Here is a 53,451-nt window from a genome sequence, read left to right as displayed (position 1 = left end):
GTGATGAACAGTTCTCTTGCGCTCAAAACGATCGAAGTGCTGAAGGACGTCATTCCGGTATCTGCGGATGCAGTAAAGAAGGGACTTCTTGAAACACGCTGGCAGGGAAGAATGGAAACTGTACTGCCGGGCGTGATCGTAGACGGTGCGCATAATGAGGATGGAGTTGCCAAGTTCGTGGAAACAGCGGCACATTTTCAGAAGGAGTATCCGCTTACACTGCTGTTTTCGGCAGTTGATGACAAGGATTATACAGATATGATCCGTACGATCCTGGACAAGATCCAGTTCAAACATGTGGTAGTTACCCAGGTGGGCGGTTACCGTAAAGTACCTGCAGAACATCTGGCAGAGATCTTCCGTGAGAATGGCTGTCCTTCCGCTGAAGTCTGTGATGACGCGGAGGAGGCATTTAAGAAAGCACTTGCGGTCAAGGGCGAAGATGGACTGCTGTTTTGCGTAGGTTCCCTGTATCTGGTAGGCGAGATCAAGACCGCTATCCTTAAGGGAATCGGAAAATAAGGAGAATTTATTATGATCGATTATGAAGAGGAACTGAAGAAATTTGAACCCTGTCTGGATGTCACAGACGCAGAGGGTGCGATCTATGACAGAGAGCTGACTGATATTCTGGATGTCCTTCAGGAAGTCTTAAGAGAGGCAAAAAGCAATCGACGCACAAGATAAGAAGCATACGAAGTACACAAAGGGAGAAATAGTGAATGAATTGTGTGAACTGTGGGGCATTTCTTACAGACATGGATCTGGACTACTGTCCGAACTGCGGATATAATGTACTGATCCAGAAAAAAGTAGATTATCTGTCCAAGAGTTTTTACAATCAGGGTCTGGAGAAGGCAAGCATCCGTGATCTTTCCGGAGCGATCGCCTGTCTGAAACAGAGTCTGATCTATGATAAGAGAAATATCAAGGCGAGGAATCTTCTTGGGCTTGTTTATTTTGAGACAGGAGAAGTGGTTTCTGCACTCAGCGAATGGGTGATTAGTAAGAGTCTTCAGCCAACGAGAAACCTTGCAACAGAATACATCAATAAACTTCAGGCGAACAGAAACCGTCTGAATGCGATCAATGAGACAATCAAGAAATATAATCACGCATTGCTTCTGTGCCGTGAAGGACATGAAGATATGGCAGCAATTCAGCTGCGCAAGATTCTTTCACAGAATCCGAAGCTTATCAAGGGATATCATCTTCTTGCATTGATCCAGATGAAAAATCATGAATGGAACAAAGCGAGAAGAACTCTTCGGAAGGCAGCGCGTATTGATAAGACGAATACGACAACGCTTCGCTTTCTGAGGGAAGTGGATGAACAGACAGGAGTTACGACCAAGCTTGAAAAGAAGGGAAAAAAGGGATTTTTCCATTCGGGCAGTTCAAAGCAGCAGGAGATGGATGTGCTGGCTCCGGATCAGGTTGTGCAGCAGCCTGTTTACAGAGAACGCTCCAGAATTTCTCTGTTTTTTGTTCTGATGACGGGAATCGTGGCTGGAGTTGGTGCTTTCTGGATGCTGGCAGTTCCGGCAATCCGTCAGGGAATTTACAAGGAAGCGAACCAGCAGATCGTCCAGTACAGTGAATCGCTTGCAAGTCAGGCGGCAGAACTTACCAAGGCGCAGAATGATGCGAAGGAAGCCACGAATTCGGCAGATGAAGTTACACAGCAGCTGACTTCTGAACAGACAAAGAGTACGAGTTATCAGGCACTTCTGCAGGCATACGCAGATTATCAGCAGAAGAATCTGGACGATGCTGCACTGGAACTGCAGAATGTACAGGCAGATGTTCTTTCAGATGCACAGAAAACAATCTATAATACGATCAGTCAGGCTGTAAGTTCCGGAAATGCCGGATCAGATGATACTTCTGGTGATGGAAGCGATGACAGCGGTGATTACGATGAATCAGATTATTATGAATAATATTATAGTGAACAGTTAGTGATAGCTGCAGGCAATGCAGGGACAAAACGCTATAAGAGGAACCTCGGAGAAGGGGATGTGTATGATGCACATCTCCTTTTTTGTATTTGTATATTGAGGATGCCTGAACGGAACAGTAAAAAAATTGCAGGGGGAATGAAAATGAATGAGCTGTTTGAATTCAAAGACGCAATCCTGACGGTACATCTTCCGCAGGATCTTGACCATCCGCAGTCGGACTGGATCCGAAAGGAGACGGACAGGATCATGAGCAGAACCTATGTCAAAAGGATTGTTTTTGATTTTGAGAATACGGAGTTTATGGACAGTTCTGGTATCGGACTGATCATGGGGCGATACCGGGCGCTGGGGATGGGGCAGAAGTGTATCATGGCAGTCAATACAGGCAGTCATATTGACAAACTGCTCCATTTATCAGGAGTCCACAGATATATGGAGATTCAGAGGGCAGAGGAAGAAGGAGAAGATTATGGAAAAAGCAAATGAAGTAACACTTGTATTTGACAGCAGGCCGGTAAATGAAGCCCTGGCAAGGATTACGGCGGCATCATTCTGTACACAGCTCAATCCGACGCTGGAGGAAGTGGCAGATCTCAAGACCGCAGTTTCTGAGGCAGTCACCAACAGCATTATCCATGCTTATGAGGGAGAAATACATAAGATAGAGATGAAACTCTGTATTACCGGTCAGGAAATCTATGTGGAGATCACAGATCATGGGAAGGGAATCCCGGACATTCAGAAGGCAATGGAACCGATGTACACCACAAAGGCAGACACAGACCGGTCCGGTATGGGATTTACCTTTATGGAGGCATTTATGGATGACCTGAAAGTAGAATCACAGGTTGGTGCAGGAACCCGGGTGCGGATGAAAAAACTCATCGGCCGGTAAAGGATAGCTTATGGAACATACTCTTGCCCTGATCGGGCGTGCACACCAGGGGGATAAAGAGGCAAGAGATACGTTATTTGAAGAGAATACAGGACTTATTTACAGCGTGGCACGGCGTTTCCTTGGGCGAGGCGTGGAGATGGAAGATCTTTTTCAGATAGGGAGCATCGGGCTTCTCAAGGCGGTGGATAAATTTGACCCGGCATTTGAGGTGAAATTTTCCACATATGCCATCCCGATGATCTTAGGAGAACTGAAACGCTTTTTCAGGGATGATGGAATGATCAAGGTGAGCCGGTCCATCAAAGAAAACCAGCACAGAGTCTATCTGGCGAGAGAAAAGATAGAGAAAGAACTGGGCAGGGAACCGAGCCTCAAAGAAATCGCAGAAATGCTCGAAATGCCGCCCGAAGAAGTCGCGATGACGATGGACTCAGCGGCAGAAGTAGAATCCCTGTACAGAACCGTCTATCAGAGCGAGGGAACAGATATCTCCCTCATAGACAAGATCCCGGAAAAAGAAAACGCCGAAGAGCATCTCCTGAACCGGATCTTCCTCGAGGAAATCCTCGGAAAACTGGAATCCTCCGACCGCAAACTTCTCTACATGCGTTACTTCCAGGACCAGACCCAGACCCAGATCGCAGAACAGCTAGGCGTTTCCCAGGTGCAGGTGTCGCGGATGGAGAAGAGGATATTGAAGAAGCTGAGGAGTTTGTATCGAGATGGATGATTACTTTATTTCTCGATGCCCGATATGCTGATTACATTAAGTCGCCAGCATCGATTTATATGTAAAAACAGAATATTATATTCTCTTTGCGCTTGGTTTCTTTGTTTCTGAGTTTATTATAAAGATTTTCAGAAGGAAAGTTAATGAGAGGAAAGACGGAATAAGTCTTATATAAAAAACGGCTGCCAGGAAATCGCCCGGCAGCCGCTTTGACTTTTATTTAGAATAACTTGCTTTCCCAAAAACAGAACCTTTCACCTTGGAAAGTGCGGTGAGGACGATCATTCCGAAGATTCCGCAGGAGATGACTTCGCCGGCACCGACGGTCAACATCATAAGCGGGATTGGAAGGTTCACACCGTATCCGTAGTAAAGAACGAAAGGTACGATAACCGTATTAGCTACGATCGGCGGCAATGGAGCAAGCCATTTGCTGGAACCGCGCAGTTTGTAAGTAAAGACTGCACCGATCAGTGTTGCGATACTTCCGAAGATGATATCTACAGGGATTGCACCGCCAAGCAGGTTGGAGAGGATACATCCTACAAATAATCCCGGAATTGCAGCAGGTGTGAAGTATGGAAGGATCGTCAGTGCCTCAGAGAAGCGAACCTGTACTTCGCCGTAGCTTAATGGGGCAAACAGCAGAGTCAGAACTACGTAGATAGCACCGATAGTGGCTGCCTGCACAAGGAACATTGTGTTTTTGCTTTTCATTATTCAGTTCTCCTTTAGTTTTGTTTTACATGTGGAAGGTCACGAACACATGATTCATTTTACGCCGGGAATCGGCGGGAAGCCCTGTAAGACCTTGGTGTATTGCATATCGGGGAAACGCCAGCGGCGCATCCGCTGATTTTGCGGGCTTCATAGCGGTAATGAGTATAGCATAACAACACAGGAAATGCAAGAAAAAAAGAATACCGCATCCCTGAAATACAATCAGAGAAGCGATATTCTTTAGAAATATCAGATACATAAAAATATCAGTTTTAAAATCAGAATTTAATTTCTTTTCCTTCCCGACGCCACTGTCTGAACTCAGCAGAAGCAGAGAGCAGAAGGTCGGAAGAAGAGTTCAGGGCTGTCTCTACGGAGTCCTGGATAACACCGATGATGAAACCAACTGCAACAACCTGCATGGAGATATCATCAGAGATACCAAACAGAGAGCATGCCATCGGGATCAGAAGAAGAGATCCACCGGCAACACCGGAAGCACCGCAGGCTGAAAGTGCAGCCAGGAGACTCAGGATGATCGCAGTCGGGATATCTACATGGATACCAAGTGTAAAGGCAGTGGCCATTGTCATAACCGTGATCGTGATCGCTGCACCATCCATATTGATCGTTGCACCGAGCGGGATAGTTACAGAGTAAGTATCTCTGTCAAGTCCCATTTCCTCGCAGACTTTCATGTTTACAGGAATGTTGGCGGCAGAACTTCTGGTGAAAAATGCAGTCAGCGCGCTTCTCTTCAGGCACTGGAAGATCAGCGGATAAGGATTCTTGCGGATGCACCAGTAAACGAGCATCGGGTTGGTAACAAAATAGATAAACAGCATACAGCCAACCAGCAGAAGAAGCAGTTTACCGTAAGTAGTAAAGATATCCAGTCCGTTTGTAGATACTGTGTTGAACACGAGACCGAAGATACCAAATGGTGCCATGTTGATGATCCAGGTAACAACTGTGGAAAGTCCGTTTGCAACATCAGCAAGAACGTTCTTGGTCATGTTGTTGGCAGCACGTAAAGCAAGTCCAATCAGGACAGCCCACATCAGGATTCCAACATAGTTTGCATTTACGAGAGAAGAAACAGGGTTTGCAACGACGTTCAGCAGAAGGTTGTTGAGGACTTCTGCGATACCCTGTGGTGCAGCAGTATCAGTAGCAGCAGTTGTCAGTGTCAGTTCAACCGGGAAGATCATGCTTGCAAATACTGCGATCACAGCGGCAAGAACGGTACTGAACATGTAAAGTATGATTACGGTTTTGATAACACCGCCGTGAGATTTTCCGGCATTGCACAGAGAACTGATAACCAGGAAAAATACAAGAAGCGGTGCGATCGCTTTGAGGGCTCCGACGAATACGTCACCCAGAATAGAGACTGCAGAAGCTCCCGGTACAGCGATTCCCAGGATGGCTCCCAGGATCAGTCCTACGAGGATTCGCTTGACCAGTGCGATCTCAGTCCATTTGGTCCAAAGTTTTTTCATTTGTTTACTCCCTTTCCTTTTACCTCTTTAATATGGTAAAACACTAATAAAGCATATTATAAACGAAAAATGCTTATAGTGCAACAAAATCATAAATTTTCGTAGACATATTTTGGAAGTTGCGGTAAGATGATACAAGGTTGCTGTGAACAGTAACGATACAGGCTGATGTCAATATCAGTAATTACAGAAAGGCAGATTTACAGATATGGAAGAGAAGATTCTTGATTTCATCATGGAGTACGCACAGGAGAACGAAAACGTTCCGTTTCAGGTTATTGAGGAAACGTTTAATATTCAGATGGATGAGAGCTTACGATCTATCATCAGTGATGCAATCTGGGACAGAGACAATGTTTCAGATGTAGTCATCGAAAATGAAGGCTATGTGATCAGTTGCTTCGAGGACTGATCGTTAAGTCAGGGAAAGTAAAGTGTTTGGCAAATACAGGGCAGAGACGGCATGGCGTTCTCTGCCCTGTGTTTTTTGCCATAAACAGTTATTTTTCGCGGTTAAGATCTTCCAGGATCGTGGTGTTGACATCATCTTCGTATTTACGCATCTGCACCTGCATAGGTGTGGGGTCAGCAGAAAACTTCAGATGACTGAAATGATTAAAGAAGAACAGGACTCCGATGGCGAGCCCAATGGAATAAGAAATCTCCAGTATGGTAAAACCGCTGGAGATTTTTCCTGTTACCTGAAAATAGATCTTTTGGAAAAGTGTGCCGACATCCACATCCGTATTAAAGGTCATGATGGAAAATGCTGCGCCAAAAAACGTGGCAAGGCAGACAAGGATCACTTTGAGCCAGCGGAAAAGCGTGCCGGGAGTGGATTCTTTTTTATAGGTAAGAATGAAGTCAGGTTCGCCGACAGGTGTGATCGTAAGTTCCGGTTCTTTTTTCTGGATCATGTCGACAAGATCCATGACAGACATGACATACCTTCCCGGCTTTTCTGAATCCAGGTTCGCAACAGGCAGGACACGGAGCCTGTTCAAAATTTTGGGATTGGTACAGGAAAGCCGTGCGATATCCTGGAGATACACATGGGGATGCTGTACCTGTATGTTCATGTCAAGCTGTAAATATAAAGTATCACTCATAAAAATCTCCTTCTGAAAGACCGCAGGTCAGTCTTTCATTTTGGGTTTGAAGATCAGGCTGGCGAGATAGGAAAAAATCAGCGCAGCAGAAACTCCAGTCGCACAGGCTGTGAATCCCCCGGTAAAAAGTCCGAGGAAACCGTCCTGGTCGATGGCTTTTTTCATACCTTTCCAGAGAACCTGCCCGAAGCCGAGAAGCGGAACAGAAGCGCCGGCACCTGCATAGTCGGCAAATGGCTGATAGATTCCGATCGCGCTCAAAAGAGCACCCGAGCAGACCAGAATGACCATGACCCGCCCGGGCATCAGCTTGGTCTTATCAAGAAGGATCTGGACCAGGGCACAGATCACACCGCCGACCCAGAATGCATTAAAATAATCCATAAAAAACTCCTTTCAGGATAATTGAATGTGTTCAAGAACGATTCCGTGGGCGATTCCCGGAACGGATTCTCCTTCATTAAAGCTTACTTTGGAGAGCATTGCCCCGGTAGGCACGAACAGGACACGTTTCCACTGGCCGGTAACGATGCGCGGCAGGATAAACGCAGCCAGCACGGAGGCGGCGCAGCCGCAGCCGCTTCCGCCGGAATGCGTATCCTGTGATTTGTTATCAAAGATCAGAAGTCCGCAGTCATGATGGATGGAACTGATGGAAAGACCCTTTTCCCGGAGCAGATCAAATAAGATCCTCTGTCCGACCACGCCGAGATCTCCGGTGATAATGGCATCGTAATCGGAAGGCTTCCGGTCAAAATCGGTCAGATGGCGGCAGATCGTATCGCAGGCAGCAGGAGCCATGCAGCCGCCCATATTCATGGAATCACGAAAACCAAAATCGACAACCGTTCCGGTAGTAAGCGCAGTGACTGCCACACAGCCGTTTTCGTGCCGGAGGGGAGAGGCATTTTCTGTGTTTTCCGGAACTGGCGGATTGTTTCCAAGGACACAGGCTCCGCTTCCCGTCACTGTCCAGGTTGCAGAGAGCGGGCGCTGGCTTCCATAGCCGAGCGGAAAACGAAATTCCTTTTCGGCAGTAGCAAAATGACTGGATGTGGCGCAGAGGATATGTGCACCGTAACCGGCTGCGACGGACATGGCTCCGAGAGAAAGGGACTCACCGATCGTGGAGCAGGCACCATACAGCCCATAAAACGGAATCCCCATATCAGCAATGCCAAAAGAAGATGCGATCGTCTGTGCAAGAAGATCCCCGGCAAATGCCATTCGGATATCAGAAGGCTTAAGACCGGCTTTTCCGATCGCAAGTACAGCAGTTTCTTTCTGGAGAGTGCTTTCTGCGTTTTCCCAGGTATCTGTCCCGAAGCGTGGATCTTCGCTCACCATATCAAAACAGTCTCTGAGCGGTCCTTCGCCTTCTTTTTTGCCGACGATCGAAGCTGCACTTTGAATATAGACCGGTTCCTGAAAAGCGAGGCTTACTTTTCCGGTCTGAGCTGCTGGTTTCATCCGATCACCTCCATAAGTTTGAGAATATAATAGACAATGCCAAGAAGCCAGGAACTTAAGATCCCGTACAGGATCACAGGACCAGCGATTGTGAAGATCTTGCAGCCGATGCCGAAGATCTGTCCTTCTGCCTGGAATTCGATCGCGGAAGAGGCAACCGAGTTTGCAAAACCGGTGATCGGAACAAGTCCCCCGGCGCCTCCGAACTTTCCAATCTTGGAATACAGATTCAATCCGGTAAGAAGTACACTCAGAAAGATCAAAATAAGCGAGCACCAGTTTCCGGCAGTCTCTCTGTCTGCGCCCATGGTCTGAGCGGTGTTTAAGATCCACTGTCCGAAAAGACAGATCAGGCCTCCTGTGACAAAGGCTTTTAGCATATTTACAGGGAGACTGTGAGAGGGGGTGATGGATTTGACATACTGCTCATATTTTTTCTGCTTTTTTATTTGCTGTTCTGAAGGCATGAAATCTCCTTTCTGTTTGACTTTTGTCTGGTTTATGCATATAATAATGAGGCTTATTGCCAGCCAAGGAAATAAAAAAGAAGTGTGCCGGTACATTTCCCGGCAGCGATCGCTATGATAATGGCAGGAAAACCTTCCGTCAGACGGATTCTTCTGGAAAAAACAGGGAAGACGTCAGCGACTTCCGCCAGCGCGAGGATCCAGCTTCCGAGGAATATCCCGGAAAAGACACCATACAGTATCAGAAACGGGACTCCAAGCGGCAGAGAGATCTCAAAGACCCAGAAAAGATTTCCGAGTACGAATCCAAGCAGGGTCATATCCTCGTAAAGCAGGATAGAATCTGCAGTATGTGTGATCCCGGCATATCTTGGAAGAATGGAAAGTCCGATCATCAGTCCGACAGCACCGCCGGCAATGATAACTCCTGAACATATTCCTGCAAAGCCAAGAAAAATCTGCTGCCACATACAAAAGAACTCCTTTTTTATTGATTTTGATGAGTAGTATGTGAAAATCTGAGAGAATCATACATTAATTCTTAAAAAAATATGAAAACCTGTACTTTTATTTGATTGGATAGTATAATTAAAAGGAATGGGAATGCACGGCATTTTCAATATTATTTATAAGGATGTTACGAGGAGGTTTTGCATGTACGACGCATATTCCCGAATGGAGATCCTGCTAGGTCAGAAGGGAGTTAACCGTCTGAGTACAGCTAAGATTGCTGTTTTCGGTCTGGGAGGTGCAGGCTCCTATACAGTGGAAGCACTGGCACGATGCGGGGTTGGCAGTCTTACACTTGTGGATCATGAGGCAATAACGGTCACAGATATCAACAGGCAGCTTTATGCGCTGCAGCCTACGATCGGCCATAAGAAAGTTCAGATAGCCAAAGAACGGGTCCATAATATAGACGAGGATATTCTGGTTCACACCTATGAAACATATTATAATGAAGACACTATGGGGTTATTCGATCTGAAAGCCTATGATTATATTGTGGATGCAATGGATACTGTTTCATCCAAGATCCTTCTGATAGAGCAGGCTCAGAAATATCAGGTTCCGGTTATCTCATGCCTGGATATGGGGAATAAGCTGAATCCGTCAAGCCTGGAGATCATGGATATCTCACGTGTTGCGGCAGATCCGGCAGTAAAGAAAATGCGTGCGGAACTTCGCAGGAAGGGAGTACGCAGGCTGAAGGTACTGTGCTCCAGAGAACATTCACGCAGAGGTTTTGAATTCAGAAGAAATAAAGAAAATATCGAGAGAAATATCCATGGAAGCATTTCTTTTGTGCCGGGGGTTGCAGGACTTATGGCAGCAGGAGAAGTAGTACGGGATATTTTGTCAGAAAAACACAAAAAATAATATGAAGATCAGGAAAATAAGCCTGAGGTTTAAAATAAATAGAAAGATAGAGGATAGCATTTGTGAATGAGCAGATCAGACAGAAATTTTGCCTGGAATTAGGAACAGAGCAGGTGCTCTTTGATGAGCCGATGAAGAAACATACAACTTTTCGTATCGGCGGTCCGGCAGATGTTTTTGTGATGCCGAGAACAATAGAAGAAGTGAGTAAGGCGCTTGAGATATGCAGACAGGAACAGCTGCCATATTTCATACTTGGAAACGGAAGCAATCTTCTGGTCAGCGACCAGGGGTACAGAGGCGTGATTATCCAGCTGGACCGCAATATGGAGGAGATCACAGTAGATGGTACAGAGATCCGTGCAGCAGCGGGAGCGCTTCTTTCTTCCATCGCTGTAGCGGCCAGAAGAGCTTCTCTTGCAGGTTTTGAGTTCGCAGGAGGGATCCCGGGTACACTTGGAGGAGCTGTTGTGATGAATGCGGGTGCATATGGCGGAGAAATGAAGGATGTACTCAAAGAAGTCACTGTGATGACAGGAGACGGCGAAATTCGTGTGATCCCGGCATCAGAGCTTGAGATGGGCTACAGAACAAGCATCATCAAAAAAGCAGGTTATCTTGTGCTCGGCGCAACGATCTCACTTAAGGAAGGTAATCTGGAAGAGATCAAAGCGCTTACCAGAGAACTCAGTGAGAAGCGTACTTCGAAACAGCCGCTTGAATTTCCAAGCGCAGGAAGTACATTCAAACGTCCGGAAGGATATTTTGCAGGCAAGCTGATCATGGACAGCGGTCTTCGCGGATATCAGATCGGAGGAGCGAGAGTATCTGACAAGCATTGTGGTTTTGTAATCAACGCAGGAGATGCAACAGCGCAGGATGTTGTGGCACTGATGGATCATGTGACAGAGGTAGTCCGTGAGAAATACGGAGTGACTCTGGAACCAGAAGTGAAATTTTTGGGGGATTTTAACTAAACTGCAAAGCAGTTGAGAAACGGGAGATAAGAGATGCGACTGGTAATTGTTACAGGAATGTCCGGCGCGGGCAAATCTACGGCGATGAAGATGCTGGAAGACGCACAGTATTTCTGTGTGGATAATCTGCCGATCCAGCTGGTGGGGAAATTTGTCTCTCTGGTGTCGGCAAACAAGGGAGAGGATGTTCAGAATGCAGCAATTGGACTGGATGTCCGCAGCGGCAGATATCTGGAGGGGCTGGAAGAAGTACTTGACCAGCTTAAAGCGGAGGGATATAAGTTCGAGATCCTTTTTCTTGATGCAGATGACCGCACACTGGTCAAACGATACAAGGAAACAAGGAGAACACATCCGCTTGCCATGACAGGGCGCGTGGATGAAGGAATACAGAAGGAGCGGGAATGTTTAAGTTTTCTCAAAGAACATGCCGACTATATCATAGATACGACACATCTTCTCACCAGAGAACTCAAAAAAGAACTGGACAAGATCTTTGTAGAAAATGGCAAATTCGACAATATGATGATCTCTGTATTGTCATTTGGATTCAAGTATGGAATCCCGGAGGATGCGGATCTTGTGTTTGATGTGCGATTCCTTCCAAATCCTTATTATGTGGATGAACTGCGGCCGCAGACAGGGATGGATGATGGCGTCTACAATTATGTGATGCAGAACCAGGTGGCACAGGATTTTGCCGACAAACTGGAAGATATGATGAAATTTCTGATTCCGAATTATGCAAAGGAAGGCAAGACCAATCTCGTGATCGCAGTCGGATGCACAGGCGGTAAGCATCGGTCTGTTACACTGGCGCGTGTCCTTTATGACCGCCTTCATGCAGAAAGGGGATATGGGATCCGCCTGGAACACAGGGACATCGGTAAGGATGCGCTTCGCAAAAAATAAGTAATATAAGAACAGGAGAGAACGGGAATTGTCTTTTTCAGGGATGGTGAAAGAAGAACTTTCCAGGCAGGTCAGCACAGCAAGACACTGCAGGATCGCAGAAATAGCTGCACTTTTGAGCGCCTGTGGCAGAATGACAGCAGACGGGATCCTGCATTTTCAGACTGAAAATTATGCTGTTGTAAGAAAGTACTTTACATTGTTGACAAAAACCTTTAATATAGATACAGCAATAGCTATTCGGGAAAGCTGTCAGATGAAAAAAGGAAAAGTATATTTTGTCGAAATTGCAGACCCGGCACAGATAGAGACTGTACTTCAGGGAACGAAACTTTCTGTAGATAAATGTAGCGGAGAAACGTTATATGCAGGCAATGGGCTCGTTATACAGCAGAGCTGCTGTAAGCGGGCTTTTATCCGCGGGGCGTTTCTGGCATCCGGTTCGATCAGTGATCCGGAGAAAGGGTATCATTTTGAAATCGTCTGTTCAGACGAGCAGAAAGCAGAGCGGCTTCGGGAACTTATCCGCAGCTTTGAGATCGATGCCAAAATTGTCATGCGCAAGAAGTCATATGTGGTCTATGTGAAAGAGGGCGCGCAGATCGTAGATATGCTGGCAGTTATGGAGGCAAATGTAGCTTTGATGAACCTTGAGAATATCAGGATCGTCAAGGAAATGCGAAATACTGTCAACAGGAAAGTAAACTGTGAAACAGCGAATATCAACAAAACGGTGAATGCAGCAGTGAAGCAGACAGAGGACATCAGATTGATTCAGGAAAAGATGGGGTTTCACAATCTGAACGAAGGTCTTGCTGAGATCGCGGAGCTGAGACTGCAGTATCCGGAAGCTACACTAAAAGAATTAGGTATGATGTTAAATCCGCAGGTTGGGAAGTCGGGGGTAAATCACCGCTTAAGAAAGCTCAGCCAGATCGCTGACGGACTGCGGGTGAACGAGGAGGAGTTATTATGATTAAAAAACCAATCACTATTCAACTGTCTACAGGACTTGAAGCACGTCCGGTTGCACAACTGGTACAGGTTGCAAGCCAGTTTAACAGTGAGATCTATGTTGAGATTGGAAGAAAGAAAGTAAATGCCAAGAGTATTATGGGAATGATGACATTAGGGCTGGACGCAGGTGAAGAGATCACACTTTCTGCAAATGGCGATGACGAAGAAGCAGCCATGACAAGCATAGAGAAGTATTTAAGCAACAATCAGTAATAAAAGAATCATAGCAGAATAATAAGAAGCATTGCCCGGAAGAAGACCAGTCCGGTGTAATGCTTTTTTATATTTCAGACATTGCCGGAAATACAAGATTATAATTGACCATAAAACAAAAACAAGGTATAATATTAAAATGTTAATGAATGTAAACCAAAAGCGAGGGAGATACCAATGTCTAAATTTTTGAAGTTTATTGTACATTTCGTAATTATATGTACGATCGCCCTGATACTCGGTATGGCACTGCCGCCATTTTTCGGAGTTACAACGGTGATTGTAGACAGCACAGATAAGGCCACTAATCTGCCGATGGGATCCATAACGTATGCGATACCGGTAAAGACAGAAGAGGTAACAGCAGGGACTCCGATTCTGGTAAAGAAGGATTCCATGACATACCGTTATAATCTTGTAAATGTAAACAGAGAGAATAACACAGGTACAGTGATTGATTCAAGTGCGTCTGCACAGAGCAATATCACAGTTTCTGTCAAGAACTGGGTGCAGAAGGTTGTAGTTACAATTCCTTTCGTGGGATATATCCTGACTGCGACAGAGAGCACAGAAGGACTGATCATTCTTGGTCTGGTAGTCCTTTTCCTCATCATTCTCTATGTTGTGGCAGAACTTCTCAAGAAAGAACCGGAAGACGAGTACGAAGATCTTGGCGGAGAACGCAGACATGTTAAGACTGCCAAGGAACTTCGTATGGAAGAAAAAGCCCGTGCGAAACGTATGGACGAAGAGGACAGAGAACTTCTTTATGGCGAGAAAGCCCGCCGTAAGCAGGCCAAGAAAGAAGAAAAGAAACGCAAAAAGATCCGCACAGGCGGATTTGTAGATGAAATCTATGAGGATGACCTGGAGGAAGAACCGACACAGAAACCACAGCGCCCGGTAAGAAATGTCCAGGTGGCAACAAGCGAGGCGCATGAACTTCTGAAGAAGGAAATTGCTGCTGCTACCGCAGAGGATTCCGATAATGACCAGAATGTATATGAGACCACAGGGAACTATACAGAGGATCTCCCGGAGATCCAGGAGCCTGAGGAAGAACCGGAAGAAGAGAAACCAGTAGAGATCAGGAAAATGGCGATCCCGAGTTACTCTGCTTCCCAGCTCGCTGACAAAGCAAGAAAGGCCGGCGATGCTCCGGATATCGTAAGAGATTCCATTACCAAGGTCACTTTGTTTGACTATTCCGATATCATCGGTGGTGATGAGGAATCCGAAGAATAACTGAATAATATCCCATTATATATAGGAAGAAAAATGTTAAATGAGATGCAGTGAGGGGATACAGAATCCTTTCACTGCATTTTGCACTATAATAAAAAGAAAGTACCATAAATTATTGTACACAAATTTCTTCAAAAAAATAAAAAAAAGACTTGCATAATTCGGAATCATCGTATATACTAATATCTGCTGTGACATGATAGCTATGAAGCGCGAGGTTGCTGCCAGTTACCGGCAGGTTTTCCGTGGAGCGAATGTCAAGTTAGGAAACTGACGACAAGTCACTGTACAAGTTCAGAAACCATCATCGGGATGGACGTGTGGATAAATGTCGCATGACACACACGGAGATGTGTACAGTCGCCGCTTGTCGTACTGCATAATTGAGTACGAATAGGAGGAGACTTTTTTTATGGCAAATCAGGTAATGAGAATCACTTTAAAAGCTTACGATCATCAGTTAGTAGATGCATCCGCAGCAAAAATCATCGATACTGTTAAAAAGAATGGAGCAACTGTTAGCGGACCGGTTCCGCTTCCGACAAAGAAGGAAGTTGTTACAATCTTAAGAGCTGTTCACAAATACAAAGATTCCAGAGAGCAGTTCGAGCAGAGAACTCATAAGAGACTCATCGATATCATGACACCAACCCAGAAAACAGTAGATGCACTTTCCAGACTGGAAATGCCTGCAGGTGTTCATATCGATATCAAGATGAAAACCAAATAATTTAACTCGTTTTTAAATGTCCATCGGGCATTTCAAAAAACTATATGATTGCCTTTATGGTAATCCGCTATAAGGAGGAAGAAAGAAATGAAGAAAGCTATTTTAGCTACTAAAGTCGGAATGACTCAGATCTTCAATGAAGACGGACAGTTAATTCCGGTAACCGTTTTACAGGCTGGTCCATGCGTTGTAACTCAGGTTAAGACAGAGGAAAACGACGGATACGCATCAGTTCAGGTAGGATACGGCGACATCAGAGAAAAACTGGTGAACAAACCGGAAAAAGGTCACTTCGACAAAGCTGGAGTTGCTGTTAAGAGATTCGTTAAAGAATTCAGATTCGAAAACGCTGCTGAATATACAGTAGGACAGGAAATCAAAGCTGACATCTTTGCAGCAGGAGATCACATCGATGCTACTGCAATCTCCAAAGGTAAAGGCTTCCAGGGAGCTATCAAGAGACATGGACAGTCCAGAGGACCTATGGCTCACGGTTCCAAATATCATCGTCATGCAGGTTCCAACGGTGCTTGCTCTGATCCGAGCAAAGTATTCAAAGGAAAACACATGCCAGGACATATGGGAAATGTACAGGTAACTGTTCAGAACCTTGAAATCGTTCGTGTAGATACAGAAAACAACTTACTGTTAGTGAAAGGTGCTGTTCCAGGACCTAAGAAATCCATGGTTACCATCAAAGAGACAGTAAAGTCTTTATAATTGAGAAAGGAGGAGCATCAGAATGGCAAACGTAACAGTTTTTAATATGGAAGGCAATGAAGTTGGAACAATGGAACTGAACGATGCAGTGTTCGGTGTTGAGATCAACGAGCATCTTGTTCATCTCGCAGTTGTTCGTCAGCTTGCAAATAAACGCCAGGGTACTCAGAAAGCTAAAACACGTTCTGAAGTAAGCGGCGGCGGAAGAAAACCGTGGAGACAGAAAGGAACAGGTCATGCAAGACAGGGTTCCATCCGTGCACCACAGTGGACTGGCGGCGGTGTAGTATTCGCTCCGGTACCGAGAGACTATGAAGTAAAAATGAACAAAAAAGAAAGAAGAGCAGCTCTGAAATCAGCTCTGACTTCTAAAGTTCAGGACAATAAACTGGTTGTTGTAGACAGCCTTACACTTGCAGAAGCTAAGACAAAAGAAATGCAGAAGGTTCTTACAAACCTCAAAGCAGACAAAGCTCTTGTTATCACAGCAGCTGATGACCAGAACGTAGCAATCTCTGCAAGAAACATCGCAGATGTACAGACTGCAACAGTAAATACTATGAACGTATATGATGTTATGAAACACAATACAGTAGTAGTTACCAAAGATGCAGTAGCATCCATCGAGGAGGTGTACGCATAATGGCAGATATTAAGTATTATGATGTGATCCTGAAACCGGTTATCACAGAAAAATCCATGAACGCCATGGGAGAAAAGAAATACACATTCCTGGTACATCCGGAAGCAAACAAGTCTCAGATCAAAGAGGCTGTTGAGAAAATGTTCGAAGGAACAAAAGTTAAGAGCGTAAATACCATGAATATGGATGGTAAGAAAAAACGCCGTGGAGCAGTTGTTGGAAAAACAGCTAAAACCAAAAAAGCGATCGTAGCTCTTACAGAAGAAAGCAAAGATATCGAGATCTTCGAGGGACTTTAATCCCAGCTTTCTCAAATGACTATGTGCACGAAAGCACGATAAGAAATTCGAAAGGAGAAACATCATGGGAATCAAAACCTATAACCCATATACACCTTCCAGAAGACATATGACTGGATCTGATTTCTCTGAGATTACAGCAAGCACCCCTGAGAAATCCTTAGTCGTATCTCTGAAGAAAAACGCTGGTCGTAACAACCAGGGTAAAATCACTGTTAGACACCGCGGAGGCGGAAGCAGAAGAAAATACAGAATCATCGACTTCAAGAGAAGAAAAGATGGTATTGCTGCTACAGTTAAAACAATTGAGTACGATCCAAACAGAACAGCTAACATCGCTCTGATCAGCTACGCTGATGGCGAGAAAGCATATATCCTTGCACCGGAAGGACTGAAAGTCGGACAGAAAGTTATGAATGGTCCGGAAGCAGAAATCCGTGTAGGAAACTGCCTGCCACTGGAGCTTATCCCGGTTGGTACTATGGTTCATAACATTGAGCTTCATCCTGGAAAGGGCGGACAGATGGTTCGTTCCGCTGGAAACGGTGCTCAGCTTATGGCTAAAGAAGGCAAATACGCAACATTAAGATTACCGTCAGGTGAAATGAGAATGGTTCCGCTTGTATGCCGCGCTTCTATCGGAGTTGTTGGTAACGGCGACCACAACCTTATCAATGTTGGTAAAGCTGGACGTAAACGTCACATGGGAATCAGACCTACAGTTCGTGGTTCCGTAATGAACCCGAATGACCATCCGCATGGTGGTGGTGAAGGAAAGACCGGAATCGGTCGTCCAGGTCCGTGCACACCATGGGGCAAACCTGCTCTTGGTCTGAAGACCAGAAAGAAAAACAAACAGTCCAACAAGCTCATCGTAAGAAGACGCGATGGAAAAGCTTTATCAAAATAATAAGGAGGGTACAGAATGTCTCGTTCATTGAAAAAAGGACCTTTCGCAGACGCAAGCCTGCTTAAAAAGGTTGACGCTCTGAATGCTGCAAATGATAAATCTGTGATCAAAACATGGTCACGTCGTTCCACTATCTTCCCGTCCTTCGTAGGACACACAATTGCAGTACATGACGGAAGAAAACACGTTCCGGTATATGTAACAGAAGATATGGTAGGACACAAACTTGGTGAGTTTGTAGCTACAAGAACTTACAGAGGACACGGAAAAGACGAAAAGAAATCCGGCGTTCGCTAGAATTAATTTAAAATAAATAATCTGCCTGTTGTCCCGCAAGGGGGCAGCAAGGCGGTGTTACCAGATATCGATTAATTGGAAAGGAGGCACTTTAAAATGGCAAAGGGACATAGAAGCCAGATTAAGAGAGCCAGAAATGAGAGTAATAGAGAGACAAGACCGTCTGCAAAATTATCTTATGCAAGAATTTCTGTTCAGAAAGCCTGCTATGTATTAGATGCAATCCGTGGTAAAGACGTGCAGACAGCACTTGGTATCCTCACATATAATCCGAGATACGCATCCAGCGTTCTGAAGAAACTGCTTGAGTCAGCAGTCGCAAACGCAGAAAACAATAACGGAATGAGCGCAGATAACCTCTACGTTGCAGCGTGCTATGCAAACAAAGGACCTACAATGAAACGTATTCAGCCAAGAGCACAGGGTAGAGCTTACAGAATCGAAAAGAGAACAAGCCATATCACCATCGTGCTGGATGAAAGATAAGGAGGAAAAGCATGGGACAGAAAGTTAACCCACATGGCCTTAGAGTCGGTGTTATCAAGGATTGGGATTCCAGATGGTATGCAGAAGCAGATTTTGCAGATTACCTGGTTGAAGACTATAATATCAGAACATTTTTAAAGAAAAAACTTTACAGTGCAGGTGTTTCCAAGATTGAGATCGAGAGAGCATCTGACAGAGTTAAGATCATCATCTACACTGCTAAACCGGGTATCGTAATCGGTAAGGGCGGATCTGAGATCGAAAAAGTTAAAGCTGAATTACAGAAATACACAGATAAGAAACTCATCGTAGACATCAAAGAAGTTAAGAGACCTGACAGAGATGCACAGCTTGTTGCTGAGAACATTGCACTTCAGCTTGAGAACCGTATCTCCTTCAGACGTGCTATGAAGTCTACAATGCAGAGAACAATGAAAGCAGGAGCAAAGGGAATCAAAACATCCGTATCCGGACGTCTTGGTGGAGCTGATATGGCTCGTACAGAGTTCTACAGCGAGGGAACAATCCCGCTTCAGACACTTCGTGCTGACATTGATTATGGATTTGCAGAAGCTGACACAACTTACGGAAAAGTTGGTGTAAAAGCTTGGGTATACAACGGTGAAGTACTTCCTACTAAAGGAAATAAGGAAGGGAGCGATAAATAATGTTAATGCCAAAAAGAGTAAAACGTCGTAAACAGTTCCGTGGCTCCATGAGAGGTAAAGCCCTTAGAGGTAATAAGATCAACTATGGTGAATTCGGACTTGTTGCTACCGAACCTTGCTGGATCAGATCTAACCAGATCGAAGCAGCCCGTGTTGCCATGACACGTTACATCAAACGTGGTGGTCAGGTTTGGATTAAGATTTTCCCGGATAAACCAGTAACAGCGAAACCAGCAGAAACACGTATGGGTTCCGGAAAAGGTACCCTTGAATACTGGGTAGCAGTTGTTAAGCCAGGACGTGTAATGTTCGAAATCGCAGGCGTTTCTGAAGAGATCGCTCGTGAAGCATTACGTCTTGCAATGCACAAGTTACCATGTAAATGTAAAATCGTTTCTCGTGCAGACTTAGAAGGCGGTGATAACAGTGAAAATTAATAAATTCGTAGAAGATTTAAAGGCAAAATCAGCTGCAGAATTAAATGAAGAATTAGTAGCTGCTAAGAAAGAACTTTTCAATCTGAGATTTCAGAATGCAACCAATCAGTTAGACAATACAAGCAGAATCAAAGAGGTTCGCAAAAATATTGCCAGAATCCAGACAGTAATCACTGAGCAGGCAAACGCTGCTAAATAGTGAATAGTAGGAGGAAATAATCGTGGAAAGAAATCTGAGAAAGACCCGTGTGGGTAAGGTTGTCAGCAATAAGATGGACAAGACCATTGTTGTTGCTATCGAAGACCATGTAAAACATCCTCTTTACAAAAAAATCGTAAAGAGAACATATAAGCTCAAAGCTCATGATGAGAACAATGAGTGCAATATCGGTGATACCGTTAAAGTAATGGAAACCAGACCGCTGTCCAAAGACAAGAGATGGAGACTGGTTGAGATCGTAGAGAAAGTGAAATAAGGAGGAAACCAGTATGATTCAGCAGGAAACTAGACTGAAAGTTGCCGACAACACTGGTGCAAAAGAAATCCTTTGTATCCGTGTTATGGGTGGCTCTACAAGAAGATATGCAAACATCGGTGATACTATCGTTGCTACTGTTAAAGATGCAACACCAGGCGGCGTTGTTAAAAAAGGTGACGTAGTTAAAGCTGTTGTTGTTCGTACCAAAAAAGGCGCTCGTCGTAAAGACGGATCTTACATCCGTTTCGATGAAAACGCAGCCGTAATCATTAAAGACGATTTAACTCCGAAAGGAACACGTATCTTTGGACCAGTTGCCAGAGAGCTTCGTGAGAAGAAATTCATGAAGATCGTTTCCTTAGCTCCGGAAGTATTATAGGAGGGTGCCTAATGTCAGCTATGAAAATTAAAAAAGGCGACACTGTTAAAGTAATCGCTGGTAAAGATAAAGGCAAAGAAGGCAAAGTTCTTGCCGTTAACGTAAAAGACAACACCGTAATCGTTGAAGGTATCAACATGGTTACAAAGCACAACAAACCATCAGCAGCAAACCAGGCTGGCGGAATCACAACAAAAGAAGCTGCTCTTCATGTTTCCAACGTAATGCTCGTTGTAGACGGAAAAGCAACAAGAGTTGGATTCCAGATGGATGGAGACAAAAAAGTACGTGTTGCTAAAGCAACAGGTAAAGTAATCGATTAATTAAGAGAGGAGGCATGACAAGTGAGTAGATTAAAAGAACTTTACAAAAATGAGATCATGGATGCCATGACCAAAAAATTTGGATATAAAAACGTTATGGAAGTGCCAAAACTCGATAAGATCGTTATCAACATGGGTGTTGGTGAAGCTAAAGAAAACGCTAAGCTTCTTGATGCAGCAATCGCTGATATGGAACTGATCACAGGTCAGAAAGCAATCGCTACAAAAGCTAAAAAATCAGTAGCTAACTTCAAAATCAGAGAGGGTATGCCGATCGGTTGTAAGGTTACCTTAAGAGGCGAGAAGATGTATGAATTCGCTGATCGTCTTATCAACCTTGCTCTTCCTCGTGTACGTGACTTCCGTGGTGTTAACCCGAACGCTTTCGATGGCAGAGGAAACTACGCACTGGGAATCAAAGAACAGCTTATCTTCCCAGAAGTTGAGTACGATAAGGTAGACAAAGTAAGAGGTATGGACATCATCTTCGTTACAACTGCTAAGACAGACGAAGAGGCTCGTGAGCTGTTAACTCAGTTCAATATGCCTTTTGCTAAATAAGGAGGAGAATTCTAATGGCTAAAACAGCAATGAAAATCAAACAGCAGCGCAAACAGAAATTCTCCACAAGAGAATACAGCCGCTGCAGAATCTGTGGACGTCCACACGCATACCTGAGAAAATACGGTATCTGCCGTATCTGCTTCCGTGAACTGGCATACAAAGGTCAGATCCCGGGTGTTAAAAAAGCTTCTTGGTAGAATTTATTAACTATAAAATTTATAATCGACATGTAAAGTCTGAAAATTTAGGAGGAAACTAACATGACAATGAGTGATCCAATCGCAGATATGCTTACAAGAATCCGTAACGCTAACACTGCAAAACATGATACAGTAGATGTTCCGGCATCCAAAATGAAAATCGCAATCGCAAACATCCTTGTAGATGAAGGATACATTGCAAAATACGATCTGATCGAAGATGGCGTATTCAAAACCATCCATATCACACTGAAATACGGTGAGACAAAGAATGACAAGATCATCACAGGACTTAAGAGAATCTCCAAACCAGGTCTTCGTATCTACGCTGGTAAAGATGAGCTCCCGAGAGTACTTGGCGGACTTGGAATCGCAATCCTTTCCACAAACAAAGGTGTAATCACTGACAAAGAAGCTCGTAAACTTCAGGTTGGTGGAGAAGTTCTTGCTTTCGTTTGGTAATCAGACCGAAAGCATTTGACCTACGAAACTTAATGAGCCCAGCGCGTAAGCGCACGGGCGAATTTAAGGATAGATACAAACTGAAAACAGAGAGAAATGAAAACTTTTCTCTCCGACAATTTAAGTAAGGAGGACAATATTATGTCACGAATCGGAAGACTTCCGGTAGCTATTCCGGCAGGCGTTGAAGTAAGCGTAGCTGCAGGTAACGTAGCAACCGTTAAAGGTCCTAAAGGAACACTCGAAAGAGCACTTCCAACCGAAATGGAAATCAAAGTAGAAGATGGTCATGTAGTAGTTACAAGACCGAACGATCTTAAGAAAATGAAAGCATTACACGGTCTGACAAGAAGCCTTATCCACAACATGGTTGTTGGTGTAAGCGAAGGCTACACAAAAGAGCTTGAAGTCAACGGTGTAGGTTATAGAGCACAGAAACAGGGCAAGAAACTTGTTCTTTCTCTGGGATATTCTCACCCGGTAGAGATGGAAGATCCAGAAGGTCTGGAATCCAAAGTTGATGGAAACAAGATCATCGTTTCCGGTATCAGCAAAGAAAAAGTTGGCCAGTACGCAGCAGAGATCAGAGATAAGAGAAGACCGGAGCCATATAAGGGCAAAGGTATCAAGTATGCTGATGAAGTTATCAGACGTAAAGTCGGTAAGACTGGTAAGAAATAAATAAGGAGAGTGAGAATATGATTAATAAAGCATCCAGAGCGGAAATTCGCGAGAAAAAACATAGAAGAATCCGTCATCATCTCAATGGAACAGCTACTACTCCTAGACTGGCAGTATTCCGTTCCAACAAGCATATGTATGCACAGATCATTGATGACACTGTAGGAAAAACTTTAGTATCTGCTTCTACTCTTCAGAAAGATGTAAAAGCTGAACTGGAAAATACTGATGATGTAAAAGCTGCAGCATACCTTGGAACTGTAATCGGAAAGAAAGCAGTTGAAGCAGGTATCGAGAGCGTTGTCTTCGACAGAGGAGGCTATATCTATCACGGTAAAGTAAAGGCACTGGCAGACGCAGCAAGAGAAGCTGGGCTGAAATTCTAAAAGGGAGGAACAAGACACATGAAACATAATCTTATTGATGCTAGTCAGTTAGAATTAGAAGATAAAGTAGTGTCAATCAAACGTGTTACCAAGGTTGTTAAAGGTGGCCGTAACTTCCGTTTCACAGCTTTAGTTGTAGTAGGTGACGGCAACGGACATGTTGGTGCAGGTTTAGGAAAGGCAGCTGAAATTCCGGAAGCTATCCGCAAAGGAAAAGAAGATGCCATGAAAAAACTGGTTACAGTTGCAAGAGATGAGAACAATTCCATCACTCATGACTATGTAGGTAAATTCGGAAGTGCTGAGATGCTTCTGAAACGTGCTCCGGAAGGTACTGGAGTTATCGCTGGTGGTCCAGCCCGTGCAGTCATCGAGCTTGCAGGAATCAAAAACATCCGTACAAAATGTATGGGATCCAGAAATAAACAGAACGTAGTTCTGGCTACAATCGATGGATTAAGCAAACTGAAAACTCCGGAAGAAGTTGCAAAACTTCGCGGAAAATCTGTAGAAGAGATTCTGGCATAAGGAGGACAAAATAATGGCAAACACATTAAAGGTTACACTTGTTAAGTCTCCAATCGGTGCAGTTCCGAAACACAAAAAGACTGTAGTTGCTATGGGACTTACAAAAATGCACAAAACAGTTGAAATGCCTGACAATGCAGCAACCAGAGGAATGATCCAGCAGGTTCAGCATCTTGTAAAGGTAGAAGAAGCATAAGATATCCAGAGAGTATTTTCAAAAAATAAAAGGAGGTGCCAAAGATGGAATTATCAAACTTAAGACCAGCAGATGGTTCTAAACACAGCGATAACTTCAGAAGAGGCCGTGGACATGGTTCTGGAAACGGTAAAACAGCCGGAAAAGGACATAAAGGACAGTTAGCTCGTTCCGGACACAAGAAACCGGGATTTGAAGGTGGACAGATGCCTTTATACAGACGTCTTCCTAAGAGGGGCTTCAAGAACAGAAATTCTAAAGAGATCATCGCAATCAATGTTGACGTTCTGAATCGTTTTGAGGACGGAGCAGAAGTTACAGTTGAATCTTTACTTGCTACCAGCGCAATCTCCAAAGCAGGAGACGGAGTTAAGATTCTTGGAAACGGTGAACTGACTAAAAAACTTACAGTTAAAGTTAATGCAGTCAGCGAGACCGCAAAAGCAAAAATCGAAGCTGCAGGTGGTACAGTAGAGGTGATTTAATGTTTGAAACTCTTAAAAGTGTTTTTAGAGTAAAAGAGATGCGGAGAAAACTTCTCTACGTCTTATGGATGATCTTAGTCATCCGTATCGGTTCACAGCTCCCGATTCCGGGTGTGGACAGTGATGTATTCAAACAGTGGTTTCGGAGTAATACCGGTGATGCATTCAATTTCTTTGATGCATTCACCGGTGGCTCTTTTGAGAGCATGTCCGTATTCGCATTGAACATTACACCGTACATTACTTCTTCCATTATCATTCAGCTTCTTACAATTGCAATTCCTGCTCTGGAGGAAATGCACAGAGATGGTGAAGAGGGAAGAAAAAAGATGACAGCGATTACCCGTTATGTCACAATTGGACTCGCACTGTTTGAGTCTATTGCAATGACAATCGGATTTGCCCGCGGAAATATCGTACAGGATATGAACATTCTTAAGGCAATCGTCGTGATCGCCAGTCTGACAGCAGGATCTGCAATGTTAATGTGGATCGGCGAACGTATCACTGAAAAAGGTGTTGGAAATGGTATTTCTATCGTACTTGCGGTAAACATCATTTCCCGTATCCCGAGTGATATGACAACTCTTTATGAGAATTTTATTAAGGGGAAAACAATTGCAAAAGGAACACTTGCAGGTGTTATCATCTTCGCAATTATCCTTGTTGTAGTAGTATTTGTCCTTATTCTTAATGGAGCAGAGAGAAGAATTCCTGTTCAGTATTCCAGAAAGATGGTAGGAAGAAAAATGATGGGTGGTCAGTCCACCAATATTCCGCTGAAAGTCAACACTGCCGGCGTTATCCCGATCATCTTTGCTTCTTCCATTATGTCCTTCCCGGGCGTTATCGCGCAGTTTGCCGGTAAAACAAACGGAACTGGCATTGGAAGTGAGATTCTGAGAGGACTTTCCTCAAGTAACTGGTGTAATCCATCCCAGATCAAATATACCTGGGGTCTGCTGGTATACGTGGTACTCTGCGTATTCTTTGCATATTTCTACACTTCCATTACATTCAATCCACTGGAAGTTGCAGATAATATCAAAAAGCAGGGGGGATTTATCCCGGGCATCCGTCCAGGAAAACCTACATCAGATTATTTGACTAAAATGCTAAATTATATTATATTTATAGGTGCGGTAGGTCTGATCATTGTGGCAGTTATTCCGTTCTTCTTCAACGGAGTCTTCGGGGCAAACGTTTCCTTCGGTGGAACATCTATCATCATCGTGGTTGGTGTTGTACTTGAGACTGTGAAACAGATTGAGTCCCAGTTACTTGTCCGCAATTACAAAGGCTTCCTGAACAACTAAAAATGAAGGTTGTGGTGCGTAAGCGTCACAGCCTTGATTTGGTACAGGCGAAATTTATTTGTTACGGTAACAGTGGCATTTGTTTTTCCTGTCCGGGCAGCACCGAAAGGGTGACTGACCCTATATGCTTCATAAAGAAAAGGAGGGTATTTGTTATGCGAATTATTATGTTGGGTGCACCAGGTGCCGGAAAAGGAACTCAGGCAAAGAAAATTGCAGCGAAATACGGGATTCCGCACATTTCCACAGGAGATATTTTCCGTGCAAACATCAAGAATGGTACTGAATTAGGCAAAAAAGCAAAAACATATATGGATCAGGGGCTTTTGGTACCAGATGAATTAACCTGCGACCTCGTAGTAGACAGAATCCAGCAGGATGATGCCAAAAATGGTTATGTACTGGATGGTTTCCCGAGAACGATTCCTCAGGCAGAGTGCCTGACAGAAGCTCTTAAGAAACTCGGAAGCGGCATTGATTATGCAATCGATGTTGATGTTCCGGATGAAAACATCGTTAATCGTATGTCAGGCAGAAGAGCCTGCCTGAAATGCGGAGCTACTTATCATATCGTGTATGCAGCACCGAAGACAGAGAATGTATGCGATACCTGTGGTGAGACACTGGTACTGCGTGACGATGACAAACCGGAAACAGTTTCCAAGCGTCTGAAGGTTTACCACGAACAGACACAGCCATTGATCGACTACTATACAGAGCAGGGCGTATTAAAGACAGTAGACGGAACTCGTTCCCTGGACGAAGTGTTCCAGGCAATCGTCGAGATCTTGGGAGAATAAGAAAATGTCAGTTTCTATTAAGTCAGAACATGAAATCGAGCTTATGAGACATGCCGGTCATTTACTGGAAAAGGTTCATGATGAACTGGCTTCTCATATCAGGCCGGGAATCAGCACAAAAGAACTGGACCGTATCGGTGAGGATATGATCCGCTCTATGGGCTGCACTCCAAACTTTTTAAATTATGAGGGCTTTCCCGCATCATTCTGCATCAGCCTCAATGATGAAGTAGTACACGGGATTCCGTCCACACATAAGATCATCCAGGAAGGCGATCTTGTCAAGATCGATGCCGGACTGATCTACAAAGGTTATCATTCAGATGCCGCACGTACTTATGCGGTAGGTGAAGTTTCACCGGAAGCAAGACAGCTTATGGAAGTAACAAAGCAGAGCTTCTTTGAAGGAATTAAATTTGCAAAAGCAGGAAATCATCTGAATGATATTTCCAAAGCAATCGGTGCTTATGCAGCGAAATTCAATTACGGTATCGTTCGTGACCTCGTAGGACACGGAATCGGAACTCATCTTCATGAGGATCCGCAGATCCCGAATTTCCCGCAGAAGCGCAGAGGCATCAAACTGATGCCGGGTATGACACTTGCGATTGAACCGATGATCAACCTTGGCCGTGCAGATGTTGCATGGGAGGATGATGAGTGGACAGTTGTAACTATGGACGGATCTCTTTCTGCACATTACGAAAATACGATTCTGATCACGGATGGAGAACCGGAAATTCTGACTCTTACAAAATGACAGATGACACAGGAGGTTTTTAATGTCAAAAGCAGATGTAATTGAAGTGGAAGGTACTGTACTGGAGAAGCTGCCTAATGCAATGTTCAAAGTAGAACTGGAAAATAAGCATGTGGTATTGGCTCATATCAGCGGAAAGCTGCGTATGAACTTCATCCGTATTCTTCCTGGAGATAAAGTTACTATTGAACTTTCTCCATATGATCTTTCAAAAGGCCGGATTATCTGGCGAGATAAATAAAACCGTGAGGGGGACAGGCTCAGAGTTACGCGAAGGCCGCATGTCCCCCTCACGCTCCCCCTCTCGGCCACGCGCGTGATGGTGTGGGGGAGTGTGGGGTGTATAGAACAAAAAAAGGACCTTGGATTTGTTCAGGGTTCTTTTTTTTGTTGCCCGAAAATACGACGAAAAATATAAAAAATACAGATTAAACACAGTTACTGTCAGAAGTGTTAGTGAAAAAACAAGAATATTACGTATAATAATAATTACAGAAAGTATTTGCAGAAAAACTGCGGGAGAGTTTCTCAGGTGATCCTATCAAAATAGTGAATAAGAAAGGAGTGTTGTATATGAGTAAAAAAATGAAAGTTTGGACAGCCGGTGTATTGGGAATTATGATGGCAGGTCTTGTCTGTGTAAATGTTTATGCACTGGATGACAAAGATGTGATTGGTACATGGTATGCGAACAGTCTTACAATGGACGGCCTGAGTGTATTCCATCCGGGTGCGATCATGATGGAGATGACGCTTGAAATTAACGAGGGCGGCAAAGGAAAAGTGACAACCAGTTCTGAAGAATCTGAACCGGATGTGAACGATTTTGAATGGAAGATTGACGGAGATAACATTGTCATAACTTCAGATGATGAGGTTCTGGAAGGTGTATATTCAGATGGGAATTTATCTATTGACCTGGACGGGATGACCATGACACTGGGACAGGAAAAAGAAGAGTATGTACCTTATGAACCTGGAAAGGCAGTCGAAGATACCAAGATTGAAGATTTTGATGGTGACTGGAACAGTACTCTAATGTCTGCTTTTGGAATGCAGGTACCTACGGGAACGCTTTTTGACATGCAGATGAACCTCAGTATTTCAGGCGGCAAAGCGACTCTTGTAACAATTGAAGACGGAACGGAAACAACAGCTGAACTTGAAGGGGAACTGGACCAGAATGCACTTGTCTTGAAATCAACAGAAGAAAAAACGGAAGATGAAGAAGAAGACTATTCCTTGTTCAGTACAGAAACAATGAGATTATATCTTCTGGATGACGGCAAATTATGTTTTACAACAGCCGACAGTCTGGATGAGGCTGCAGATGCAGAAGACAGTGAGGAATCAATGGACTGGACTGTCAAAGTATTCTTTGACAAATTGGAGGTAAAATAATCAGATTTTAGAAGATTCTCGTAACTGTTCGCAGGAAAAAGAGTATAAACGAAGAGAACAGTAACAGATTCTCTGCTCGAAGGAGGTTTCAGGAATGGGATTATTTGACAAAAAGAACTGTGATATCTGTGGTGACAAGATAGGGCTTTTAGGAAACCGTAAGCTGGATAATGGCAATCTGTGCAAGAATTGTGCCGGCAAACTCTCCCCGTGGTTTGAAGAAAGACGCCACAGTACAGTAGAAGACATCAAAAGACAGCTGGCATACAGAGAAGAAAATAAAAATGCTGTACGTAATTTTAGTGTCACTCGTGAATTTTCCGCAGACAGATACCATGTATTTATCGACGATAACAAAGGCATGTTTGCTGTGGCATTTAATATGAGTGAGCAGAATAATCCGGATATCGTACCACTGTCAGCAATAACCTCCTGTCGTATGGAGATTGATGAGGACCGTGAAGAAGAGGAATATACTGATCAGGATGGTGAGACCAGATCCTATGTACCGCCGAGATACACATATTCCTATGATTATAAGATAAAACTGAGTGTTAATACACCATGGTTTGACGATATGGATTTTCAGCTCAATACTTTCTCTGTAAAAGATCAGGAACGTGCTAAAATGATGAAGTATGAGCAGCTTGGAAATCAGATTGTGTCAGCGCTTACTGGCGTTCCGACATCTGCGTATGGAGGAATGATGAACCAGGGTTACCCGCAGCAGGGAGGAATGATGAACCAGGGCTACCCACAGCAGGGAACGACTGCTCCAAATATGTCACGGCAGATGACAGCAGATGAATGGGTATGCAGCTGCGGAGCTACCAATACAGGACTTTTCTGTGAATACTGTGGAACACCGAAACCATAAGATCATAAAAAAGTCTGTGTAAAGCCGGTTGCTGTCCGCAAAAATACAGGGAACAGCAGCCGGCAGCAGGAAAAGGGGGAATGCAGTATATGTCTGATATCATAGAATATAAGTGTCCATCCTGTGGTGGTGCGATGGTATTTGATTCAAAATCTCAGCATATGAAATGTCCGTATTGTGATACGGAGATGACGGTCGAAGAATTTCAGCGCACACAGAAAGTCGAAGATACACAGACGGCCAAAAAGACAGATTCTGAAGAAAACTGGTACTCTATGAGTACCGGACAATGGCAGAATGATGAAATAAATGGCATGCGTGTTTATAGCTGTCAGTCCTGTGGAAGTGAGATCGTCGCCGATGAAACAACAGGGGCTACAACCTGTCCGTTCTGCAATAACAAAATAACAATGAAAGGCCAGTTTTCAGGAGATCTGAAACCGGATTACATTATTCCGTTTAAACTGGATAAAAAAGCGGCCAAAGAAAACTACTATAAGCATCTGCAGGGGAAAAAATATCTTCCAAAGGTATTCAAAAAAGAAAATCATGTAGACGAGATCAAAGGTGTGTATATTCCATTTTGGCTGTTTGATATAGATGCAGATGCCCGGATAACATATGAGGCAGAAAAAGTCCATGTTTCCAGGTCAGGTGATACGGAGTACACAACTCGTGAAATCTATCAGGTCTATCGTGAAGGAACGATAAGTTTCGATCATGTTCCCGCAGATGGTTCAAGAAAAATGGATGATACACTGATGGAATCAATTGAACCGTATAATTTTCAGGAAGCGGTGCCTTTTCAGCAGGCTTATCTGGCAGGTTACCTTGCTGACCGTTATGATGTCAATGTAGATGAACGTATAGACAGAGCACGTGAGAGAATCCGTGTCTGTACAGAACAGGCTTTTCGAAAAACTGTTCGGGGATATAATGGTCGCACCTCTGTAAAAGACAGCAATGTGCAGATACATAACGCGAGTTACTGGTATGCCATGTATCCTGTATGGATTCTGAATACAACCTGGAAAGGAGAAAAATTTATCTTTGCGATGAATGGTCAGACCGGAAAAATGGTCGGTGATCTTCCAATCGACAGATCAAAATTCTGGAAATCTGTGGGTATACGTACCCTCCTTATCTGGGGAGTGCTGTATGGTCTGAAATGTTTGTTTTTAATGTAGCAGGAGGGAACAGATAAAATGAAAATAAAAAAGAAAATGTGGTACAGCCTGCTTTCTGTTCTCTGGATATTTATCCTGGTATTTCCGGTAATGGCTTCTGAGATCCCGGAAGAACGCCAGAAACCACTTCTTGTAGATGAAGCCGGCCTGCTGACAGAAGAAGAGAGCAGTGCGCTGTTAAACAAACTTGAAGATATCAGCCGGAGATATGAAAATGAGGTGGGAATTGTCACTGTCAATTCTCTGGAAGGAAAAACAGCCGAAGCGTATGCGGATGACTATTATGATTACAATGGATATGGATATGGAGAAAATGACGATGGCCTTCTTCTTCTGATCAGTATGGGCGAGAGAGAATGGGCTATTTCGACCTATGGTTACAGTCATACGACAGCTTTTACAGATGCAGGGCTTGAATATATCAGAGGTGAATTCCAGAGTAAACTCAGCAGCGGAGAGTATGCAAAGGCATTTAATTGTTTTGCAGATCAGTGTGATGATTTTCTGCGGCAGGCAGCAACCGGTGAACCTTATGATGTTGGCAATATGCCAAAGGCAAAAGTGTCTCCATTTTGGCTCTATACAGATTTGGTTGTCGCTTTTCTTATCTCGTTTGGAAGAGTCAAAGCAAAATCCGGCAATCTGAAATCCGTAAAGAAACAGGAGTCAGCGAAATCCTATGAACGCAGTGGTTCATTGTCACTGCAAAGATCAACGGACAGTTTTGTCAACAGGATTGTTACTCAAAGAACAATCAAAAATGAAAAAGACAGTTCATCTTCTTCCTCCGGTTCCGGTGGAAGCTCATCTCATACCAGTTCTTCCGGACGATCCCATGGTGGAACCAGTGGTAAGTTCTGATCAGAGAAACTTTGTCATTGCTCACTATTCAGACATTATAGTATAATAATTATTATTGAGCATTGAGCAGGCAGTATCCCGAGACATAATGTTTATAACAGGTTACCGTTTATATTTGATCGGTAACCTGCATGCTTTGGGGACGGGGTTTGTCTGGAAAGGAATCATAATGCCATATCAAAAGAAAAGATTTTTATCATATACGACTGTTTTTCTGTGCTTTTTGGCGGCATATATATGCAGACTGATCGATACAGATAATGATTTACTGCATGCTCTGCTTGACCAGAGCCGCACCAGCATTTATCTGGGACTGTACTGTGCATGGGTCACTTATCTGAATAAACATATTGTATACAAAAAAATGCGCCAGTGTCTGACGGCCATTGGCTGTCTGATGGTATTCTGGTTTTTTTTGCGTACAATAAAATATCATGTTTTTCAGGATCCCCTCAGTATACATATCTGCTGGTATCTGTATTATCTTCCGATGATCCTGATTCCGACTTTAGGTTTGAATGCAGCTTTGCTTCTGGAAGAAAAGGAAAATACTAAAATAAAAAAAAGACATGTTTTGCTGCTGCTTTTTGCGGCAGTACTGATTATAGGTGTATTTACCAATGATCTGCATCAGCTGGTTTTTCGTTTCTATCTGAAACCACCTTATTCGGATAAAAATTATGGATACGGTTTCCTCTTTGTGGTCATTCAGGTATGGATCATATTTTGTCTCAGTGCAATGGATGTGATACTTGTTCGCAAAAGCAAAACTTTTGAAAAAAAACGTTTCTGGCTTCCTGTAATACCTGGTATCGTGCTTTTGGGATGGAACATTGGAAATATTCTGCGTCTGCCCTTTATCAGTATCATTGCAGGAGATCTGACAGCAGTCTGCTGCCTTTGTATAGCGGCTATTTTTCAAAGTTGTATCCTGTGTGGACTGATTCCTACAAATAGTCGTTATTTTGAATTGTTTCAGTCAACAGGCAGTCTTGACGCAGAAATAACGGATGAAGCTTTTCGGCGTTATTATTATACAGGAAATTTCCCGAAGCTCTCCAAAGAACTGCGTGAATGTGTAATCGCAGAATCTTTACTGCAGGAAAACGGGATTTTGATCAAGCATATTCCTGTCAGGGGTGGACATTTATTCTGGACGGAAGATATTTCTGTTCTGCTTGACCAGTATCAGGATATTCAGGAACAGCAGGAGGAATTGACGGCACGAAATCAGCTTTTGCAGATGACTTATCAGAAAGAAGCCGCACGCAGAAAATTAGAAGAACAGAATCATCTTATGAATATGATACAGGATCAAACTTACAGACAGTATGAATTACTTTCTCTATATATGAAGAAGTTTGAACAGACAGATTCAAGAGAAGAATGTGATATGCTTCTGAGTAAGATAGTAGTCGTGGGAACTTATCTGAAACGAAGAAAAAATCTTGTACTCACCAAATACAGCTCACAGGGGGATTCTCTGACTATGGCCGATCTGAAGCAAAGTCTGGCTGAATCCTGTGAAAATCTGAAATTATGTAAGATCAGGGCAGCTTACTTTGTGCAGGATAAAGAAAAACTGCTTCACGCAGATGATGTTCTGAGATGTTATGATTTCTTTGAATGGCTGATTGAACAACTGTTTGATGTGGTGAGCGCGGTCTTCTTCCGAGTGACTCAGATTGAAGAAAAATTGCAGATTTCTGTGCATGTTGTATGTCTGATTGATATTCGTATTTTTCTGACAGAGAGACCTGATCTTTTGATACAGCAGGAGGAGGAACAGGAATGGTTTATTCGATGTCCGGTTTCATAAAAGACACCATGAAATTGCAAAATCTTCTGATGATCCTTATGGAAATATGTCTGATCCTTGAATTTATTCTGCTGTTTTCCAGAATTATGCGTTCAGCAGGGAAATGGAAAATTGCGATATCTTCTGCATGGCTGGTTGTCTCATTTCTTTTTATGGTGGGACTGTTGAGTGATCACCAGCATCGGCAGGATGATCTTCCATACGATCCGATATTGTATTCATTTCCAATACATGTATTGGTGATAGCAGTGATTCTGCTGACAGCCTATCTGATTCTGGCGATTCGCAGGGAGCGAAAGGAATACAGCAATACTTTGTCGCCCTGGTCTGTTTATGAAGCTGTAAATAATGTCCCCTGTGGTGTCTGCTTTTCAGATGCTCTTGGACGTATCATCCTGAGTAACGCCAAGATGCAGGAATTATGCAGGATACTGACCGGAAATTATCTTCAGAATTTTGAGATTTTCCGCGATGCCATAAATTCAGCACCTGTTCAGAAAAATATTATCAAGTTAAATTCCGACAGCAATGTATTTTATTTACCGGATGGTTCCGTCTGGATGTTTCAGGAATACCAGCTTAAAGAGCCGGATCTGAAAGGTTATGTGCAGACTGTTGCGATCAATGTATCTGAAGTATATTACAACAATGAAAAGATCAAAAGCAATAACGAAAAATTAGAGCAGCTGAATCGCAAACTGGAAGAAATGTATGAAAAAATAGGCGATGAAATACGTGAACAGGAAACTCTGGCGATGAAAATGAAGGTACACGATAATTTCGGAAGAAGTCTTCTTTCCATACGAAGAATCCTTGAAAAGAAAGAAGAACCTGACAATATGAGGGAGCAACTGGAAAATTTAAAGCAGCAGGTTTATATTCTTACAAGTTCAACTGCTGATAATAAAGAAGACCAGTATGAGGATACGGAAAAGCATGCAAGAGAACTTGGAATATCGATCCAGATCCAGGGGAATTATCCGGATGATCTGATTTACAGACGGCTTACAGATCGCGCTCTCCGTGAATGCGTGACAAACTGTGCCCGTCATGCACATGGAACTGCAGTTTATGTGGAAATAAAGAACAGCAGGGACGGATATCAGATCCAGATTACCAACAATGGTGAGCCGCCATCAAAAAATGCAAAAGAAGGTGGTGGATTATCAGCATTAAGGAAAGCAGTAGAAGCAGAGCAGGGGACTATGAAGACATTTTTTGAACCTGCTTTTTATCTGTTTCTGAATTTTCCGTTAAAGGAATAAGAATATCAGATTACTTCAGTATGAGAAGGGAATGATGCTATGATAAGGGTACTCATTGTGGAAGATCAGAAGATCATGCAGAAATATTTTGAATATATTATTTTACAAAATCCTGAATTTAAGCTGGTAGATACGGTCAGTGATGCCCGGGAAGCAGTAAAAATCTGTAATTATTCAGCAATCGATCTGGTATTGATGGATGTGCAGACCTTTCATAATCATGATGGACTGACTGCGGGAAAGACCATAAAGGAGGAACATCCGGGTACGAAGATACTTGTTGTAACCTCGCTGATCGATCCCAAAGTGCTGGAGCGGGCAAAAACAGGATGTGCAGACAGCCTCTGGTATAAGGACCATGGTGAGGATGAGATTTGTGATGTAATGATCAGAACTCTTAATGGAGAGCATGTCTTTCCGGATGTAACTCCAAATGTGGAATTGAACTGGATCACTAGCGGGGAAATCAGTCCCAGGCAATTGGAAATGCTGCGGCTTTACATATGTGGAATGTCCTACTCGGAGATTGCAAAAAAAATGAACTGTTCCACCTCAGGAGTACGATGGAATTTTCAGGAGATGATCGCCAAGGCAGGATACAGCTGCAAAGAGGATCTGATCGCTGCTGCGCTGGAAAGCAAACTGATCGTTACCACACTGAAATAGGATGTCGAATAGCTTTTATCTGTAAATGATATTGTTGCAGGAAGTATTTTCATCAGGAGATGATACCATAAGGAACGGGTTCATGAAAAAATAAAAAAAATTAAATTAGGGGGTTGTATTTTCCGTAAAGGAATGTTATTATACTGGTTGTACGCGCTGAGGCGTGTATGAACTGCAGATTCAAGCCTATATTACGGAAAAGGAGGATTTCCAGTGAAAGTAAGATCATCTGTAAAGCCGATCTGCGAGAAATGCAAGATCATCAAAAGAAAAGGATCTATCAGAGTAATCTGTGAAAATCCAAAACACAAACAGCGTCAGGGTTGATTGACTGATTTGTGAAACGTGCGGCTGCAGTTTGATACACCCGGAAGGGTTGTTCGGACTGTTTTAATATTTTATTAAAGAAGCATGTATTGCCTAATACCGAGAGGCAACAAAATTTCGGAAAGGTCGCTTTTCGCCAAAGGCGGCTGGGTGTTTTACCGAGGCACCCCAATTAGGAAACTAGAAAAATCGAGAGTTTTTGAAGATGTACCCTATTTCACCTTGCGAGACTGCAAGTGGTACGGTTCAGACGACTTTCAAAAAGAAAATGGAGGAAACAGTACATGGCTCGTATAGCTGGTGTAGATTTACCAAGAGACAAACGTATCGAAATCGGCCTTACCTATATCTATGGTATCGGCAGAACAAGTGCAGACAAGATTCTTGCACAGGCAGGAGTAAATCCTGACATCCGTGTCAGAGATCTGACAGACGATGATGTAAAGAAAATCAGTGCTGTTATTGATGAAACAATGACAGTTGAAGGTGATCTTCGTCGTGAAATCGCTATGAATATCAAGAGACTGCAGGAAATCGGATGCTACCGTGGTATCCGTCATCGTAAAGGACTTCCGGTTCGTGGCCAGAAGACCAAAACAAACGCTAGAACTCGCAAGGGTCCTAAGAGAACTGTTGCTAATAAGAAGAAATAATTCGTAACAAATAATTGATTATATATAGGAAAGTGTAGGTTAGTTTTAAAATGGCAAAGACAACCAGAAAAGCGACTACTAAACGTCGTGTTAAGAAAAACGTTGAACACGGACAGGCACATATCCAGTCATCCTTTAACAATACAATTGTTACTCTGACTGACAACGAAGGAAACGCTCTTTCATGGGCAAGTGCCGGCGGTCTGGGATTTAGAGGTTCAAGAAAATCTACCCCTTATGCAGCACAGATGGCAGCAGAGACTGCAACAAAAGCTGCTCTGATTCATGGATTAAAAACTGTTGATGTTATGGTTAAAGGACCAGGATCAGGACGTGAAGCTGCAATTCGTGCACTTCAGGCTTGCGGCCTTGAAGTAACAAGTATCCGTGACGTAACACCGGTTCCGCACAACGGATGCCGTCCACCAAAACGTAGAAGAGTCTAATTTAGGAGGTAGCTTGAAATGGCAGTAAATAGAGTTCCTGTTCTGAAAAGATGCAGATCCCTTGGCCTGGATCCGATTTATTTAGGAATTGATAAAAAATCCACAAGACAGTTAAAACGTGCAAACAGAAAAATGTCTGAGTACGGTTTACAGTTAAGAGAAAAACAGAAAGCAAAATTCATCTACGGAGTTCTGGAAAAACCTTTCCACAACTACTACAACAAAGCTGACAGAATGCCGGGACAGACTGGTGAAAACCTTATGGTCCTTCTTGAGAGCAGACTTGACAACGTAGTATTCCGTATGGGATTTGCAAGAACAAGACGTGAAGCTCGTCAGATCGTTGACCACAAACACGTACTTGTAAACGGAAAATGTGTAAACATTCCGTCTTACCTTGTAAAAGCTGGTGACACAGTTGAAATCAAAGAAAAATGCAAAGGTTCTGAGAGATACAAAGGAATTCTGGAAGTAACAGGTGGAAGACTTGTTCCGGAATGGATCGATGTTAATCAGGAAGCTTTAAGCGGAACTGTAAAAGAACTTCCAAGAAGAGAAGCAATTGATGTTCCGGTAAACGAAATGCTTATCGTCGAGCTGTATTCTAAATAATAATTAGAACACGAGTAACTGTGGGGAGTTTTCTTCACAGTTACAGCATTCGTTAATACCCTCAAATGTTGAATACCCAGAAGGAGGGAACCATATAGTGTTTGATTTTAATAAACCAAAAATCGAAATTACGGAAATTTCCGAAGATAAAAAGTTTGGCAGATTCGTAGTAGAGCCTCTGGAAAGAGGATATGGTACTACACTTGGTAATTCTCTCAGAAGAATTATGCTGTCCTCCCTCCCGGGAGCAGCAGTAAGCCAGGTTAAGATCGATGGAGTTCTTCATGAATTCAGCTCTATTCCGGGCGTAAAAGAAGACGTTTCAGAGATCATCATGAATCTGAAAAGCCTTGCTATCAAAAATACCAGCACAGACAATGAGCCAAAGACCGCATATATCGAGTGTGAGGGATCTGGTGTTGTAACAGCAGCTGACATCCAGGCAGATCAGGATATCGAAATCATGAATCCAGATCAGATCATTGCTACTCTTAACGGAGGCAAGGATTGCAGACTGGCTATGGAGCTTACAATTACCCGTGGCCGTGGTTACATCGGTGCTGATAAAGCCAAAACTGACGACATGCCGATCGGCGTAATTGCAGTTGATGCAATCTACACACCGGTTGACCGTGTAAACATGGTTGTAGAGAACACCCGTGTTGGTCAGGTTACTGATTTCGATAAACTTACATTGGATGTATATACCAATGGAACACTGGATCCGGATGAGGCTGTCAGCCTCGCTGCGAAGGTACTGAGCGAACATCTGAGCCTGTTCATTGATCTTTCTGAGAATGCAAAGACTGCAGAAGTCATGATCGAGAAAGAAGACAATGAGAAAGAAAAGGTTCTGGAGATGAGCATTGATGAGCTCGAACTTTCCGTTCGTTCTTATAACTGCTTGAAGAGAGCCGGAATCAACACAGTTGAAGAACTTTGCAACAGAACTTCTGATGATATGATGAAGGTTCGTAACCTTGGTCGTAAGTCATTAGAAGAAGTACTTGCTAAACTGAAAGAACTGGGCTTACAGCTTCAGCCAACTGAAGAATAAGCACTTCTTAATAATTTGAGCGGGGATGCCTAAGCATTCATGCAGTAAGACCGAACTAGCATGTATGGATGTCCCGCAGATGGAGGAAAATAACATGGCAAAATATAGAAAATTAAGCAGAACTTCTGATCAGAGAAAAGCTCTGTTAAGAAACCAGGTAACAAACCTTCTGTACAACGGAAAAATCGTTACCACTGAAGCTAAAGCTAAAGAGATCCGCAAGATCGCTGAAAGCCTTATCGCTATGGCAGTTCGCGAGAAAGACAACTTCGAGACAGTTACTGTAACTGCAAAAGTTGCTCGTAAAGATGCTGACGGTAAGAGAGTAAAAGAAGTTGTAGACGGAAAGAAAGTAACCGTATATGACGAAGTACAGAAAGAAATTACCAAAGATGCTCCATCCAGACTGCACGCTCGTCGTCAGATGGCTAAAGTATTCTACCCGGTAAAAGAAGTTCCGACCAAAGCTGCTGGAAAGAAGAAAAACACAAAAGACATCGACATGACCAAGAAGATGTTCGAAGAGATCGCACCGAAATATGCAGATCGTAACGGTGGTTACACAAGAATCGTTAAGATCGGACCGCGTAAAGGTGACGCAGCAATGGAAGTTCTGATCGAGTTAGTATAATTTGACAGAAATCAGGAGAAGATATTCATAGCAGGATATCTTCTCTTTTTTTTATTAAAAGGAATAGATGTCCTTTTTCTATGAAAATGTGACAGGAAATGTACAGGGATTTTAAATCTGCTATGAGAAAACGTCATATTTTGCAAGAACGTCATATTTAACAGCAAAAACGTCAAAAAAATTAGGGGGGGGGTAAAAGTGAATTCAGAAATATGATATAATTGGCGTATGCAAAAGAGAAATATTTTAGAAAGAGAGAATTTAATGAAACCAATTACAATTGCTATTTGTGATGAGAATTCCAGGGATGCAGGAGTTCTTGAAGAATATGTACGAAAGTTACTTCCAGATGCTGAAATCACAAAACTTACAAAAAGTCACCAGCTGCTCAATCGTATGACCGAGAATCCAAATCAGTTTCAGCTTATTTTCATGGAGATTGAGTTTGAAGAGGAAAATGGAATATGGGTTGCACAGGAAATACGGAAAGTCAACAAAAAAGTTGGAATCATATTTATGACAAAGAGTGAGAAATATTACAGACAGGCATTTGATGTGTTTGCACTTCAGTATCTTCTTAAACCACTGACGTATGAAAAAATTGAAAAAATTTTTTATTTTCTGGATAGCAATGTGCAGAGATACAATGATAGATCTATGGAAGAGAGAAGTGTCTGTTTTCGCTATCGTTCCCGGTTTTATACGATCAGACACAGTGAGATCCAGTATATTTCAAGCAGTCTTCACACAGTAAATTTTCATATGGAAGATGGAGGAATTATCCATTGCAGAGGAAAACTCTGTGATTTTGAGGATCAGCTGAAAGGCAGTTCTTTTCTTCGCTGTCACCAGAGCTTTTTTGTCAATATGAACAAGACAATGGGAATGAAGGCTGATGGCTTTATTATGAGAGACATTGTAGTGCCTGTTTCCAGAACATATATGAAGGAAGCACAAAAACAATATCGTAATTATCTGAACGAAAAAGAACTTTTTACCAAATAAATCAGATACAGGTGTCTGCCTTTTTTTGCTAACTTTTCGAAGACAGTTGCTAAATCAGGAAAATTGTCGTAAAATCAGTAGGAACTATAAAGTTAAAATAAAAGGAACAGAACACATGAATATTAGAAGAATACTGGCAGTCTGGGCTGCCAAGGCAACTGGCTTTGCATGCAAGAAGATGGGACGCCAGGGTGTGACATGGGCAGGCAAGATCGCACTTAAGATATATCCGCCCGTACTGAAAGAACTGGCAGGGGAAGTCAAAAAAGACATTTTTGTAGTATGCGGTACCAATGGTAAGACTACGACCAACAACATGCTCTGTGCAGCATTGGAGGCAGAGGGACAGAAAGTCATCTGTAACCATACCGGCTCCAATATGCTGAATGGTGTTGTGGCGGCATTTGTACTTGGGGCAGGACTGAACGGACATATCAAGGCAGATTATGCCTGCATTGAAGTAGATGAGGCATCCACGAGATATATTTTTCCGCAGATCAAGCCGGATTATATGGTTATGACGAACCTTTTCCGCGATCAGCTTGACCGCTATGGTGAGATCGATATCACCATGAATATTCTCGAAGAAATGATCCGCAAAGTGCCAAAGATGAAACTTGTGGTAAACGGAGATGATGCATTGTCTGCTTATCTTGCAATGGACAGCGGAAATGCCTGTACGTACTACGGAATCAGCAAAGCTGTCATGAAGAGCAAGACAAATGAGATCCGGGAGGGTCGTTTCTGCAAACGCTGCGGCGAGAGATTACAGTACAGTTTTTATCATTATAGCCAGCTTGGTGATTACAAATGCCCGAAATGCGGTTTCCATAGACCGGTTCCAGAATATGATGCTTCTGATGTACAGGTAGGAGACCAGCTTTCTTTCCGTGTGGAAGATCATAAGATCACTGCAAATTACAAGGGATTTTATAACGTATACAATATTCTGGCTGCCTATGCGGGAATCCGCACGGCCGGATTTAAGGCGGAACATTTCCAGGATATGCTTAAGAAATTCAATCCGGAGAACGGTCGTATGGAACAGTTCCGTATCCAGGGAACCAGTGTGACACTGAACCTTGCAAAGAACCCGGCAGGTTTTAACCAGAATATTTCTGCCGTGATGCAGGACAGCATGCCGAAGGATGTGCTCATCGCGATCAACGACAATGCACAGGATGGAATCGATATTTCCTGGCTATGGGATGTGGATTTTGACCGCTTCCAGGAGGAGAGCATCCGCTCCATCACAGTCAGCGGTATCCGATGCCAGGATATGCGTCTTCGAATGAAATACGTAGATATTCCGACCATGCTGGAAGCTGATGTCGAGAAGGCGATCCGCAGCCGCGTGGCTGACGGAACCGGAAATCTGTATGTGCTTGTAAACTATACAGCACTGTTCAGTACCAGAAATATACTCAAGAAGCTGGAGGGAGAGCAGAAATGAAACTTACGATAGGACATTTATATCCGGATCTCCTGAATCTTTACGGGGACAGAGGCAATATCCAGTGCCTGATGAAGAGATGCCAGTGGAGAGGAATCGAGGCAGAAACCATCGCCTACGAGATCGATGACAAGATTGATTTTTCCAAACTTGATATCGTGCTTCTGGGAGGCGGTTCCGACAGGGAGCAGATGCTTGTCTGTGAGAAACTCAAGGAGATCCAGAAGGATTTCAAGGCATATGTAGAGGATAATGGAGTCGTTATCGCTATCTGCGGCGGTTATCAGCTCCTTGGAAATTACTACAAGACGGACCAGGGAACGATCAAGGGGCTGGAACTTGTAGATATGTATACAGAGCAGGAGGAGGGCCGTCTCATCAGCAACATCGTCCTTCAGAGCGACCTGTTTGAGATGCCGGTCGTCGGTTTTGAGAACCACGGTGGAAGGACATGTATCAACGATAACAAACCGCTTGGCAAAGTTCTCTATGGTTCTGGAAATGACGGTAAATCCGGTTATGAAGGTGTTGTGTACAAGAATGTGATCGGAACCTACCTCCATGGACCGCTGCTTCCGAAGAACCCGCAGCTTGCGGACTGGCTGATCCTGCACGCACTGCAGAAGAAATACGGAGAGCAGACAGAGCTTACCCCGCTTGACGACAGCCAGGAAAAAGAAGCCAACGATTATATCTGTCACAGATTCCTCAAATAGTACTTGCATTCAAAATATGGTGAGGATATAATTCAAATATAAAAGGTCACGAAGGTGCTGAGAGCCAAATGCTTTTGACACCTTCTTTTTGCAAAAGACAATCATAATCATAAAAGGGCAAACAAGGGGACAAAAATGGCGAAATCACGTAATCAGAAAGCAAAAATACTGGTTTTGGAACATCTGCTTGAGGAGACCGGGGAGAACCGTGCAGTAACTATGCAGGAGATCCTTGAGAAACTGACAGAATGTGGAGTCAATGCGGAGCGTAAAAGTATTTATGATGATTTAGACGCGCTGAGAGAGTTTGGACTGGACATAAAATATAAACGAGGAAGACCGGGCGGCTATTATCTTGCAGGTCGGAATGCAGAAGAAAAGAAGGAAACAGTGCTGAAACCTGCAGTCAGACAGAACAAAGAGAAAGTACAGCCGGTTGTTAAAGAAGTACTGGTAAAGCATTTTGTTCTGGACGAGAGCGAGATCCAGGATACAGAGAAACCTATGAAACTTCTGTGCAGGGAGACAAGAGAAAAAGAAGTTCAGGAATATTTTGGCACTCATGGAAATTACAAGACAAAAGAAGCCGGATACATATCCGTTACAGTACCACAGATATCCGGTCCGCAGTTTTTTGGATGGCTGACTGCAATGGGAAGGGACGTTACGATCGTCAAGCCAAAGAAGACAGCGGCAGCCTATAGAGACTATCTGAAACTTCTCGCAAAGGAATATAAAGGAATTTAACATGAAAAAAAAGACAGCATATCTTTTATTAGGCATTTTTCTGACAACGACTGTACTTGGCGGATGTGGCAAGAATGAGGCAACAGAAGCTGCCAGTGAAAGTGCACAGACAGAAAAAGAGGGAGCAGGAGAGGATGAACTGACAGAGACTCCGACTCCGGAAGCAAAATCAGATAAAGAAACAAATAAACAGAAATCATCAAAGGAAACAGAAACCTCAGATTCTGACAATGAGGACAAGACGGAGGAGACAACGGAAGCTTCCAGAGAGAAGATCGCCGTTCTTCTTCCAAACGAGGAGAAATGGACCAGAGATGCAGATGAGTTCAAAAGCACACTTGAGGACGATGGATATGAACCGGTGATCGAGTATGCCGAGAACGATGTTTCCAGACAGGTTTCCCAGATCCAGGAACTGACAGCAGAAGAGGTTTCTGCGTTCGTCATTGCACCGGTGGATCCTTATGGGCTCAAGAGTGTCCTTGAGAGCGTGAAGGAAGCGGAAATTCCGGTATTTTCCTACGATGATCTGATCATGGATACGAATGCAGTCAAATATTATGTCACATTTGGCGGCCGCCAGATCGGTCAGATGATCGGCAAGAAGATCATTGAGAGCGAAGAACTGGACAAGGTCCGTGAGGCAAAAGAATCCAGGACAATCGAATTTTTTATGGGATCTCTGGATGATACGCAGGCGCTGTTTCTGTATAACGGTCTGATGGAGGCGCTGCAGGAATATCTGGATGACGGAACTCTTGTATGCAAATCAGGCAAACTTTCTTTTGATGACACAGGAATCCTGAGATGGAGTAAAAACACTGCAAAATCACGTGCAGCAGAGATCCTGGAGCAGTTTTATCCAGATGGAGCGGCACCGGATATCATCTGTACAGGATTTGACGATGCAGCAGGAGCCGTGCAGGAAGCACTTCAGGAGGCTGGTGTAGTTCCGGGAACAGATATCTGGCCGATGATCACGGGAAATGGCTGCAAGGAGGATGCAGTGAAGCGTATAGCATCCGGCACACAGGCATTCAGTGTATTTATGGATTTCAGAGAACTTGCGGATCAGTGCGAGGAGATGGTAAATGTATATCTCCACGGAGAGGATGATCCGGAAGTCAATGATTACGAGCAGTATGACAATGGCGTCAAGATCATAGGAACTTATCTCTGTGAGTCGCAGATGATCGACAGGGATAACTATGAGATCCTGATCGACAATGGATATTATTCAGAGAAGGAAGTAGAGCCGGACCCGACAGAGACACCGGAGCCGGTCACACCGACTGAGGCAGCAGAGCCGACGGTGACTCCAACGGAAACACCGGAGGAAGTTTCCCCGACACCAGCTGAGACAGAAACACCAACTCCAACGGAAAAGGCGGAGCCGACAAAGAAGCCGACTTCTACGCCGAAGCCAACCGCTACGGAGACACCAACACCGACCGAAAAGGCAAAGAAATAATAAGTAAAGATACAAAAATACAGCCGGAACAGAGCATTAAGACTTTGTTCCGGCTGTTGTTTTGTGCGCTTTGCGATAAATTTTACTGTGGACGGTAAAAAATTACTCGCGGAATGTCAGAGAATCATCAGTCATAGAGTCAACGATCGCAAGAGATTCCAGACGAACACCCATGTCACGGATCTTCTGTCCGCCGTTCTGGAAACCTTTCTCAATCACGATTCCGGCACCTTCAAGGGTAGCTCCGGATTCTTTGACGATCTCGATCAGGCCGAGCAGTGCACATCCGTTGGCAAGGAAATCATCGATCAGGAGAACATGGTCTTCCGGTCCGAGAAATTTCTTGGATAAGATCACGTCATAAACTTTCTTGTGGGTGAAAGATTCTACCTTGGAACAGTACATCTCACCATCCAGATTCAGGCTCTGTGCCTTCTTGGCAAAAACTACAGGCACATCAAAATACTGTGCTGCGATACAGGCAATTCCGATTCCAGATGCTTCGATCGTAAGGATCTTGGTAATCGGGCAGTCAGCAAAACGTCTCTTGAATTCTTTGCCGATCTCATTGATCAGAGTAATGTCCATCTGGTGATTCAAAAAACTGTCTACTTTCAAAATATTTCCTGGTTTCACGATTCCATCTTTCAGTATACGGTCTTTTAAAAGCTGCATGTTATATCTCCTTTGACTAAAATTCTCGTTTTTGTAAAATTATATTTATGATACTCTATTCTTCGCAGAAGTTCAATTCTTTTCGACAAATTTTTTATAAAGATACAAAAAATCTTGTGTGCGACGAAAAAACGTTTCGGGCAGATCTTACTTTCCTGCATGGTTTGCAAAAAAAGGTAAGGTCTGGTACAATGAAACCAGTGTGAAAATTGAGACAAATCATGCAGATACAGGAGGTTAAGATCATGGAACAGAAATATACAGTAGATGCAAGAGGAGAACAGTGCCCGATCCCGGTCGTAAAGACAAAGAAAGTCCTGGACGGCATCCAGGGAGATGCAGAGATCACTGTGCTCGTAGATAATGAAACAGCAGTACAGAACCTTACCAGAATGGGAAAACATGCAGGTGCAGAAGTACTTTCCGAGAAAAAATCCGACCAGGAATTCCAGGTCATCATCCGTGTGAAAGACCAGAAGCCGTCAGAAACCCAGGAGGAAACCGTAGAGTGCATCCCAGATGTCAGGGGAGATTTCGTGATCGCAGTTGATACAGCAATCATGGGACGCGGAAACGATGAACTCGGCAAAGTCCTGATGAAAGGCTTTATTTTCGCAGTGACACAGCTTGAGAAACTTCCAAAGACCATGCTTTTTTATAATGGTGGTGCAACACTGACCACAGAAGGCTCTGATTCTCTCGAAGATCTCAAGAGCCTGGAAGCGCAGGGCGTGGAGATCAAAACCTGCGGTACCTGCCTGAATTACTATGGCCTGACAGACAAACTTCAGGTCGGAGAAGTCACAAACATGTATGACATCGTAGAGACTCTTGCAAAAGCAGCCAAAGTCGTAAAACCATGATCCAGAAGATTCCAAGATATCTGCTGACTTTTTACAGCACCAGCGGTGCCATGGCGGTGGAGAGATACTGCAAGGAGAACGGGATCGTCGGAAGACTGATCCCGGTCCCGAGGGAGATCTCGGCAAGCTGTGGGCTTTCCTGGGCAGTGCCACTTGAACAGAAGGATGAGCTTGGTGTGATCGAGGCAGAGTTTGCAGATGAGATCGAGGGAAAGTGGAGTCTGGATATATGACTTTCAGAGAGGACAGAGACCATGAAAGAATATGAAGTAATCTGGGAGATCTTTAATAAATGCCCGAGAAACCAGATGCGGGATGTCTTTGTGGAGGAAGTGGAGATTGCAGACCCGGAAGAATATGTCAAAAAGAAATTCCAGGGCAAAGATGTCTCCTATGACAAGACTATCCTTGCAGATGGAACGATCGTCTTTGATATTGTAACATCGCAGATAAAACAGAGATGTTCCTTTACAGAGATTTAGGCAGTGTGGTATAATATAATTTCAAGGCTGCGGGTATTACTATAGAAGCAGCCCGTAAGACAGTACTGATAATTTGATACCTGAGAGGAGCACTGACATGAGTGAAGCAAAGGAAACCCATGTACATGTACTGGAAGATGGAACTACAATAGAACATTCTCATGGAGAACACGGTCATCATCACAGCCATGCCCAGACCAAGGCGGTTCTGAACCGGCTTTCCAGGGCGATCGGACATCTGGAATCGATCAAGCGTATGGTGGAGGACGGCAGAGACTGTTCTGAGGTGCTGATCCAGCTTTCGGCGGTCAAATCAGCCATCAACAATACAGGTAAGATCATCCTTCAGGATCATATTGAGCACTGTATCGTGGATGCGGTAGAGCACGGAGACAAGGATGCCATCAAGGAGCTGGAACGTGCGATCGACCGGTTTATGAAATAAAATACAGGTCATGCGGCCCGGGAGACAGGACTGTAAGGACCGGAAAATAAAGGAGAAACAAGAAATGGCAGAATGCAGTAACAGCGGATCATGCGGCAAATCAAGCTGCGAAGGATGCGCAAGCAAAGGACAGAGCAATCCGCAGAATTTTATGGCGGAACAGAACATCTTTTCAGATGTAAAACACGTCATCGGTGTTGTCAGCGGCAAGGGCGGCGTAGGTAAATCCTTCGTGACAGGATCCCTCGCAAACGCAATGGCAGCCAAGGGCTACAAGGTAGGTATCCTGGATGCGGACATCACAGGACCATCTATCCCGAAGATGTACGGACTGACAGGAGCAGCACAGGCAGACGACAACGGAATCTATCCGATGGAGACAGCAAATGGGATCAAGGTTATGTCCATCAACCTTCTTCTTCCGACAGAGGACACTCCGGTTATCTGGAGAGGTCCGGTCCTTGCAAATATGGTAAAACAGTTCTGGACAGATGTAGTATGGGATCAGATCGACTATCTCTTCGTAGATATGCCGCCAGGAACCGGCGATGTACCGCTTACTGCATTCCAGTCTCTTCCGATCGATGGAATCGTGATCGTAAGTTCTCCGCAGGATCTTGTCAAGATGATCGTCAAGAAAGCTTACAACATGGCAGAGATGATGAAGATTCCGGTACTTGGAATCGTAGAGAACTACAGCTATGTCAAATGTCCGGACTGCGGAACTCCGATCAAGATCTTTGGTGAGAGCCATATTGACGAGATCGCAGCAGAACTGAATGTACCGGTATTAGGCAAGATGCCGATCGACATGGCATATGCATCCAAGGCAGACAGCGGTGCTTTCGATCAGATCAACAACGAATATATCACAAAAGCAGTAGAGGTTATGCCACAGTAAATTCAGGGAGCTCCCGTCAGGGGGCTCTTTTTTTCAGAACATTTCCAGGAATCGTTCTGCCGCCTGGGACACGGGCAGGTTATCGTGCTGGACAAGGATCAGCTGGCGGGACGGAAGCTGTTCTGTAAGAGGGATTGGTTTGAGAGAATCTTCTGGATCCAGCATATAATCAGGAACACACGCGATGCCAAGACCGATCCTTGCGAGATCCATCAGGAGGTCATTACTGTTGAGCTCGACTTCCGGCAGCAGTTTCAGATCATGCGCGGCAAAGGTATGATAGAGATATTCACTGGTCGTGCTCTTGGAAGAAAGCATCAGGATCGGATATTCCAGAAGCTCTTTCAGCGAGCAGGGCAGATGCTTGAAGGCAAAACAGTCCGGGTCACCTACGAACACATCGTGGAAATCTTTTAATACTTTGACTTTCATATGGTTTCCGAGGCGGGAGTTTGGTGAGTTGCACACGATCAGGTTGACCTGTCCTTTTTCCAGAAGTTCGACACAGCCGATCGAAGTGCTGTTGGTGACTTTGATCCGGACATCCGGGTAAGACTGGTGGAACCTGCGGAAATATTCGATCAGGAAATAACGGCAGATCGTGTCACTGGCACCGATACGGAGCTGTCCTTTGAGCATGTTGTCGCCCGAGAGCAGGGCTTCCCCTTCATCAAGCATCAGAAGGGCGGGCTTGACGTGCTCCAGAAGAAGTTCTCCTTCCGGCGTGAGGAGGACTTTTTTTGTACTGCGGATAAAGAGCGTGTGGCCGAGTTTTTTTTCCAGGGTCTTGATCGACTGGCTGACGGCAGACTGAGAGATAAAAAGCTGGCGGGATGCCTCTGAGAAACTTAAAGTCGTAGCTACATAATAGAAAACTTTGTATAATTCGAGATTGATGTCCATAAGAAACCTCCATTTACTAATTAGTATATCTAATAAAAAATATAAGATATATTAATTTTACTAATGATATTTGTTATGATACTATATATTTTGTAAAATAACAACTATTCTATCCCAAAAAACAACCAGAGTTACTGCTCACGGGAATGCCTGTGAACAGTAACTACCAAAACCAATGATTACTATCTGAAAGGAGTTTCTAATGAGTAACGTAAGACGCGTTTATGTAGAAAAGAAACCAGCCTATGCTGTACAGGCAAAAGAATTAAAGCATGAGATCAGTAGCTATCTCGGAATCAAATCCGCAACGAATGTAAGAGTGCTGATCCGTTATGATGTAGAAAATATTTCAGATGAAGTTTTTGAAAAAGCATGCAGAACCGTATTTGCAGAGCCGCCGGTTGACGACTTGTATCTTGAGAAATTTGAAGCCGCAGAAGGCGCGAAGATCTTTTCTGTAGAATATCTTCCGGGACAGTTCGACCAGAGAGCAGATTCCGCTGTACAGTGTGTGCAGTTCCTCGATGGAGATGCACAGCCGATCATCCGCTCTGCAACGACTTATGTAATAGAAGGAAATGTAACAGACGAAGAATTTGATGCCATCAAACATCACTGCATCAACCCGGTAGACTCCCGTGAGACAGGACTTGAGAAACCGGAAACACTGGTTACCGTATTCCCGGAACCAGAGGATGTCAAGATCTTTGACGGTTTCAAGGATATGCCGGAAGCAGACCTCAAAGCACTGTATGATTCTCTGAATCTTGCAATGACCTTCAAGGATTTCCAGCACATTCAGAATTATTTTAACAACGAAGAAAAACGTGATCCGTCCATGACCGAGATCCGTGTACTGGATACCTATTGGTCTGATCACTGCCGTCATACCACATTCTCCACAGAACTTACCGATGTGAAGTTTGATGAGGGCGATTACAAAGAACCGATCGTAAAGACTTATGAGAAATATCTTGCTGACAGAGAAGTTCTCTACAAAGGCCGTGACGACAAATTTGTCTGCCTGATGGATCTTGCCCTGATGGCAATGAAGAAACTGAAATCCGAGGGCAAACTTGCTGACCAGGAAGAATCCGATGAGATCAATGCCTGCAGCATCGTTGTACCGGTAGATGTAGACGGCAAGGAAGAAGAGTGGCTCATCAACTTCAAGAATGAGACACACAACCATCCGACAGAGATCGAGCCGTTTGGTGGTGCTGCTACCTGCCTCGGCGGTGCGATCCGTGACCCGCTTTCCGGACGTACTTATGTATATCAGGCAATGCGTGTGACAGGTGCTGCTGACCCGACTGTATCTGTGAAGGAAACCCTCAAGGGCAAACTTCCTCAGAAGAAACTTGTCAGAAGTGCAGCTCACGGCTACAGCTCCTATGGCAACCAGATTGGTCTGGCTACCGGTTATGTCAAAGAAGTCTATCATCCGGACTACGTTGCAAAACGTATGGAGATCGGTGCTGTTATGGGTGCAGCTCCGAGACGCGCGGTCATCCGTGAGAACTCTGATCCGGGCGATATCATCATCCTTCTCGGAGGACGTACCGGACGTGACGGTATCGGCGGTGCTACCGGTTCCTCCAAAGTACATACAGAGGCATCCATCGAAGTCTGCGGTGCAGAAGTCCAGAAAGGTAATGCGCCGACAGAGCGTAAGATCCAGCGTATGTTCAGACGCGAGGAAGTCAGCCACATCATCAAGAAATGTAATGACTTCGGTGCCGGCGGTGTATCTGTTGCCATCGGTGAACTTGCAGACGGACTTCGCGTAGACCTCGACAAAGTTCCGAAGAAATATGCCGGCCTTGACGGAACAGAGATCGCAATCTCTGAATCCCAGGAGCGTATGGCAGTTGTTGTAGATTCGAAAGACGTAGATACCTTCCTTGGCTATGCAAACGAAGAAAACCTGGAAGCGATCCCGGTTGCAGTCGTTACAGAGGATCCTCGTCTTGTCCTTACCTGGAGAGGCAAGGAGATCGTAAATATTTCCCGTGCTTTCCTTGATACCAACGGTGCACATCAGGAAACAACCGTAGAAGTTGAGATCCCGAACAAAGAGGGCAACCTTTTTGAAGACCGCCCGGATGTAGCAGATGTCAAGGCAAAATGGCTCGAGACACTTGCTGACCTCAATGTATGCTCACAGAAAGGCCTCGTTGAGATGTTCGACGGTTCTATCGGAGCCGGAAGCGTATTTATGCCATACGGCGGTCAGTATCAGCTTACCGAGACACAGAGCATGGTAGCAAAAGTTCCGGTACAGAATGGCAAGACCGATACTGTAACGATGATGAGCTATGGATTTGACCCGTATCTGTCCTCTTGGAGCCCATATCATGGAGCTGCCTACGCAGTGACAGAATCTGTTGCAAGAATCGTTGCAACAGGTGGTGACTACAAGAAGATCCGCTTCACCTTCCAGGAATACTTCCGCCGCATGACCGAAGATCCTAAGAGATGGAGCCAGCCGTTCTCCGCACTTCTTGGTGCATATGCGGCACAGATGGGATTCGGACTTCCGTCCATCGGAGGTAAGGACAGTATGTCCGGTACTTTCAACGAGATCGACGTACCTCCGACACTCGTTTCCTTTGCAGTAGATGTAGCGAAGATCCAGGATGTCATCACTCCTGAACTTAAAAAAGCAGGAAACAAACTGGTATGGCTCCGTGCACCACACGATCAGTACGATCTGCCGGATTACGCAGGAATCATGGATCAGTATGAAAAACTTCACAATGATATCCAGAGCGGCAAAGTCGTTTCCGCTTATGCACTGGATCGTCATGGTATTGCAGCAGCCGTTTCCAAGATGGCATTCGGTAACGCACTTGGCGTAAAGATCGAGCACAATCTGGATCCAAGAGATTTCTTCGCTCCGGGATTTGGCGATATCATCATGGAAGTTCCGGCAGACAAAGTCGGCAAGCTTTCCATCACTTACACACTGATCGGTGAAGTTACTGACGACGGTAAATTCTCTTATGGAAATACCGTGATCACAGAGGCAGAAGCTGTAGAAGCATGGAAAGGAACTCTAGAAAGAGTCTTCAAGACCGTTTCCGGTGAAGCAAATGAAAAACCTGCCAAAGATGATCTGTACCATGCAGAAAACATCTATGTATGCAGACACAAAGTTGCAAAACCGCGTGTATTCATTCCGGTGTTCCCGGGAACCAACTGTGAATATGACAGCACCCGTGCATTTGAGAGAGCAGGCGCAGAAGTTGATGTCAAAGTCTTCAAGAACCTGACAGCAGAAGATATCCATGATTCTGTAGAACTCTTTGAGAAAGCGATCAACGAAGCACAGATCATCATGTTCCCTGGTGGATTCTCCGCAGGTGATGAACCGGATGGTTCTGCGAAATTCTTTGCAACTGCATTCCAGAATGCAAAGATCAAAGAGGCTGTTATGAAACTTGTAAATGAGAGAGACGGTCTTGCACTTGGTATCTGCAATGGTTTCCAGGCGCTCATCAAACTTGGTCTTGTACCATACGGTGAGATCTGCGGACAGAAAGAAGATTCTCCGACACTGACCTTCAACACCATTGGACGCCATATCTCCAAGATGGTCTACACCAAAGTTGTCAGCAACAAGTCTCCATGGCTTCAGAAAGCGCAGCTTGGCGGTGTATACTGCAACCCGGCATCCCACGGGGAAGGACGTTTTGTTGCCAATGATGAATGGCTCGCAAAACTCTTCGCAAACGGACAGGTTGCAACTCAGTATGTAACTCCGGCCGGAGAATTGAGCGCAGATGAAGAATGGAACGTAAACGGTTCCTACATGAACATCGAAGGTATCACAAGCCCTGACGGACGTATCCTCGGTAAGATGGCACACAGTGAACGTCGCGGTGACGGTGTGGCTGTCAACATCTACGGCGAGCAGGATATCAAGATCTTTGAGTCCGGTGTAGAGTACTTCAAATAAATAATATATGACAGTTTTGAGCCCTCGCTTATACGGCGGGGGCTTATTTTGTCTTGACGAAACTGGAAATTTTCGGTATCGTATTATCAGAATGAAAAATGTTTCATAGAAAATCGAGACAGCAAATGTGGCTCCTGAAACACGGATGAAGATCGAACAGGCGATGAAAGAACTGAACTATATTTCGAACGAACTGGCAAGGAGCATGTTCAAGCAGAAGGCGGGGATCGTGGCGATGTTGGTTCCGGATATCCGTCATCCGTATTTTTCCTCGCTTGCGAGACATATCGAAGATGAACTATACAAAAACGACTGCAAACTGATGCTGTGCAGTACCGGTGATGACCCGGAGAGAGAAAAAGAATATATGAAGATCCTCTGCTCCAATATCGTGGACGGTGTGATCATGGGTGTCAATAATCAGAAACGCAATAACTACAGCGAAACCAGCCAGAAATCCCTGAATCCTTACCAGGCAGTCATGGTACGCCGCAGATAAAATTATATGATAGATATACAGAAAAGGCAGATTATGTCGATTCCTCTGGAATTGATGTGATCTGCCTTTTTTGCCTGACGTATTAGGGGATGTTGGTGGTTACTATTCACATGTAGTATCCCGCGAGGCGTTTTGCCATGAATATGGCAAAATCCCGAGACATACAGGGCAAAAT

The 53,451-nt window shown here is 44.1% G+C and carries 72 protein-coding genes; 63 read left to right on the top strand and 9 right to left on the bottom strand.

Annotated features, from left to right (window positions below):
• The 6 genes from WMO75_RS08375 to WMO75_RS08350 form a co-directional block, all read left to right on the top strand.
• Positions 1-522, top strand: a 522-nt coding sequence (locus WMO75_RS08375) for a glutamate ligase domain-containing protein (RefSeq protein WP_349077907.1), incomplete at its 5' end; no start/stop codon positions are given.
• 12 nt (positions 523-534) lie between these two features.
• The gene (locus tag WMO75_RS08370; protein WP_022214159.1) at positions 535-687 is read left to right on the top strand and encodes a hypothetical protein; all 153 of its coding nucleotides are present in this window, start codon (positions 535-537) and stop codon (positions 685-687) included.
• A gap of 35 nt (positions 688-722) precedes the next feature.
• Positions 723-1,943, top strand: coding sequence for a hypothetical protein (locus WMO75_RS08365; protein ID WP_118252544.1), 1,221 nt, complete (start codon positions 723-725; stop codon positions 1,941-1,943).
• Positions 1,944-2,105: 162 nt separating this feature from the next.
• Positions 2,106-2,450, top strand: coding sequence for an anti-sigma factor antagonist (locus tag WMO75_RS08360; protein WP_022214157.1), 345 nt, complete (start codon positions 2,106-2,108; stop codon positions 2,448-2,450).
• Entirely contained in the window at positions 2,434-2,859 is a 426-nt protein-coding gene (spoIIAB, locus tag WMO75_RS08355) for an anti-sigma F factor (RefSeq protein ID WP_022214156.1), read from the top strand. The genes WMO75_RS08360 and spoIIAB overlap by 17 nt, the downstream gene beginning before the upstream one ends.
• Positions 2,860-2,869: 10 nt before the next feature.
• A complete protein-coding gene (locus WMO75_RS08350) occupies positions 2,870-3,592 on the top strand; it encodes a SigF/SigG family RNA polymerase sporulation sigma factor (protein ID WP_022214155.1) in 723 nt (240 codons plus the stop codon).
• A 216-nt stretch (positions 3,593-3,808) separates the two neighbouring features.
• Here the strand turns inward: WMO75_RS08350 and WMO75_RS08345 are convergent, their stop codons facing one another.
• On the bottom strand, positions 3,809-4,309 hold the full coding sequence (locus tag WMO75_RS08345) for a QueT transporter family protein (RefSeq protein WP_022214154.1): 501 nt from the start codon (positions 4,307-4,309) through the stop codon (positions 3,809-3,811).
• Between the two features lie 281 nt (positions 4,310-4,590).
• Positions 4,591-5,814, bottom strand: coding sequence for a serine/threonine transporter SstT (sstT, locus tag WMO75_RS08340; RefSeq protein ID WP_118698067.1), 1,224 nt, complete (start codon positions 5,812-5,814; stop codon positions 4,591-4,593).
• A gap of 208 nt (positions 5,815-6,022) precedes the next feature.
• On the opposite strand from sstT, the gene WMO75_RS08335 reads away from it, so the two are divergent.
• Positions 6,023-6,226, top strand: coding sequence for a hypothetical protein (locus WMO75_RS08335; RefSeq protein ID WP_022214152.1), 204 nt, complete (start codon positions 6,023-6,025; stop codon positions 6,224-6,226).
• A gap of 88 nt (positions 6,227-6,314) precedes the next feature.
• On the opposite strand, the gene WMO75_RS08330 is transcribed toward WMO75_RS08335, so the two are convergent.
• The 5 genes from WMO75_RS08330 to WMO75_RS08310 are packed head-to-tail and all read right to left on the bottom strand — an operon-like array spanning position 6,315 to position 9,330.
• A complete protein-coding gene (locus tag WMO75_RS08330; protein WP_118252542.1) occupies positions 6,315-6,923 on the bottom strand; it encodes a stage V sporulation protein AA in 609 nt (202 codons plus the stop codon).
• A 27-nt stretch (positions 6,924-6,950) separates the two neighbouring features.
• Complete coding sequence (spoVAE, locus tag WMO75_RS08325; RefSeq protein ID WP_022214150.1) at positions 6,951-7,307, bottom strand: stage V sporulation protein AE; 357 nt, start codon at positions 7,305-7,307, stop codon at positions 6,951-6,953.
• 12 nt (positions 7,308-7,319) lie between these two features.
• Entirely contained in the window at positions 7,320-8,393 is a 1,074-nt protein-coding gene (locus tag WMO75_RS08320) for a stage V sporulation protein AD (RefSeq protein ID WP_118698068.1), read from the bottom strand.
• Positions 8,390-8,860 carry a SpoVA/SpoVAEb family sporulation membrane protein gene (locus tag WMO75_RS08315; protein WP_118698069.1) on the bottom strand — a complete coding sequence of 157 codons (471 nt, stop codon included), beginning with the start codon at positions 8,858-8,860 and terminating at the stop codon, positions 8,390-8,392. The genes WMO75_RS08320 and WMO75_RS08315 overlap by 4 nt, the downstream gene beginning before the upstream one ends.
• 53 nt (positions 8,861-8,913) lie before the next feature.
• A complete protein-coding gene (locus WMO75_RS08310; RefSeq protein ID WP_118698070.1) occupies positions 8,914-9,330 on the bottom strand; it encodes a stage V sporulation protein AB in 417 nt (138 codons plus the stop codon).
• Between the two features lie 184 nt (positions 9,331-9,514).
• On the opposite strand from WMO75_RS08310, the gene WMO75_RS08305 reads away from it, so the two are divergent.
• From WMO75_RS08305 to WMO75_RS08065, 49 genes are all read left to right on the top strand, one after another.
• Positions 9,515-10,240 carry a tRNA threonylcarbamoyladenosine dehydratase gene (locus WMO75_RS08305; protein WP_118698071.1) on the top strand — a complete coding sequence of 242 codons (726 nt, stop codon included), beginning with the start codon at positions 9,515-9,517 and terminating at the stop codon, positions 10,238-10,240.
• A 62-nt stretch (positions 10,241-10,302) separates the two neighbouring features.
• The gene (murB, locus tag WMO75_RS08300; RefSeq protein ID WP_417192327.1) at positions 10,303-11,217 is read left to right on the top strand and encodes a UDP-N-acetylmuramate dehydrogenase; all 915 of its coding nucleotides are present in this window, start codon (positions 10,303-10,305) and stop codon (positions 11,215-11,217) included.
• 33 nt (positions 11,218-11,250) lie between these two features.
• A complete protein-coding gene (gene rapZ, locus WMO75_RS08295; protein WP_022214144.1) occupies positions 11,251-12,129 on the top strand; it encodes an RNase adapter RapZ in 879 nt (292 codons plus the stop codon).
• A 28-nt stretch (positions 12,130-12,157) separates the two neighbouring features.
• Positions 12,158-13,105 carry a DNA-binding protein WhiA gene (gene whiA, locus WMO75_RS08290; RefSeq protein WP_118698073.1) on the top strand — a complete coding sequence of 316 codons (948 nt, stop codon included), beginning with the start codon at positions 12,158-12,160 and terminating at the stop codon, positions 13,103-13,105.
• Positions 13,102-13,359, top strand: a complete 258-nt coding sequence (locus WMO75_RS08285; protein ID WP_022214142.1) for an HPr family phosphocarrier protein — start codon at positions 13,102-13,104, stop codon at positions 13,357-13,359. The genes whiA and WMO75_RS08285 overlap by 4 nt, the downstream gene beginning before the upstream one ends.
• Positions 13,360-13,536: 177 nt before the next feature.
• Complete coding sequence (locus WMO75_RS08280) at positions 13,537-14,604, top strand: hypothetical protein (RefSeq protein WP_118698074.1); 1,068 nt, start codon at positions 13,537-13,539, stop codon at positions 14,602-14,604.
• Between the two features lie 412 nt (positions 14,605-15,016).
• Positions 15,017-15,334, top strand: a complete 318-nt coding sequence (rpsJ, locus tag WMO75_RS08275; protein WP_118252541.1) for a 30S ribosomal protein S10 — start codon at positions 15,017-15,019, stop codon at positions 15,332-15,334.
• Positions 15,335-15,421: 87 nt separating this feature from the next.
• Positions 15,422-16,054, top strand: a complete 633-nt coding sequence (gene rplC, locus WMO75_RS08270) for a 50S ribosomal protein L3 (RefSeq protein WP_118252540.1) — start codon at positions 15,422-15,424, stop codon at positions 16,052-16,054.
• Between the two features lie 22 nt (positions 16,055-16,076).
• On the top strand, positions 16,077-16,697 hold the full coding sequence (rplD, locus tag WMO75_RS08265) for a 50S ribosomal protein L4 (RefSeq protein WP_118252539.1): 621 nt from the start codon (positions 16,077-16,079) through the stop codon (positions 16,695-16,697).
• Positions 16,697-16,996, top strand: coding sequence for a 50S ribosomal protein L23 (rplW, locus tag WMO75_RS08260; protein WP_118252538.1), 300 nt, complete (start codon positions 16,697-16,699; stop codon positions 16,994-16,996). Before rplD ends, rplW begins: the two co-directional genes overlap by 1 nt.
• Positions 16,997-17,060: 64 nt before the next feature.
• Positions 17,061-17,906 (top strand): 50S ribosomal protein L2, encoded by an 846-nt coding sequence (gene rplB, locus WMO75_RS08255; protein ID WP_118252537.1) that lies wholly within the window; start codon positions 17,061-17,063, stop codon positions 17,904-17,906.
• Between the two features lie 15 nt (positions 17,907-17,921).
• Positions 17,922-18,203, top strand: coding sequence for a 30S ribosomal protein S19 (gene rpsS / locus WMO75_RS08250; protein ID WP_008707255.1), 282 nt, complete (start codon positions 17,922-17,924; stop codon positions 18,201-18,203).
• 96 nt (positions 18,204-18,299) lie between these two features.
• Positions 18,300-18,689, top strand: coding sequence for a 50S ribosomal protein L22 (rplV, locus tag WMO75_RS08245; RefSeq protein ID WP_118252536.1), 390 nt, complete (start codon positions 18,300-18,302; stop codon positions 18,687-18,689).
• Between the two features lie 11 nt (positions 18,690-18,700).
• Positions 18,701-19,357, top strand: a complete 657-nt coding sequence (gene rpsC, locus WMO75_RS08240) for a 30S ribosomal protein S3 (protein WP_005424980.1) — start codon at positions 18,701-18,703, stop codon at positions 19,355-19,357.
• Positions 19,357-19,794, top strand: a complete 438-nt coding sequence (rplP, locus tag WMO75_RS08235; protein WP_019162497.1) for a 50S ribosomal protein L16 — start codon at positions 19,357-19,359, stop codon at positions 19,792-19,794. Before rpsC ends, rplP begins: the two co-directional genes overlap by 1 nt.
• Positions 19,784-19,993 carry a 50S ribosomal protein L29 gene (rpmC, locus tag WMO75_RS08230; protein ID WP_022067328.1) on the top strand — a complete coding sequence of 70 codons (210 nt, stop codon included), beginning with the start codon at positions 19,784-19,786 and terminating at the stop codon, positions 19,991-19,993. The genes rplP and rpmC overlap by 11 nt, the downstream gene beginning before the upstream one ends.
• 22 nt (positions 19,994-20,015) lie before the next feature.
• Positions 20,016-20,270: a 30S ribosomal protein S17 gene (gene rpsQ / locus WMO75_RS08225; protein ID WP_008707264.1), complete on the top strand. Its 255-nt coding sequence runs from the start codon at positions 20,016-20,018 to the stop codon at positions 20,268-20,270.
• A gap of 13 nt (positions 20,271-20,283) precedes the next feature.
• Positions 20,284-20,652, top strand: a complete 369-nt coding sequence (rplN, locus tag WMO75_RS08220; protein WP_005424985.1) for a 50S ribosomal protein L14 — start codon at positions 20,284-20,286, stop codon at positions 20,650-20,652.
• Positions 20,653-20,663: 11 nt separating this feature from the next.
• Entirely contained in the window at positions 20,664-20,975 is a 312-nt protein-coding gene (rplX, locus tag WMO75_RS08215) for a 50S ribosomal protein L24 (RefSeq protein ID WP_118698076.1), read from the top strand.
• A gap of 21 nt (positions 20,976-20,996) precedes the next feature.
• Positions 20,997-21,536, top strand: coding sequence for a 50S ribosomal protein L5 (gene rplE / locus WMO75_RS08210; RefSeq protein WP_044925691.1), 540 nt, complete (start codon positions 20,997-20,999; stop codon positions 21,534-21,536).
• A 14-nt stretch (positions 21,537-21,550) separates the two neighbouring features.
• Complete coding sequence (locus WMO75_RS08205) at positions 21,551-21,736, top strand: type Z 30S ribosomal protein S14 (RefSeq protein WP_005424988.1); 186 nt, start codon at positions 21,551-21,553, stop codon at positions 21,734-21,736.
• A 63-nt stretch (positions 21,737-21,799) separates the two neighbouring features.
• The gene (gene rpsH / locus WMO75_RS08200; protein WP_005424990.1) at positions 21,800-22,201 is read left to right on the top strand and encodes a 30S ribosomal protein S8; all 402 of its coding nucleotides are present in this window, start codon (positions 21,800-21,802) and stop codon (positions 22,199-22,201) included.
• Between the two features lie 141 nt (positions 22,202-22,342).
• The gene (gene rplF, locus WMO75_RS08195; protein WP_349077905.1) at positions 22,343-22,882 is read left to right on the top strand and encodes a 50S ribosomal protein L6; all 540 of its coding nucleotides are present in this window, start codon (positions 22,343-22,345) and stop codon (positions 22,880-22,882) included.
• Positions 22,883-22,899: 17 nt separating this feature from the next.
• Positions 22,900-23,268, top strand: coding sequence for a 50S ribosomal protein L18 (rplR, locus tag WMO75_RS08190; protein ID WP_015542258.1), 369 nt, complete (start codon positions 22,900-22,902; stop codon positions 23,266-23,268).
• Positions 23,269-23,286: 18 nt separating this feature from the next.
• A complete protein-coding gene (rpsE, locus tag WMO75_RS08185; RefSeq protein WP_118252533.1) occupies positions 23,287-23,796 on the top strand; it encodes a 30S ribosomal protein S5 in 510 nt (169 codons plus the stop codon).
• Between the two features lie 13 nt (positions 23,797-23,809).
• On the top strand, positions 23,810-23,992 hold the full coding sequence (gene rpmD / locus WMO75_RS08180; RefSeq protein ID WP_118252532.1) for a 50S ribosomal protein L30: 183 nt from the start codon (positions 23,810-23,812) through the stop codon (positions 23,990-23,992).
• Positions 23,993-24,036: 44 nt separating this feature from the next.
• The gene (gene rplO / locus WMO75_RS08175; protein WP_118698077.1) at positions 24,037-24,477 is read left to right on the top strand and encodes a 50S ribosomal protein L15; all 441 of its coding nucleotides are present in this window, start codon (positions 24,037-24,039) and stop codon (positions 24,475-24,477) included.
• Positions 24,477-25,793 carry a preprotein translocase subunit SecY gene (gene secY, locus WMO75_RS08170; protein ID WP_022214200.1) on the top strand — a complete coding sequence of 439 codons (1,317 nt, stop codon included), beginning with the start codon at positions 24,477-24,479 and terminating at the stop codon, positions 25,791-25,793. The genes rplO and secY overlap by 1 nt, the downstream gene beginning before the upstream one ends.
• A 155-nt stretch (positions 25,794-25,948) precedes the next feature.
• On the top strand, positions 25,949-26,593 hold the full coding sequence (locus tag WMO75_RS08165; protein ID WP_022214199.1) for an adenylate kinase: 645 nt from the start codon (positions 25,949-25,951) through the stop codon (positions 26,591-26,593).
• A 4-nt stretch (positions 26,594-26,597) separates the two neighbouring features.
• The gene (map, locus tag WMO75_RS08160; RefSeq protein ID WP_349077904.1) at positions 26,598-27,353 is read left to right on the top strand and encodes a type I methionyl aminopeptidase; all 756 of its coding nucleotides are present in this window, start codon (positions 26,598-26,600) and stop codon (positions 27,351-27,353) included.
• Positions 27,354-27,375: 22 nt separating this feature from the next.
• On the top strand, positions 27,376-27,594 hold the full coding sequence (gene infA, locus WMO75_RS08155; protein ID WP_005428560.1) for a translation initiation factor IF-1: 219 nt from the start codon (positions 27,376-27,378) through the stop codon (positions 27,592-27,594).
• 332 nt (positions 27,595-27,926) lie between these two features.
• Complete coding sequence (locus tag WMO75_RS08150) at positions 27,927-28,754, top strand: hypothetical protein (protein WP_118698078.1); 828 nt, start codon at positions 27,927-27,929, stop codon at positions 28,752-28,754.
• Positions 28,755-28,848: 94 nt separating this feature from the next.
• On the top strand, positions 28,849-29,631 hold the full coding sequence (locus WMO75_RS08145) for a DUF4428 domain-containing protein (protein ID WP_291579762.1): 783 nt from the start codon (positions 28,849-28,851) through the stop codon (positions 29,629-29,631).
• An 89-nt stretch (positions 29,632-29,720) separates the two neighbouring features.
• On the top strand, positions 29,721-30,818 hold the full coding sequence (locus tag WMO75_RS08140; protein ID WP_118698171.1) for a TFIIB-type zinc ribbon-containing protein: 1,098 nt from the start codon (positions 29,721-29,723) through the stop codon (positions 30,816-30,818).
• Positions 30,819-30,836: 18 nt separating this feature from the next.
• Positions 30,837-31,679 carry a TPM domain-containing protein gene (locus WMO75_RS08135; protein WP_118698080.1) on the top strand — a complete coding sequence of 281 codons (843 nt, stop codon included), beginning with the start codon at positions 30,837-30,839 and terminating at the stop codon, positions 31,677-31,679.
• Positions 31,680-31,848: 169 nt separating this feature from the next.
• Entirely contained in the window at positions 31,849-33,498 is a 1,650-nt protein-coding gene (locus tag WMO75_RS08130) for a histidine kinase N-terminal 7TM domain-containing protein (protein ID WP_349077903.1), read from the top strand.
• Positions 33,471-34,763 carry a sensor histidine kinase gene (locus tag WMO75_RS08125; RefSeq protein ID WP_243111528.1) on the top strand — a complete coding sequence of 431 codons (1,293 nt, stop codon included), beginning with the start codon at positions 33,471-33,473 and terminating at the stop codon, positions 34,761-34,763. Before WMO75_RS08130 ends, WMO75_RS08125 begins: the two co-directional genes overlap by 28 nt.
• A gap of 39 nt (positions 34,764-34,802) precedes the next feature.
• Complete coding sequence (locus WMO75_RS08120) at positions 34,803-35,429, top strand: response regulator (RefSeq protein WP_349077902.1); 627 nt, start codon at positions 34,803-34,805, stop codon at positions 35,427-35,429.
• Between the two features lie 213 nt (positions 35,430-35,642).
• Positions 35,643-35,756 carry a 50S ribosomal protein L36 gene (gene rpmJ / locus WMO75_RS08115; protein ID WP_003497809.1) on the top strand — a complete coding sequence of 38 codons (114 nt, stop codon included), beginning with the start codon at positions 35,643-35,645 and terminating at the stop codon, positions 35,754-35,756.
• Between the two features lie 284 nt (positions 35,757-36,040).
• The gene (gene rpsM / locus WMO75_RS08110) at positions 36,041-36,409 is read left to right on the top strand and encodes a 30S ribosomal protein S13 (protein WP_022214197.1); all 369 of its coding nucleotides are present in this window, start codon (positions 36,041-36,043) and stop codon (positions 36,407-36,409) included.
• A gap of 50 nt (positions 36,410-36,459) precedes the next feature.
• Positions 36,460-36,855, top strand: coding sequence for a 30S ribosomal protein S11 (rpsK, locus tag WMO75_RS08105; RefSeq protein WP_022214196.1), 396 nt, complete (start codon positions 36,460-36,462; stop codon positions 36,853-36,855).
• A gap of 18 nt (positions 36,856-36,873) precedes the next feature.
• On the top strand, positions 36,874-37,467 hold the full coding sequence (rpsD, locus tag WMO75_RS08100) for a 30S ribosomal protein S4 (RefSeq protein WP_118252530.1): 594 nt from the start codon (positions 36,874-36,876) through the stop codon (positions 37,465-37,467).
• 97 nt (positions 37,468-37,564) lie between these two features.
• Positions 37,565-38,524, top strand: a complete 960-nt coding sequence (locus WMO75_RS08095) for a DNA-directed RNA polymerase subunit alpha (RefSeq protein ID WP_022214841.1) — start codon at positions 37,565-37,567, stop codon at positions 38,522-38,524.
• A gap of 94 nt (positions 38,525-38,618) precedes the next feature.
• Positions 38,619-39,155, top strand: a complete 537-nt coding sequence (locus tag WMO75_RS08090) for a bL17 family ribosomal protein (protein ID WP_022214840.1) — start codon at positions 38,619-38,621, stop codon at positions 39,153-39,155.
• A gap of 264 nt (positions 39,156-39,419) precedes the next feature.
• Entirely contained in the window at positions 39,420-40,160 is a 741-nt protein-coding gene (locus WMO75_RS08085) for a LytR/AlgR family response regulator transcription factor (protein WP_158583608.1), read from the top strand.
• Positions 40,161-40,275: 115 nt separating this feature from the next.
• Positions 40,276-41,613: a MurT ligase domain-containing protein gene (locus WMO75_RS08080; RefSeq protein ID WP_118252528.1), complete on the top strand. Its 1,338-nt coding sequence runs from the start codon at positions 40,276-40,278 to the stop codon at positions 41,611-41,613.
• Complete coding sequence (locus tag WMO75_RS08075) at positions 41,610-42,329, top strand: type 1 glutamine amidotransferase (RefSeq protein WP_022214837.1); 720 nt, start codon at positions 41,610-41,612, stop codon at positions 42,327-42,329. The genes WMO75_RS08080 and WMO75_RS08075 overlap by 4 nt, the downstream gene beginning before the upstream one ends.
• Before the next feature lie 135 nt (positions 42,330-42,464).
• A complete protein-coding gene (locus WMO75_RS08070) occupies positions 42,465-43,076 on the top strand; it encodes a WYL domain-containing protein (protein ID WP_118698084.1) in 612 nt (203 codons plus the stop codon).
• Between the two features lies 1 nt (position 43,077).
• Positions 43,078-44,547, top strand: coding sequence for a substrate-binding domain-containing protein (locus WMO75_RS08065; RefSeq protein ID WP_349077901.1), 1,470 nt, complete (start codon positions 43,078-43,080; stop codon positions 44,545-44,547).
• Positions 44,548-44,649: 102 nt separating this feature from the next.
• Here WMO75_RS08065 and WMO75_RS08060 read toward each other — a convergent pair whose 3' ends face one another.
• A complete protein-coding gene (locus tag WMO75_RS08060; RefSeq protein WP_022214834.1) occupies positions 44,650-45,222 on the bottom strand; it encodes a xanthine phosphoribosyltransferase in 573 nt (190 codons plus the stop codon).
• 245 nt (positions 45,223-45,467) lie between these two features.
• On the opposite strand from WMO75_RS08060, the gene yedF reads away from it, so the two are divergent.
• The 5 genes from yedF (at position 45,468) to WMO75_RS08035 (ending at position 47,913) form a co-directional block, all read left to right on the top strand.
• Positions 45,468-46,085 (top strand): sulfurtransferase-like selenium metabolism protein YedF, encoded by a 618-nt coding sequence (gene yedF, locus WMO75_RS08055; RefSeq protein WP_227222000.1) that lies wholly within the window; start codon positions 45,468-45,470, stop codon positions 46,083-46,085.
• Positions 46,082-46,318, top strand: coding sequence for a putative Se/S carrier protein (locus tag WMO75_RS08050; RefSeq protein ID WP_349077900.1), 237 nt, complete (start codon positions 46,082-46,084; stop codon positions 46,316-46,318). Before yedF ends, WMO75_RS08050 begins: the two co-directional genes overlap by 4 nt.
• Before the next feature lie 21 nt (positions 46,319-46,339).
• A complete protein-coding gene (locus WMO75_RS08045; RefSeq protein WP_022214831.1) occupies positions 46,340-46,567 on the top strand; it encodes a hypothetical protein in 228 nt (75 codons plus the stop codon).
• Positions 46,568-46,664: 97 nt separating this feature from the next.
• Entirely contained in the window at positions 46,665-47,012 is a 348-nt protein-coding gene (locus tag WMO75_RS08040) for a metal-sensing transcriptional repressor (protein WP_022214830.1), read from the top strand.
• 64 nt (positions 47,013-47,076) lie between these two features.
• On the top strand, positions 47,077-47,913 hold the full coding sequence (locus tag WMO75_RS08035; protein WP_118251714.1) for an Mrp/NBP35 family ATP-binding protein: 837 nt from the start codon (positions 47,077-47,079) through the stop codon (positions 47,911-47,913).
• A 33-nt stretch (positions 47,914-47,946) separates the two neighbouring features.
• Here the strand turns inward: WMO75_RS08035 and WMO75_RS08030 are convergent, their stop codons facing one another.
• The gene (locus tag WMO75_RS08030) at positions 47,947-48,816 is read right to left on the bottom strand and encodes a LysR family transcriptional regulator (RefSeq protein WP_022214828.1); all 870 of its coding nucleotides are present in this window, start codon (positions 48,814-48,816) and stop codon (positions 47,947-47,949) included.
• 202 nt (positions 48,817-49,018) lie between these two features.
• Here WMO75_RS08030 and WMO75_RS08025 point away from each other — a divergent pair, with 202 nt between their 5' ends.
• Positions 49,019-52,777: a phosphoribosylformylglycinamidine synthase gene (locus WMO75_RS08025; protein ID WP_349077899.1), complete on the top strand. Its 3,759-nt coding sequence runs from the start codon at positions 49,019-49,021 to the stop codon at positions 52,775-52,777.
• A 127-nt stretch (positions 52,778-52,904) separates the two neighbouring features.
• Complete coding sequence (locus WMO75_RS08020; protein WP_349077898.1) at positions 52,905-53,276, top strand: LacI family DNA-binding transcriptional regulator; 372 nt, start codon at positions 52,905-52,907, stop codon at positions 53,274-53,276.
• Positions 53,277-53,451: the final 175 nt, after the last annotated feature.

It is taken from the genome of Blautia intestinihominis, assembly GCF_040096655.1.
In the GTDB taxonomy this organism is placed as follows: Bacteria; Bacillota; Clostridia; order Lachnospirales; family Lachnospiraceae; genus Blautia_A; species Blautia_A intestinihominis.
Note: the sequence above shows the minus strand (reverse complement) of the source record. Positions and strands in the feature narration are given on the sequence as shown.

Excerpts from the sequence above, each read along its gene's own strand:
- rpsM (WP_022214197.1), top strand. The coding sequence starts at position 36,041 with ATGGCTCGTATAGCTGGTGTAGATTTACCAAGAGACAAACGTATCGAA.
- WMO75_RS08050 (WP_349077900.1), top strand. The coding sequence starts at position 46,082 with ATGATCCAGAAGATTCCAAGATATCTGCTGACTTTTTACAGCACCAGC.
- map (WP_349077904.1), top strand. The coding sequence starts at position 26,598 with ATGTCAGTTTCTATTAAGTCAGAACATGAAATCGAGCTTATGAGACAT.
- WMO75_RS08145 (WP_291579762.1), top strand. The coding sequence starts at position 28,849 with ATGGGATTATTTGACAAAAAGAACTGTGATATCTGTGGTGACAAGATA.
- WMO75_RS08125 (WP_243111528.1), top strand. The coding sequence starts at position 33,471 with ATGGTTTATTCGATGTCCGGTTTCATAAAAGACACCATGAAATTGCAA.
- rapZ (WP_022214144.1), top strand. The coding sequence starts at position 11,251 with ATGCGACTGGTAATTGTTACAGGAATGTCCGGCGCGGGCAAATCTACG.
- WMO75_RS08025 (WP_349077899.1), top strand. The coding sequence starts at position 49,019 with ATGAGTAACGTAAGACGCGTTTATGTAGAAAAGAAACCAGCCTATGCT.
- WMO75_RS08370 (WP_022214159.1), top strand. The coding sequence starts at position 535 with ATGATCGATTATGAAGAGGAACTGAAGAAATTTGAACCCTGTCTGGAT.
- WMO75_RS08120 (WP_349077902.1), top strand. The coding sequence starts at position 34,803 with ATGATAAGGGTACTCATTGTGGAAGATCAGAAGATCATGCAGAAATAT.
- WMO75_RS08140 (WP_118698171.1), top strand. The coding sequence starts at position 29,721 with ATGTCTGATATCATAGAATATAAGTGTCCATCCTGTGGTGGTGCGATG.
- WMO75_RS08360 (WP_022214157.1), top strand. The coding sequence starts at position 2,106 with ATGAATGAGCTGTTTGAATTCAAAGACGCAATCCTGACGGTACATCTT.
- WMO75_RS08075 (WP_022214837.1), top strand. The coding sequence starts at position 41,610 with ATGAAACTTACGATAGGACATTTATATCCGGATCTCCTGAATCTTTAC.
- WMO75_RS08365 (WP_118252544.1), top strand. The coding sequence starts at position 723 with ATGAATTGTGTGAACTGTGGGGCATTTCTTACAGACATGGATCTGGAC.
- rpsH (WP_005424990.1), top strand. The coding sequence starts at position 21,800 with ATGACAATGAGTGATCCAATCGCAGATATGCTTACAAGAATCCGTAAC.
- WMO75_RS08335 (WP_022214152.1), top strand. The coding sequence starts at position 6,023 with ATGGAAGAGAAGATTCTTGATTTCATCATGGAGTACGCACAGGAGAAC.
- spoVAE (WP_022214150.1), bottom strand. The coding sequence starts at position 7,307 with ATGGATTATTTTAATGCATTCTGGGTCGGCGGTGTGATCTGTGCCCTG.
- WMO75_RS08035 (WP_118251714.1), top strand. The coding sequence starts at position 47,077 with ATGGCAGAATGCAGTAACAGCGGATCATGCGGCAAATCAAGCTGCGAA.
- rpsD (WP_118252530.1), top strand. The coding sequence starts at position 36,874 with ATGGCAGTAAATAGAGTTCCTGTTCTGAAAAGATGCAGATCCCTTGGC.
- rpsS (WP_008707255.1), top strand. The coding sequence starts at position 17,922 with ATGTCTCGTTCATTGAAAAAAGGACCTTTCGCAGACGCAAGCCTGCTT.
- yedF (WP_227222000.1), top strand. The coding sequence starts at position 45,468 with ATGGAACAGAAATATACAGTAGATGCAAGAGGAGAACAGTGCCCGATC.
- rplC (WP_118252540.1), top strand. The coding sequence starts at position 15,422 with ATGAAGAAAGCTATTTTAGCTACTAAAGTCGGAATGACTCAGATCTTC.
- WMO75_RS08350 (WP_022214155.1), top strand. The coding sequence starts at position 2,870 with ATGGAACATACTCTTGCCCTGATCGGGCGTGCACACCAGGGGGATAAA.
- WMO75_RS08065 (WP_349077901.1), top strand. The coding sequence starts at position 43,078 with ATGAAAAAAAAGACAGCATATCTTTTATTAGGCATTTTTCTGACAACG.
- WMO75_RS08030 (WP_022214828.1), bottom strand. The coding sequence starts at position 48,816 with ATGGACATCAATCTCGAATTATACAAAGTTTTCTATTATGTAGCTACG.
- sstT (WP_118698067.1), bottom strand. The coding sequence starts at position 5,814 with ATGAAAAAACTTTGGACCAAATGGACTGAGATCGCACTGGTCAAGCGA.
- WMO75_RS08320 (WP_118698068.1), bottom strand. The coding sequence starts at position 8,393 with ATGAAACCAGCAGCTCAGACCGGAAAAGTAAGCCTCGCTTTTCAGGAA.
- rplO (WP_118698077.1), top strand. The coding sequence starts at position 24,037 with ATGGAATTATCAAACTTAAGACCAGCAGATGGTTCTAAACACAGCGAT.
- WMO75_RS08280 (WP_118698074.1), top strand. The coding sequence starts at position 13,537 with ATGTCTAAATTTTTGAAGTTTATTGTACATTTCGTAATTATATGTACG.
- rpsJ (WP_118252541.1), top strand. The coding sequence starts at position 15,017 with ATGGCAAATCAGGTAATGAGAATCACTTTAAAAGCTTACGATCATCAG.
- WMO75_RS08285 (WP_022214142.1), top strand. The coding sequence starts at position 13,102 with ATGATTAAAAAACCAATCACTATTCAACTGTCTACAGGACTTGAAGCA.
- secY (WP_022214200.1), top strand. The coding sequence starts at position 24,477 with ATGTTTGAAACTCTTAAAAGTGTTTTTAGAGTAAAAGAGATGCGGAGA.
- WMO75_RS08130 (WP_349077903.1), top strand. The coding sequence starts at position 31,849 with ATGCCATATCAAAAGAAAAGATTTTTATCATATACGACTGTTTTTCTG.
- rplW (WP_118252538.1), top strand. The coding sequence starts at position 16,697 with ATGGCAGATATTAAGTATTATGATGTGATCCTGAAACCGGTTATCACA.
- WMO75_RS08310 (WP_118698070.1), bottom strand. The coding sequence starts at position 9,330 with ATGTGGCAGCAGATTTTTCTTGGCTTTGCAGGAATATGTTCAGGAGTT.
- rpsK (WP_022214196.1), top strand. The coding sequence starts at position 36,460 with ATGGCAAAGACAACCAGAAAAGCGACTACTAAACGTCGTGTTAAGAAA.
- rpmD (WP_118252532.1), top strand. The coding sequence starts at position 23,810 with ATGGCAAACACATTAAAGGTTACACTTGTTAAGTCTCCAATCGGTGCA.
- rplR (WP_015542258.1), top strand. The coding sequence starts at position 22,900 with ATGATTAATAAAGCATCCAGAGCGGAAATTCGCGAGAAAAAACATAGA.
- WMO75_RS08080 (WP_118252528.1), top strand. The coding sequence starts at position 40,276 with ATGAATATTAGAAGAATACTGGCAGTCTGGGCTGCCAAGGCAACTGGC.
- WMO75_RS08090 (WP_022214840.1), top strand. The coding sequence starts at position 38,619 with ATGGCAAAATATAGAAAATTAAGCAGAACTTCTGATCAGAGAAAAGCT.
- infA (WP_005428560.1), top strand. The coding sequence starts at position 27,376 with ATGTCAAAAGCAGATGTAATTGAAGTGGAAGGTACTGTACTGGAGAAG.
- WMO75_RS08165 (WP_022214199.1), top strand. The coding sequence starts at position 25,949 with ATGCGAATTATTATGTTGGGTGCACCAGGTGCCGGAAAAGGAACTCAG.
- WMO75_RS08305 (WP_118698071.1), top strand. The coding sequence starts at position 9,515 with ATGTACGACGCATATTCCCGAATGGAGATCCTGCTAGGTCAGAAGGGA.
- rplB (WP_118252537.1), top strand. The coding sequence starts at position 17,061 with ATGGGAATCAAAACCTATAACCCATATACACCTTCCAGAAGACATATG.
- spoIIAB (WP_022214156.1), top strand. The coding sequence starts at position 2,434 with ATGGAAAAAGCAAATGAAGTAACACTTGTATTTGACAGCAGGCCGGTA.
- rplV (WP_118252536.1), top strand. The coding sequence starts at position 18,300 with ATGGCAAAGGGACATAGAAGCCAGATTAAGAGAGCCAGAAATGAGAGT.
- WMO75_RS08045 (WP_022214831.1), top strand. The coding sequence starts at position 46,340 with ATGAAAGAATATGAAGTAATCTGGGAGATCTTTAATAAATGCCCGAGA.
- WMO75_RS08315 (WP_118698069.1), bottom strand. The coding sequence starts at position 8,860 with ATGCCTTCAGAACAGCAAATAAAAAAGCAGAAAAAATATGAGCAGTAT.
- WMO75_RS08150 (WP_118698078.1), top strand. The coding sequence starts at position 27,927 with ATGAGTAAAAAAATGAAAGTTTGGACAGCCGGTGTATTGGGAATTATG.
- rplD (WP_118252539.1), top strand. The coding sequence starts at position 16,077 with ATGGCAAACGTAACAGTTTTTAATATGGAAGGCAATGAAGTTGGAACA.
- rplX (WP_118698076.1), top strand. The coding sequence starts at position 20,664 with ATGTCAGCTATGAAAATTAAAAAAGGCGACACTGTTAAAGTAATCGCT.
- WMO75_RS08135 (WP_118698080.1), top strand. The coding sequence starts at position 30,837 with ATGAAAATAAAAAAGAAAATGTGGTACAGCCTGCTTTCTGTTCTCTGG.
- rpsC (WP_005424980.1), top strand. The coding sequence starts at position 18,701 with ATGGGACAGAAAGTTAACCCACATGGCCTTAGAGTCGGTGTTATCAAG.
- WMO75_RS08060 (WP_022214834.1), bottom strand. The coding sequence starts at position 45,222 with ATGCAGCTTTTAAAAGACCGTATACTGAAAGATGGAATCGTGAAACCA.
- WMO75_RS08330 (WP_118252542.1), bottom strand. The coding sequence starts at position 6,923 with ATGAGTGATACTTTATATTTACAGCTTGACATGAACATACAGGTACAG.
- WMO75_RS08205 (WP_005424988.1), top strand. The coding sequence starts at position 21,551 with ATGGCTAAAACAGCAATGAAAATCAAACAGCAGCGCAAACAGAAATTC.
- rplN (WP_005424985.1), top strand. The coding sequence starts at position 20,284 with ATGATTCAGCAGGAAACTAGACTGAAAGTTGCCGACAACACTGGTGCA.
- WMO75_RS08085 (WP_158583608.1), top strand. The coding sequence starts at position 39,420 with ATGAAACCAATTACAATTGCTATTTGTGATGAGAATTCCAGGGATGCA.
- rpsE (WP_118252533.1), top strand. The coding sequence starts at position 23,287 with ATGAAACATAATCTTATTGATGCTAGTCAGTTAGAATTAGAAGATAAA.
- rplP (WP_019162497.1), top strand. The coding sequence starts at position 19,357 with ATGTTAATGCCAAAAAGAGTAAAACGTCGTAAACAGTTCCGTGGCTCC.
- WMO75_RS08070 (WP_118698084.1), top strand. The coding sequence starts at position 42,465 with ATGGCGAAATCACGTAATCAGAAAGCAAAAATACTGGTTTTGGAACAT.
- WMO75_RS08345 (WP_022214154.1), bottom strand. The coding sequence starts at position 4,309 with ATGAAAAGCAAAAACACAATGTTCCTTGTGCAGGCAGCCACTATCGGT.
- WMO75_RS08040 (WP_022214830.1), top strand. The coding sequence starts at position 46,665 with ATGAGTGAAGCAAAGGAAACCCATGTACATGTACTGGAAGATGGAACT.
- rplF (WP_349077905.1), top strand. The coding sequence starts at position 22,343 with ATGTCACGAATCGGAAGACTTCCGGTAGCTATTCCGGCAGGCGTTGAA.